The organism is Zoogloea sp., assembly GCF_041914405.1.
Taxonomy (GTDB): Bacteria; Pseudomonadota; Gammaproteobacteria; order Burkholderiales; family Rhodocyclaceae; genus Zoogloea.
The window spans coordinates 57,672-101,373 of the sequence record NZ_JAYSDK010000017.1; the positions used below are offsets into that span (position 1 = coordinate 57,672).

Sequence of the window (43,702 nt, forward strand, 5' to 3'; positions counted from 1 at the left end):
TCACCCAAGCACTGGCTGCTGCATGCCAACCAGCTGGCTGGGCGCAGCGACGTGGAGCTGGACCCGGATGGCATCGAGGACGCCGCGATGTACATGGCGGACCTGCTGCGCGCCGTGTCGGCCAGCCCGGTGGGCGGGGTGCTGCTGGAAGAGCACCCGGATGATGCGACGCTGGGCGAGACGGACCTGGAGCGCTACCGTCCGCTGATCAACGTGGCCCACCACTACCGCTGGTCCCTGGCCCTGCGTCCGCGAGGGGCGGCGGTGGCCGAATCGCCGGTGCTGGCGGAGTTCGACGCGGTGCTGTCGTCGGCCTTCCAGGCCGCCATGCCGGTGTCCACCGGCGTGGATGTCAGCCAGCCCCTGTGGGAGGGGGCGGCGCTGCCGGCCCTGGCGGCGGGGCAGTTCTACTTTGTCGAGATTCCCGAGAGCCAGCGACCCGAGTTTGTCCTGGAAAGCTTGGCCCGCCTCCGGGCCTAGCCTTGACGGGGGATGGATCGTCCGGCGGTCCATCCCCCGCTTTTTTGTTTCTCGCGGATTTTCCTGATCCTCCCTCTCGTGGGGGGAACCTCCCTTGTGGGGGCGAATTCATTCGCCCTTCATGCCGTGAACGATCTCCGCGGGCGAATAAATTCGCCCCCACAGGTTCCCCGCGGTCCCTATTCAGAAACCCGAAAGCTGCCCGCATGACGCCCTTTGCCCTGTGCATGCTGACCTGCCTGGCCGGTGGCCTGCTGTCCGTGGGGGCGGCGGCGATCGTGGCAACGCGTTTCGGTCCGCGCCTGCTGGCGCGCCTGATCAGCTACGCGGTCGGAGCCCTGCTCGGCGCGGCCTTCCTGGAGATCCTGCCCCATGCGCTGGAGGCGTCCGGCGATGCCGGGCAGACCAGCACGCTGGTGCTGGGTGGTGTGCTGCTGTTCTTCCTGCTCGAGAGGCTGGTGCTGTGGCTCGCTCCCCACGCGGCGCACGGTGATGCGGGGGAAGGGCAGGGCGACGACGGACATCGGCGCAGCGGCATGCTGGTGATGCTCGGCGACAGCTTCCACAATTTCGTCGATGGCCTGGTGATCGCCGCGGCTTTCGCCGAAAGTCCGCCCCTTGGCTTGATCACCGCGGCAGCCATCATCGCCCACGAGATTCCGCAGGAGCTCGGCGATTTCGTGGTGCTGCTGCATGCCGGCTACAGCCGCCGTCGGGCCCTGGCCTTCAACCTCCTGTCCAGCCTGGCGATGGCGGCGGGTGCGCTGCTGGCCCATCTGGCACTGCCGTCCCTGAGCGGCGCGGTGCCGGTTCTCCTTGCGCTGGCCTGCGCGAGCATGCTCTACGTGGCCGGGGCCGGCCTGATGCCGGGCCTGCACCGGCGCACCCGCCTCAGCGCCACGCTGGAACAGAGCGCTCTGATCACCGCCGGCATCCTCTCCATTGGCGGCGCCCATTACCTCGTCGAGCACGCCGGCCTCCTCTGAGCAGGGGGCTGGCTGCGGCTGGGTGGGGCCAGGGCTGCCGTCTTTCCTTGCTCGGCGTGGGTCATTTCCCTCTGTGTCTCCTGTGCCCCTTGTGGGGGCGAATTCATTCGCCCTTCGCGGGCAATAAGAAAGCCGGAGGCGAATGAATTCGCCCCCGCCGGGCAGTTTCCTCAAAGGGGAATTTGTCCCCGCCGGGCGATGGATCCGTATTCAAATGAAACCCGTCTTTTCCGATTCGTCCGACAGTCGTTCGATGGGGCGACGCATTCTCGGACGCTGTCATTCGCTTTGCTGCTACGCCGCAAATTGGGTATTCGCTGATTGGTGTTTTTAAGGCGATGAATTTAATGGATTAATTATTGTTTTTCTTTTTGGCATCGTAGTTGCTAATTCCCTTTCAAGGAGGCGTTCGATTGACCGGTGGAGTTTGGGGTGCAATCGGACGGATATAAGACGGCGCTTGCGGCCATCGTACGAGCTTAATTTCGACAATAAACGCGCCAGCGCGGCTGCATGCGGGGCGTCCTCCGAAATCAAATCCACAAATCCAAGAAATGGGAATGGAGACACCATGGAGACACATCTTTCCTGTCGTTGTGCCCGCGGGCATTTGGGCTCGGGGGGCGGGCATGCTTAAGGCCATCAACAAACTCGGCAAGGGGGCCCGGATGGTCGGCGCGGTGGGAACCTCATCCCTGCCCGTGGTGATCATCGGCGGCCTGCTCTACGCGGCCTTCTTCGTGAAGGCGGAGCCCACCACCGGCGAGCTGAAGGCCCGTCCGCTGGAGCGGCGCGATGCCTTCTACGGGGTGGTGGCTCCGGGAGGGGCAACGCTATGGGCGGCCGGCTCCAACGGCAAGATCGTCCGCAGCGAGGACGGCGGCACGACCTGGGGCGTGCAGGACAGCCCGGTGGTGTCCCACCTGCAATCGATCTCGGCGTGGGACGCGCAACGCGCGGTGGCGGTCGGCAACCGCGGCCTGGTGGTGGTGACGGCGGATGGCGGCAAGACCTGGAAAGAGGTCAAGGTGCCCCATTCGGAGGTCGCCAACAAGCTGCTGCAGGTGCACACCTACGCGGACGGGGTGGCATGGGCCGTTGGTGAGCTGGGGGCGGTGCTCAAGACCACTGACTACGGCGCAACCTGGACCCGCGCGCTGGAGGAGAAGGACCAGGCCTGGAACGACATCGCTTTCATCGGTCAGGCCGGCTGGTTGGTCGGCGAATTCGGCCAGATCCTGCGCACCACCGATGGTGGGCAGACCTGGGCGCCGGTGCAGAGCCCGGTGAAGTCCAGCCTGATGTCGGTGAGCTTCCGCGATGCCCTGCACGGGGTGGCGGTGGGGCTGGCCGGCACGGTGCTGGTCACCAGCGACGGCGGCGCGAGCTGGAAGGACGTCCCGCCCTTGACCCGCGAGCACCTCAACTGCGTGATCTGGGATGGCGCCGGCTGGGTCGCGGTGGGGGACAAGGGCATCCGCGTGAGCGCCGGCCCCGAGGCCGACAACTGGAAGGCGGGCCGTATCTCCGACCAGGACCTGTCCTGGCACACCCAGATCGTCAAGGTCGCCGACGACTACGTGCTGGCGGGCGCCAACCTGGCGCTGCTGCACAAGGACGAGCTGCGCATCCTCGGCCGCGACTGACGCGTCCAAACCCAAGACAAGGAAACAGGAATGAAAAACGCGACGTTCAGGGCGCTGGCGCGCCTGATCGATCTGGTCCTGCAATACCGGGTGATGGTGGTGTCGGCCATCATCGGCTTCACCTGCGTGATGGGCTACCTGGCTGCGCAGATCGAAGTGAAGACGGTCTTCAGCGACCTGCTGCCCCGCAACCATCCCTATGTGGAGGTGAACAACCGCTTCAAGCAGACCTTCGGTGGCTCCAACATGGTCAGCATCATGCTGGAGGTGGAGCAGGGTGATGTGTTCAACATGACGGTGCTGAAGAAGGTCCAGCAGATCACCCAGGCGCTGCAGAAGGTGGAGGGGGTCGATACCTACCAGATCGCCTCGCTGGCCTCCAAGAAGATGAAGGAGGTCCGCGCCTCCACCGAGGGCATCGAGTCGCGGCCGCTGATGTGGCCGGGCCTGCCCAAGGACGCTGGCGAGATCGCCACGCTGCGCGAGGCGGTGCTCAACAACCCGCTGGTGTATGGGCCCTATGTGTCCATCGACATGCGGGCCACGCTGATCACCGCCGACTTCACCGACGGCGCGGTGGATTATGTGAAGGCCTACAAGCAGTTCGAGGAGATCGCCGATGCGGCGCGTGGCGACGGGGTGCTGGTGCGGGTGGTCGGCGAGCCGATCCTGTATGGCCTCGTCAATCACTACCTGGGCGAGACGCTGCAGATCTTCATGGTCACCGTCGGTGCGTTGGTGGTTCTGCTGCTGCTGATCACGCGCACCTGGCACGGCACCCTGTTGCCGCTGATCACCGGCCTGGTCAGCGCGATTTGGGCCCTCGGTGCCGCCAAGCTGATGCACTTCCACCTGGATCCGCTGGTCATTGTGGTGGCCTTTCTGATCACCGCCCAGGCCATCTCCAACTCGGTGCAGCTGGTGTCGCGCTTCGATGACGAGGTGGCGGCGGGAGCCACTTCGGCGGGTGCGGCGGCGCGGGCGGCGCTGCTCAACCTTTTCAAGCCGGGCATGCTGGCCATCGTCGCCGACGCCGGCTGTGTGCTGGTGGTGGCGCTGACGCCGATCCCGATGCTGGAGAAGATCTCTTACATCGGTACGGTGTGGATCCTGTCGATCATGCTCAGCGCGATGGTGCTCACGCCAGTGCTGCTGTCCTGGTGCGGGGTGCGCAAGCGCTACGCCCATCCGGTCAACGTCTATCCGCTGCTGCAGAAGATCCTCGGACTGTGCGCGGCCATCGTCACCTCGAAGCTGCGCTTCGCGGTGGTGATCGGTGCGACGGCGCTGTTCGTGGTGTCCGGCCTGTACGCCTTCAAGCTGAAGGTCGGCGATGCCAACCCGGGCTCGCCGATCCTGTGGCCTGATTCCACCTACAACAAGGATGCGACGGCGATCAACCAGAAGTTCCAGGGTTCCGACCGCATGTTCGTGGTGGTGGAGGGCAAGAAGGAGGGCGCGCTGAAGGAGCCGAGCGTGCTGGAGGGCATGGAGCGCTTCCAGAAATACATGGAGGCCCAGCCCGAGGTCGGCGGCAGCATCTCGCTGGCCGACATCCTGCCGGCGGTTAAGCGGGTGGTGCGCGAGGGCAATGCCCGCTACCAGGAACTGGGCGGTAGCGCCGACGAGAACGGCGAGCTGGTGTACATGTTCGTCTCCGGTGCCGACCCCGGCGACATGGACCGTTTTGCCGACCCGCAGGCCAAGAACGGCGCGGTGACCCTGTTCTTCCGCGACCATCAGGGCGAGACGATCCGCACTGCGATTGCCCGTGTGAAGGAGTACGTGGCGGCCCACAAGCTGGAGGATGCGGAGTTCCTGCTGGCCGGTGGCCTGGTCGGGGTGCTGGCGGCGGTCAATGAGGTGATCCTCGCCGGGCAGATCGAGTCCATCGCCTTTGCCCTGCTGGTGCTGGTGGCGTGCTGCATGTTCACCTACCGTTCCACGGTGGCCGGCATGTTCTTCATGGTGCCGGTGCTGCTGTCCAACACGCTGACCTTCAGCTACATGGCCTGGAAGGGCATCGGCATGAACATCAACACCCTGCCGGTGGTGGCGCTGGGCATCGGCCTTGGTGTCGACTACAGCTTCTACATCGTCGATGGCATCCGCGAGGAACTGCACCACCACAAGGACGTCGGCCGCGCCATCGTCAAGTCCATCGCGACTTCCGGCAAGGGCGTGCTGATCACCGCGCTGACCCTGGTGACCAGCGTCGTGCTGTGGAGCTTCTCGTCCCTGCGCCTGCAGGCCGACATGGGCGTGCTGATCGCCATCTGGCTGTTCATCTCGGCGGCCTCTGCGCTGTTCCTGATGCCGGCGATGGTCTACGTCTTCCGGCCGGAGTTCATCGTCGGCTCCAAGCGCCATCCCATCGAGCGGGCGGTCGAGCCCGAGCCGATCCAGGCCGTCTGATTTTTCCGTCGTACCCGTCTCCATCCCCCGGCGCAGCCGCGCCTGGGGGCGGGGCAAGTCTTGTCCACAACAACAGAAGCGGAGGTGACACATGAAGGCAAACAGAAGGCTGGCGCTCGTCGTCAGCGCGGCCCTCGGCCTGGGATCGGCCTATCTGCCGGCCCATGCCGAGGACGCGGCGGCCGATCAGGATGGCAACTATTTCCACATCGGCGGTTATGTGCGCGGCTGGGCGGCGTTCAACCTGCAGGACATCCCGGAAACCAAGGGCAACGACAAGGGCAAGCTGTCGATGCTGCGCGGCTCGCTGCTGCTTGACGCGGACGCGGCCACCGGGCCGATCAAGTGGAAGGCGGTGGCGCGGGTGGATCGCGAAGCGATGACCCCGTACCTGCGCGATCTGGAGGAACTGCGCAAGATCAACGGCACCACCGGCGGCGACCATTCGAGCATCCTCGACAACTACAACAACGGCGACTTGCGCGAGTTCTGGGGCGAGTTCAAGGCCGGCGAGCGGGCCACCTTCCGCATCGGCAAGCAGCAGATCGTGTGGGGCGAGTCGGACTTCTTCCACGCGATGGACGTGGTGCACGGCTATGACATGAGCTGGCGCCTGTTCTTCGAAGGGGAGAACGAGGAGTGGCGCAAGCCTCTGTGGCTGGCCAGCGTGAAGCTCGATGTGCCGGAAGCTGCCGGCCAGATCCACGCCTACCTGCGGCCAGGCCTGGACCGCTGCAAGGACATCGGCAACACCTACGATATCCGCGGCGGACGCTGGTTCTTCCAGCCCTACCGGGGCTTCGACCTGTCGGCGGTGACCAACAACGACTGCAAGCACCCGGAAGGCAACAAGGACGACTGGACGGGCGGCATCCGCTGGTCTGGGGAGGCCGGCTCCCTCAACTACTCGCTGGCCTACGTGAAGACCTATGCCGCCGACCCGGTGGCCAACTCGGTCTATGCGCCGTGGAAGAAAGTGCCGACCGGGCCGCTGTTCGACCTGATCCATCCGAAGATCGACGTCTTCGGTGCCACCGTCAGCGGCTACTCGGCGACCTTCGACACCGTCTTCAGCGCGGAAGTCGCCTACACCAAGGACCAGCCCTTCAACGTGGGGACCGGCGGGCTCACCGATCCGACCCTCGGTGCGGCGGCGGGCCTGGGCCTGGGCGGGATCAAGCTGAAGGACACCGTGACGACGATGCTGCGGGCCGACAAGAACCTGCACTTCGAGAGCCTGCTCGGTACCAACCGGCCGTCCTTCTCGTCCGTGCAGGTCTTCGACACCTGGATCCGTGACCACAAGTCCTCGGAAGACCTGGTCCGCCTGTTCGCCTACGGTGCGCCGCTCACTGAGCACAACACCATCCTGACCGCCTTCACGGTACTCAACTACAAGGGCGACACCATCAACCCGGGTATCGCGGTCGGCGTCGACGTCAGCCATGGCGGCGGTTTCGTGATTCCCAGCATCGACCTGGTCCTCGGCGACAAATGGCGCGCCAAGGCCGAGGCCGACATCTTCTGGACGTCCGGCCACACCAGCAAGGCCCTGTTCGACCCCAATCCCGGCGTGCAGTTGTTTGGCTACTTCGCCAACAACAGCCAGCTCACCTTCCGTTTGACCCGTCAGTTCTAAGTTCCACAGAGGAGACAAAACGATGAACGCAACAAGAAAAGTGAATCCGGCACGCCGCAAGTTTGCCTGTCAGGCCCTGGCCATCGGCCTCGGCGCCAGCTTCGTCGGCCTTGCGCAGGCGGGCGAACTGCAGGCCGGCTTCGTCATCACCAAGGACAACTACGACAAGATCAAGAACGAGACCTTCGAAGGCAAGACCATCGCCAGCATGGTGCCGGACAAGCTCGAAACGATGATCAAGAAGCACGGCCTGACCATCAAGCTGGCCAACTCGAAGAAGATCGAGATGGACCCGAAATACGTCAGCGCCACCAAGGAGAACGTGAAGAACGTCAAGTTCGACCCGGCCACTCGCACGATGAGCGGCTGGAAGTCGGGCATGCCCTTCCCGCCGGAAACCATCAAGCTCGATGACCCGACCGCCGGCGACAAGGTGATCTGGAACCTGCGTGCCGCCACCTACGGCGCAACGATGGACCTGCGCGACATCTCCTTCGTGTTCATCAGCGGCGCCACCGGCGTCGAGCGCGTGCAGCGCTGGCAGTCCCGCCGCTACTACATGGAAGGCCGCCTGGACGGCGGCCCGGTCAGCGAAGGCGATGGCAGCATCGCCCAGAAGACCTACCTGTTCGCCACCAGCCCGCAGGACATCCGTGGCCTCGGCACTTTCTCCATCCGCTACAACGACCCGACCTCCGCCAAGCCCGACGACACCTGGGCCTACCTGAAGTCGGTGCGGCGTACCCGTCGCCTGTCCGGCGGGGCATGGATGGATCCGATCGGCGGCACCGATCAACTCTACGACGACTGGGACATCTGGGACGCCTTCCCGACCAAGTACCGCGCCAACAAGCTGGTTGGTAAGCGCTGGGTGCTGGCCATCGCCCACAGCCCGCTGGTCAGCGTGGACGCCAAGAAGCGCGATACGCCGGAGGAGTTCCCGTCCGTCGGCCTGACCGAGGCGCCGTACTACTTCCCGGCCAAGCACATCGAGTGGGAGCCCCGCGAGGTGTATGTGGTGGAAGGCACGCCGCCGCCGGAGCACCCCTACAGCAAGAAGGTGGTGTACATGGAAGTGAACTTCCCGCGCCCCTATCTTGGCGAGATGTATGACCAGAAGGGCGAGTTTTGGAAGTTCATGATCTTCCAGAACCGCCCGGACATCGGCGACGACGGCTACAAGGCGGTGATGCCAGTGGTCGGCCACGTCATCGACGTGAAGCGCAACCACTCCACCACCTGGTCTTCCAACATGAAGGCCAACCCGAAGGGCGTGAAGGAGAACGACGTCTCCCTCAGCAAGCTCGAGGAAGTGGCGACCGGCGGCAAGTAAGCAGCCTCCGTCCTTGCAGGCCCCTGCGGAACCGGCCCCCTTGTCCGGCTCCGCAGAGGCTTTTTGTTGGTGTACTGCAAATAAAGTTTGACGTACTGCGATTACTTGTCTATTATTCGACCTCTCCAGACGCGGGGTGGAGCAGTCTGGCAGCTCGTCGGGCTCATAACCCGAAGGTCGCAGGTTCAAATCCTGCCCCCGCAACCAATAAAATCAAAGGCTTACTGCTTAGCAGTAAGCCTTTGTGCTTTCTCGGTCGGGTTTTTGCAGCAAATCTGCTGCAGTCGACGCTATACCCTGTCTCTACCTCTTGGAGCAGGAAGATGGCTAGCATCACCAAGCGCGGCGCGTATCAGTACCAAGCCCAGGTTCGCCGCAAGGGCTACCCCACCCAAACCCGTACGTTCGAAACAAAGCGAGATGCCGAAGACTGGGCTTCAACTGTCGAGTCGGAGATGCGTCGCGGCTTGTTTATCGACCGGTCTGAAGCGGAACGCACGACCTTCGGTGAGATTCTGGAGCGCTACCGGGTCGAGGTGACGCCAGACAAGCGCGGCTGGAAGGCAGAGGATTGCCGGCTCCGACAGTTGCAACGCCACGCGCTAGCCCTTCGCCCACTTGCAAGTTTGCGTAGCGCTGACTTCGCGCAGTATCGCGACGAGCGACTTACTGAAGTCGGCCCCAAGACAGTTCAGCTAGAGCTGTCCCTCATGTCTGCTGTTTTCAATGTCACATACAGGGACTGGTCTATCCCTGTTGAAAACCCCATTACGCACATTCGCAAACCCAAACTGCCAAGAGGCCGAGAGCGTCGGCTTATAGGAGATGAGGAAGAGCGCCTCTTGATAGCAGCCAGAGACTGCCGCGCACGCACTTTGGAGGCATGCATCGTTCTAGCTATCGAGACAGGCATGCGCAGAGGAGAGATTGTTGGTCTGACATGGGAGCAAATTGACTTGCACAATCGCATCGTCCGGCTGGATTTGACCAAGAACGGTGACGGCCGCATCGTTCCCCTCTCCGAGGCTGCAGAGACTGCAATTCGTTCGTTACCACGTCCGCTGCGCGGGGGGCGACTAACGACATTCCACGACTCCAATGGACTGGGCGCAGCATTCGCTCGAGCTTGCGAGCGTGCCGAAATTACGGGGCTGTGCTTTCACGACCTCCGTCACGAAGCAGCATCTAGACTCGCGAAGAAAATGCAGGTAGCCACACTGGCAAAAGTCATGGGGTGGCGGACGTTGCAGATGGCAATGAGGTACTACAATCCCACCGCAAAAGATTTGGTCGACGCTGTACGAGCGGCCGCTTAGAGTAGGAAAGCCACCTCGCAAGAGCGAGGTGGCTTGAAAGTCGGACCGGGTATTGAGTACGAAACCCAGCCATTTTGCATGTTTGCCCATGAAATATGTACCTTTTCCGCTATCCGACCGGTCACGGTCTGAAGTCGTCCTGCACGCCGCCAAGCGCGCAGTCCAGCACATCACTACAACGGGCCGCCAAGCCCAACCACACACTTTCGCAAACGCTCCAACCTTTCGGAGCACGGTGCCAGCCGTCCTGCCGCTATCGCGGCTCCCCAAGCGCTTCGGTCGTATCGCGCAATGAGTCAAACCCTACTTAGTCAGTCTCCCCCTCTCTGCCATTAACCCGTGCGGTGCCACCCAACACGGTAAGAAGAGAGGTTCCCACGTTAGTTACCAGCTAATACGCAACGCAGCGCCACTGTCTCAGCACTTCCCTAGCTTTTCGGCTCCCCGTAGGTTTCCCTCGCCCGATGTTCAAGCGGCTCAGGTACTCAGGTTGTGCATCATCGACTACGAACCACGGCTTCACGCCTATGGCCCTACGTTGCTCCGCACAGCACCCTTCAAGGGGTGCCGTTACACGCTTGAGCTATCCAGAGGCCCCCGATTTCTCGAGGTGCCGGCCGCGCCAGGTTTCCCCTTGCGGCCCTCGTGCATCACTACACGCTCATCAGCCTACGTGTGCGGTACGGGTTGTGCTCTTGCGATACGCCCCCCGAGTCGGACTTTCATACCGACTTTCACTTGATAACAGGTCGTCAGGCCATTTCCTGCCTGACGCCGTTTCCGTGTCGCCCAACCTCATTTTCGAAATTGGGTCGAGGGATGGAATTGCACCATCCAGCGCCCTTCGCAGCCGCACCAGCCCTATTAGAGGCATGCAGCTACAGCGTTTGCTCAATTCCAGGCTGGCGGCCTGGAACCTGCGGGGGTGGCGCCCCCTCATGCCCTTTCGGACGTGTGTGTTTGCAGTTGGCGGTCTGCTCACTGAGCCCTCACGTTGTCGCGCGCAGACTCACTGAGCAGACCGCCGTGCTTGCGAGGTCACCGCGGCTTTCGCCGAGGCTCCTGCCCTTGCAAACAATGGCTGACCTAACTCGTATAGGGTTTTTTTTCCATGCTTTGCATGGAACATCAATACGTCTCGCTTCGCGAGACCGAATCACACTGCAATCGCCAAGGTGCACGCTATACAAAATATCACCACCACCTTGAGCCATCATGCCCCCTTTCACTCCGATTGCACGTAGTAAGTCCGCCGCCCTAGCTCGCATTCTCGACTGTGTGCCTAAGGGCTACTATCGCCAAACTCACGGAACCGTCAAGGCTTCCAAGGCTGAGGCTCTAGCGAGAAAACTTGATGCTTTGTATGGCATTGGTTGCACTCCCGCACAACGTATCAGGCGAAAAAATCAAGGGCTAGCTAATGCCGTTCTAGTCCTGTACTGGCCGGAAGGCGCGGAAATCGTAGAATGGCTGCTACTCGCCACGGACGGAACTGGGCTGGAGCAAGAAACGCTTCGTTCTGTCGCGGAGAAGCCCCGCTTGAGTTGGCTGGGGTATGAACTGGTTCGCCACTCTGTTCGGGGGCGCACGGCATGGACTTGGCGACGCAGCCGACAGGAAATGGCTGAGCTGCATGCCCTGTTGGCTTATCAGCTCAACCGACGTCATCATGCGGCGGTAGTGGAAACATTGGAGCGTATCGCCCGGCAGCCCGGCTTCCATGGCGTACGCCAACAGTCATGGACGCTGTACCAAGAAGCTCGGCGGCGCGGCTATTTGGGGCCGATGCCGCAGTTATTCTTTCTTCAAAAAATCAGTCATGGGGAACGGCTGGTGCTGTCTCCATAGAGCGAGTGGCGGGACCGGGCTGTACGTGGCAGCCGGGCTACAATGACGCCCTTGTACCTTCTGCCTGACTGCACGCCACATGCCGTTTCTCGACTGGGTCAACAAGAACCACGCCAAGGACACCGCCCGCGAGGTGCCTTATCACCTGCTCAAGCGCCAAGCCACCTACGGGGACGAGGCCAGCGCTGCCGACAACCTGCTGATTCAAGGCGATAACCTGCTGGCCTTGAAGGCGCTGCTGCCTTTTTACGCTGGAAGGGTGAAGTGCATCTTCATCGACCCGCCCTACAACACCCAGAGCGCGTTCGAGCACTACGACGACCGGCTGGAACACAGCCAGTGGCTGTCCATGATGTACTCACGCCTTGCGCTGCTACGTGACTTGCTGGCCGAGGATGGAAGTATCTGGGTGTCTTTGGACGACAATGAAGCGCACTACATGAAGGTGTTAGGGGATGAAGTTTTTGGCCGCCAGAATTTCATACTTGATGTAGCTTGGCAGAAACGCGATGGGCCTCCTAATGACAGAAAAATTGGCTCTATTCACGACCATATTTTGGCTTGGGCGAAATCTCGTCCATCTGATTCGAGGAAGACCCTCGCCGAAGAGAAGTTTAACTTGATGCCAAGAACCGAGAAGGCGGATGCCCAGTATCAGGTCTTTTCGGAGCCGAACGGTCCCGACCCTCGCGGCCCCTTTCGTAAGATAGATACCACTGCGAATGGCAAGGGTGGTCGATATGTAGAAAGCCTTTACTACCCTGTAACCAACCCCTTTACTGGTGAAGAAGTCTGGCCTCGCACAGGAACTTGTTGGCGTCACAATCGGGACGAAATGGCCCGACTCCAGGCTGAGAATCGCCTTTTCTGGGGAGCAAAGGGCACGGCAAAGACTCCAATGCGAAAGCTATTCAAAACGGAAGCCAAACAAGGGATGAGCGCACCATCCATCTGGGCGGATACAGGGTTGAATCAGCACGGCAGCTCAGAAATGGAGAAGCTTTTCGGCGAGAAGGCAGCATTCGAAACACCCAAGCCGGAAGCCTTGCTGAATCGAATTATCCATATAGCATCAAGCCCCGGCGACCTCGTTCTGGACTCCTTCCTCGGCTCCGGCACCACCGCAGCGGTTGCTCACAAGATGGGGCGCCGCTACATTGGCATCGAGATGGGCGAGCACGCCCGCACTCACTGCGTGCCCCGACTGGAGAAGGTGATTGCCGGGGAACAGGGCGGTATCAGCGAGACAGTCGGCTGGCAGGGCGGCGGCGGCTTCTCCTTTCTCACCCTCGGCGAACCGGCCTTTGATGAGGATGGCAGGCTCAATGCGGCGGTGAAGTTCCCGACCCTGGCTGCCTATGTCTGGCACGTGGAAACCGGCAGTCCAGGGCAACAAGCCTTCGACAGTCCCTTCCTGGGGATGCACGAGGGCAAGGCCTACTTCCTGCTCTACAACGGCATCCTCGGCGACCGGCGGCCAGCGGGGGGCAATGTGCTGACCAGCGCCATCCTGGCCCATCTGAGGGCGCTGTGCCCGGACCCTGTGCCGTTCGTGGTATACGGCGAAACGGCCCGCGTAGGGCCGGCGCGCATGTTCGCTGAAGGCGTGACCTTCAAACAGATTCCCTACGATGTGACCATGCGCTGAGAACCGGACCATGCTGACCCTGAAGAAATATCAGAACGACGCGCTGACCGCCTTGGTTAGCTTCGTGAAGCGCTGCCGGAGCGTGCCCGTGCGCCAGGCCTGGGACGAAGCGATGGCCGGCCAGAGCCGGAACGGGCAGGACTACCACGAGATATTCCCCGAAATTCCCTGCGTGTGCCTTCGGGTGCCTACCGGCGGCGGCAAGACGCTGCTCGCCGCTCATGCCGTCGCCGAGCTAGGGAAGGCATTGCAGGATACCGACACCCCCATCGCGCTGTGGCTGACGCCATCCGACACCATCCGCAGCCAGACGCTGGAAGCCCTCTCAGACATTCGCCACCCCTACCGCCAGGCGCTGGCCCACTATGTGGGCGACCGCCTGCGGGTGGCCGACCTTGAAAGCCTGCAAACCGTCGGCACGGGCGACGTGGGCAAGGCCTGCATCATCGTGGTGACGACCATCCAGTCCCTGAACGTGTCGGACACTAGCAAGCGCAACGTCTACGCCTTCTTCGAGGAGTTACAGGAGCATTTCCGAGACCTGCCGCCTTCGTTGGCCGCCGGGCTTGAGAAGGTGACGGCGGCGGACCTCGCCAGCCAACCTTTCCTGACCGAGAAGGACATCGGCCGGGTGAAGTGGTCGGTGGCGAACTGGCTCCACCTGCATCGGCCGTTGGTGATTGTCGATGAAGCCCACAACAACCGCACGGACCGCTTCTTCAAGACGCTCGGGCGCCTGAATCCGGCGGGCGTCGTGGAGCTGACCGCGACACCGGTCACTGGCAATAACGTGCTCTACCACGTTTCCGCCCAGGAGCTGCGGGCCGAGCAGATGATTAAGCTGCCTATCGTGCTGGCCGAGCACCCCGAAGGCTGGCGCGAGTGCCTGCGCGATGCCATCCTGACCCGCGACAGGCTGGAGACCGTAGCCCAGAAGGAAACGGACTACGTGAGGCCCATCGTGCTAGTTCAAGCCATGCCCAAGGGCGGCGAGGCGACCGTGGACGTGGTCAAAAAACACCTCATCGAGCAAGAGAACATCCCCGCCGAGCAGATTGCGATTGCCACTGGCTCTCAGAAGGAGCTGGACGGCGTCAATCTTTTCGACCCCGCCTGCCCGGTGCGCTACGTCATCACCGTGGAAGCCCTCAAGGAAGGCTGGGACTGCTCCTTTGCTTACGTGCTCTCCAGCCTGCAATCGGTGAATTCGGGCAAGGACGTGGAGCAGTTGTTAGGACGGGTTCTACGCATGCCCTACGCCACGGACCGCAACCAAGCGCCGCTAAACAAGGCCTACGCCCATATCGTCGCTAACAACTTCGCCGAGGCTGCCAGCAACCTCAGGGACCGACTGGTTCAGAACATGGGCTTCGAGCGGCTGGATACGGCGGGCCTTATCGTGCCTCAGCAGCCCTTGCCGCTGACTGGCGGCGAAGGCGGAACGCCTCCTGCAATCTCGGGGCTGGCTGCCACCATCCCCGACTGCCACATCGACCTTCCCGCCGTGCCGGAAACGCAGCATTGGCCGGAGGGACTGAAGGCGCAGGTGCAGATTCATCCCACGTCCCAGGGGGCAACGCTGGTGCTCAAGGGCAACGTGGACACCGAGACGCTAAAGCAGGCCGAGGCCTTCGTCACCGCCAAGCTGCCGGCCAAGGCCAGGGAGAAGGTGGTCCAGCAGTTCGCCGACCATCGCGCCATTCGCCAGGCCATGAAGGCCCCTGCCCAGTTGGGGTTGAGCTTCGCGCCAGTGCCACAGCTCTGCCTTGAGCTGGATGGTTATCTGGAAGTCGTCGAGAAGGACACCCTGGCGGAGCTGGGCGATTGGAGCCTGCTGGATACGCCGGTACAACTGAATAACTTCGCCATCCATGAGATGGTCAATTCCTTTGAAATTGACGTCAACGGCGAAAAAGTGACCTACAAGCATATCGACGTCCAGCAACTCAAGCTGAACGAAGTCGCCAGCCACGTCAGTGAACAGAATCTGGTCCGCTGGCTAGATGGGCAGGTGCGGCAGCCCTACGTTTCCCAGTTCGACGTTCAGGCCTATCTGGTGAAACTGTTGACCCACCTCATCCACGGCAAGGGCTTCAGCCTTACCTCGCTGGTGCGGGCTCGCTTTCAGTTGGCCGACGCCATCAAGAGCGAGGTGGGACGCCTACGCCAGCAGGCCATGAAGACGGGCTTCCAAGGGCGCCTGTTCGAGATGACAGTTTCCAAGCTGGAAGACGTAGCTCAGTACAGCTTTACGTTCGACCCCGGCAAGTATCCGGCCCGAAACATTTACCAGGGCAGCTACGAGTTCAGCAAGCACTTCTACCCCGTCATCCACGACCTGCGCGAGAAGACGAATGCCGGCAAGACGGCAGAAGAGTTCTGCTGTGCCCAAGCCATCGACGCTCATCCGAAGGTGAAGCATTGGGTCCGCAACATCGAGAAGCAGCCTCAGTGCTCCTTCTGGTTGCCGACCTCATCTGACTATTTCTACCCCGATTTCGTCGCCGAGCTGATGGACGGCCGAGTGCTCGTGGTCGAGTACAAGGGCGAGCCCTACAAGACCAACGACGACTCTAAGGAGAAGGCGCAAATTGGCTTCCAGTGGGAGCGGTCCAGCAACGGCCGATGCCTGTTCCTGTTCGCGGTGGAGTCGGACGATGCCGGGCGAGATGTGTTCAAGCAGGTTTCGGATAAGTTGAGGGGCTGACGACAGCGAGAACGACTCCCCTCGGTGTCCAGATATATGGGGAGTTGTGGATTTCGCCAGTTGTTATGTCTACCCAGCCACCTCCTTGGCAACGACGGGCACGATGATTGGTAGGAAGTAGCGCAAGTAGCCAACGCGGCAAGTTTGCACGCGAAACCGCAAGCCTGGCCGCGTCATCCAGCCCCCCATAACCGTAGAGGCGGGCACCCTTTGGAAGTCTTTCCTTACGGTCGAACTTCGCTATGTAGCGCCCCCAAGCTTTAACGCTGCGGCAGCTCTCTACCCAAGTGCTACCCCATGCCCACTGCCGAGCCAACTGGGTGGGGGCAAGCACATAATCACGTGGCAACCACAAGATGCAGTGGTAGTGTAAGTGGTTCGCTCGCTCCACCACCCAAGCATAAGGTAGTGAATGCCCTTTGCGCTTGAGTGCCCGGCGCAAGCAATCTATAAAGGCGCTGATGTGTTTCGAGGAGAAAGACGCGGCATCCCGGTAAGTTAGCGTCAGTGCAACTGCGCGCAGATTAGTGGTCTTCGCATAGCGTTTCTGTTCTCTGATGACCCGGCTCAGTTTTCTTCGGGCGGCATTTATCCGTTTCTTGGAGGATGATGCCGGACTTGTTTCAATCTTATTGACAAGTTCAGCGAACCGTAAAACAGACTTATAAGTAGCTCTCGGCTGGCTCGCGACAGACGATGATGCGGACAACATGGGCACACCTCTTGTGTGTGCCGCTTCAGCGCAATAGCTGTGTCCTTGGTACTACTAAAGTTTTGTCCTCCGCGTGCTGACTGCGGCGGGTTTATATTTTTCCGCGCCTATACTCTATTGACAGTGAGTACAGACGTGCTTCAAGTGCCTCCCGCCCCGGCTGGAACCGGGGCGTTTCTTGTGGCGCGAGGGTGTATAGCGTCAACTCATCATTGCCACCCCTGCCGTCACACCATCTCCTTGCTGCACTCGAATGGTAGACAAAGCGACCATCAAGTCACGAACTTGAGAGCGAAGCGCTTCCGTCTCCCCGCTCAGTCGCGCGAACTCTTCAGCTTTGCTGGCTGCCTGCTCACGACATTCCGACAGGGCTTGCTCAAGCTGAAGGGCCCGGCTTGCTTGTGTTCGAACCTCGGCCAACTCGAGTTCGCTACGATGAAGTTCGGCCTGTTGACGGTCGATGCATTCAGCCTGTTTCGCCTCAATGCCCTCTAAGCGACTGATTTCTTGGAAGGCTACATCTAGCTCGTTGTGTACCGCTGCAATCTGGGCTGCTGCATGCTTCTTCACCACTTGATTCTCGTCAGCCGCAAGGCGAGAGGCCAGTTTCCAGATGTTTAAGGTAAATTGATGAGCTTTCTCCTCGAATTCAGAAGGCATATCCAGTGCAGCCATATTGGCCTCAGCCTGGCCCTGATGCCACGCGTCGAGGTAGCGCTTTACCGTAGTGAATGAGCCGCCACCGACCCGCTCCCGCACTTCTATGATGGATGGGGTGCGCCCCTCCGCAACGATGGCGTCTGCAATTGTTGTAACTAGTTCCTGGGTGACAAGCTTCCGGACCATAAAATCTCCGATAACATTACGATTGAGTGGTGATAATTACGGTAATTATCGTAATTGCTTCAGTTCTCAATTTCGGATTAGTTCAGTTGCCCCCTACGTCTTTCAACTTGCTCAGCCTTCGTGGGTCTGCCGGGACGGCGAGAGTTCGAAGAAAAAATAGGGAGTACTGGAGCTGCCGGCTGCCTTTGGAGTTCAAGCCAAGCCTCTACGTCGTCAGCCTTAAAGCGAAGGAGCCGGCCTAGTTTGATTGCGGGGGGTAAATCTCCACCGGCAGAGTGCCGGTTGTAGATGGTTTGCTCGGCGAGACCGAGGAGCGTTGCGAGCGCTTTTGGAGAAAAGAGTGCTTTCAAGTTCATGTTCCTGACTAGCGCAGTCACACGACTGCACAGAGTATAGGAACGATTTCCCGCAACTTAACGTGAAAGAGCGAACCCATGCTGCAATTTCGCTGCAGCACATGCAGCAATTTCCGGTAAGATGCAGTAAGTCAGGGTATGAAAGTGCATTGATTTTATTGGGAAACCGTAGGTTGTGGCCGATAGTTAGTTGGGCTCATAACCCGAAGGTCGCAGGTTCAAATCCTGCCCCCGCAACCAGATTCAACAAAAAGCCCAAGCATTCGTGCTTGGGCTTTTTGCATTTGCTCGACGGTTTCCTCCGTCGCGGGCCAGCCTGTGGCCGAAACGACAAGCCTTGTCGTACCTAAGCCTTATCCTGTCGCCATCGGATACGAGGAGCGGTGGATGGACTGGTTTGAACGTCTGACAGGATTCAAGGAGCAGGATTTTGCCGGCACCCAGGCGCAGCTGGAGCTCGATGGGCGGCAGCTGCGGTCGCGGATCAATGGCCGCAGCTATGGCATTGGAGAGCTGGAACTGGTGTCGCTGGAAACGCTGCGCCAGCGCATCGTTCCGGATGCCGGTGGGGCAGGGCGCCTGAAATTGAGCGTCGTCGAGGGCGATGTGCGGCAACTGCATCAGGCACCGGAACTGGCGGGTGCGCTGTTTCAGGTTGCGTCCCAGTTCAACCTGCTCGAGATGACCGGCCCGGGAGTCACGCCCGAAAACGGGGTGACCCGCTATGCCGGCGATCTTACCCAGGGGCCGGCCTGTGCGATGGCTGCAGGCGCGGCGACGATCTACCGCAATTACTTCGTGCCGGTTGGCGAACAGATCGGCCAGCGCCGCCACCGTCAGCTCGATGGGCTGGCTGATCTGGGCGTAGAGCTCGCGGTGCGGACCGGTCTCTCGCGAGAAAAATTGTGGACCATGCAGAACGGCTATGCCCTGTGTTCGCGGGAAGGCCTGGCTGCCATTTCCAGGCATCTTGCCAGCCTCGACGACGGGCGGCGCGATGCGCTGCGCGGGTTGCTACGCATCGGCGTCCATCGCGACGTGGAGGTGACGGACGTGGACCGGCCAGTCCCACATAGGGTGTCGCAGGCTTTCTGTTCCGCGCTGCCGGTCGCTTATGGTCAGGCTGTGCCAAAGGCGTGCTGGGCGGATTTCGCCACGCTGGTGCTGGAAGCCGCCTATGAAGCGACGCTGTGGGTTGCGGTCGCCAACGCGCAGCGCGGCGCGTCGAACGTGGTCCTGCTGACCCGACTTGGCGGCGGAGTATTCGGCAATGAGGGCGCCTGGATCTACGCGGCGATGAGGCGCGCGCTCCAGCGGGTCAGGGATTACGAACTGGATGTGCAACTGGTGAGCTTCAACCGGCCGACACAGGAGATGCTGCAACTGCAGTCCGAATTCGGCTGAGGCGAGCCGGTTTTCTTCCAGCCGTGCGGGCGGCCGACTTGTTTGCCCGGCACGGCCCCATTCAAGTCATGCCTCTCGATGAAAAGGAGATCAATCCATGTCATCCCCTAAAAAAGTCCCTTTGCCTGCAGATCTGGTCGATCTGCTTTACGTGAATGAGTCCCGGCTCGCCGCCAGTGACGAGGAGGAGTTCCTGAATCTGTATGAGCTTGAAACGCCACCCGAGGAAATTGACGACGAGAAAATGCGCGCGGCGTATGTGGCGTTCCTGAAAAAGCACGGCTACGAGCTCTAGAGCCCGCCCGCCCTGCAAGGGCGGGCCGTGACGCGGCTCAGAACTTGAAGACGAAGCCGGTCTGGATACCGTCGATCCTCTGTCCGGTACGGTCGGTGCCGGAGAAGGTCTTGGTCAGGCCGGCCGAGCCAGCGGGGCCCCAGTTGCCGTTCTGCTGGTTGTCGATGGAGTCGAGCAGCGCGTAGAGCATCACGTTGCTGTTGAGGTCGTAGTAGCTGGCGAGGGCCCAGCCCTTGGAGCCCTTGGACTGGCCGGTGGTGTCCTTGATGGTGCCCCACAGGCCACCGACCCGCCACTGGGGCGTGATGCGGTAGTCGGCGGAGAGCTGGTAGATCTCGTAGAAGATGTCCAGGCCGGTGCCGGGCAGGCCCGCGTTGAGAGAGCCGCTGGCGCTGCCGGTCGGGTTGTTGCCGACGATGTTGCCGCCGACGTTGCTCAGCGCACCACTGCCGTTGCCGTTGGCGCCACCGTTGTTGGAGCGCACGAAGGCAGCGTAGAGCTTGCCGCGGCCATAGTCGTAGTTGGCGTAGAAGCTGTGGTACTCGGCGTTCTTCTTCACCGTGCCCTTGTAGTCGGGGCGGCCCTCGATGCCGGCGTAGCCGATGCGGAAGGGGCCGTAGAGGTAGTCCAGCGCGAACTGGTAGACCGCCATGTTGCTGGGGCTGATGTTGCTGGTAGTGGTTGCCGTGCCGGCCACCGGATTGGCACCGGCGAAGGCATAGTGGGCCTCGGCCAGCAGGCCGTGCCAGCGCGGCGAGATCCACGACAGGTCGCCGTCGTAGCGGGACGGCACACCGAAGTTGTTGACCATCGAACCCAGGGTGCGCGAAGTCAGATCGAAGTAATCGCCGCGGGCGAAGATCGCGGTGTTCTGGCGGCCCAGGCGGAAATCGCCGTAGGGTGTCTGCACGCCGGCCCAGGCCTGGCGGTCGAACAGGCGGCCGCTGGTGGTCAGGCCGGTGGTGCTGGCGTTGGCGGTATCGGCGGCGCTGCCGTTGGTGAGGTTGAAGCCCTGCTCAAGCTGGAACTTGGCCACATAGTCGGGGCTGATCGCCCGGTCGCCCTTGAAGCCGATGCGGCTGCGCAGGGCGGCGCCGTCCTGGGCGGAGGCGATGGTGGCGCCCGAACTGCTCTTCATGTAGTTCAGGTATTCGTCGAGGTTGCCGTACAGCGTGACGGTGCCGCCGCCCACGTTGAGGCTCAGCGGGCTCTGCGCGGTGCCGACGGTGATGCCGGAGGCCGCCGACGCACCCGCCGGGACAACCGCCTTCACGGTCGCCGCCTGCTTCTGGTTGTCTTCCATCTTCTCGATGCGGGACTGCAGGGCCTGCAGCTGGGCCTTGAGCTCTTCCAGTTCGCCAGCGAACGCGACGCGGGGGCTGGCGAGGGTGGTGATGCCGGCGAGCAGCAGCAGGGCGGGCAGGGTCTTGTGTCGAATCATGGATGTCTCCTCTGTCTTTGTTGGGCCAGTTGTGAGATCTGGCTTGTGTGGCATTGCCGCCGGCGCTGGTCTCCCGGGCCGGCGGCGGGGGCTTCGGCTCTTTCCGGCTTAGCTCCGAGCCCGCGCGACCGCATGCTTGGCGGCCCGATAGCCGAACACCAGGCCTGGGCCGATGGTGATGCCCGGCGCCGTGTAAACCCCGCCCATGATCGAATGCATGTCGTTGCCGACCGCGTAGAGGCCGCCGATGGGCTGCTCCGCGCCGTCCAGCACGCGGGCGTCCACGTCCGCCGCGAGGCCGGTGGAGGCGCCGATGTCGCCGGGGTAGAGGCGCACCGCGTAGAACGGCGCCTCGGTCAGCGCGCCCAGGTTGGGGTTGCGGCCGGGCCAGGTGGCGTCGCCGATGTTCTGCTGGTAGGCCGTTTCGCCGCGCCGGAAGTCCGGATCGACGCCGCTCTCCGCGTAGGCCTTGATCCTGGCGACGCTGGCCTGCAGCCGCGCCGGATCGATGCCCAGCTTGCCGGCGAGTTCGTCGATGCTGTCGGCCTGAGTCAGGTAGCCGTCGGCGAGGAAGGGGCCGAGCCCGCCGCCGCCGGGCCGCACCATGCCAAGGCCGTACTTGCGCAGCGCGCGGGCGTCGCAGATCAGGTAGGCCGGCACGTCGGCAGCTGCGTTGCCGCCCGCCAGGCTCTGCTGCATGCGCAGCGCGAAAAGGTGGTAGGAGGTGCTCTCATTGACGAAGCGGTCGCCGGCCTGATTGACCGTCAGCATGCCCGGCTTGGCCCGGTCCATCACGAAATGCGGGAAGGCCGCGGTGCTGCCGTCCGCCCGCTTGCGCAGCGATACCGGCGCCCAGAAGGCGTTGGTGCCGTGGCTCGGGCCGTAGTGGGCGCCGAGCCCGCGGGCCAGCTCCTGGGCCTGGCCGGTGTGGCCGGGGGCGGCTGGGCACCAGCTCATGTCCACCTCGCCGAGCATCGCCTTGCGCAGTGCCGGATTGCGGTTGAAGCCGCCGCTGGCGAGGATCACGCCGCCCTTCACTTGCACGCGGCGCTGCTGCCCCTGCTGGGACAGGGTGATCGCCTCCACGCCGTCGGCACCGCGGTCGATGTCGGTCACTGCGGTGTTGAGCGCCAGGCTCACCTTGTCGTGCTGAGCGAGGGAATACAGCAGGCGGGCCACCAGCGCATTGCCCATCACCAGCCGTGTGCCGCGGGAATGGCCGAGGCGGTCGCGTGCGTGGCGCAGGATGATCTTCAGCGAGTGCTGGAAGGACGCCAGCGACTGGGTCATGCCGAGCAGGTGGTTGATGTCGTTGCGGTCCACCATCATGCCGCCGAGCACCGTGAATTCCGGGATCGGCGGGCGGATCAGCGCGAACAGTTCACCGAGCAGGCGTCCGTCGAAGGGCATCGGCTCCAGCGCCCGGCCGGTCAGCGTCGAGCCGGCCAGATCGGAGATGTAGTCCGGGTGCTTGGCGTAGGGGCGGTACTGGACTTCCGACTGAGACTCTATATAGCGCACCGCCTCCGGGCCGGTTTCCAGGAAGGCACGGCGCAGGGCGGCCGGGCTGCGCTCGCCGACCGCGTTGTCCAGGTAGTGGGCGGCGTCGGCCAGCGTGTCCGTCGGATTGACCTTGGCGGAATGGTGGGTGCCGGGTATCCAGGTGGTGCCGGCGGACAGGGCGGTGGTGCCGCCGACGTAGCTGGTGTGTTCCACCAGCAGCACGCGGGCGCCCTCGATGGCGGCGACCAGCGCCGCCGAAAGGCCGGCGCCACCGGCACCGATCACCACCACGTCGTAACTTTGCGGCTCGGCCAGGTCGGCGAGCCGTGTGATGACTTGCATGTCACTCACCCAGCAGGAAGTCGACCATCAGGTCGCAGACCCGGCCGAACATGTCGGCACCGGTGGAAGTGCCGCAGCCGAGGGCGCGGGCGGCGGCGATCAGCGGGGTGATCGCCGGGGCGGTGATCACGCAGCCGACGAAGGTCTGCGGCGTCAGCTTGCTGACGTCGAGGGGGTAGGGATCGCCTTCCTTCATGCCGACCGGGGTCGCGTTGATCACGATGTCGAAGCCGCTCGGGTCGGGGCTGCCATGGCTGACCGGGCATTGGCCGAGGCCGGCCAGGCGGTCCACCAGCGTGGTGCGGCGGGCGGTGTCTTCGTCGTGGATCGCCAGTTCGCTCACGCCGGCCACCACCAGTGCGTGGGCAATCGCCGAACCGGCGCCGCCGGCGCCCACCAGCAGCGCCGTCCTGCCCTTCGGCTCGCAGCCCCGGTCGCGCAGCGCGGACACGTAGCCGAGGCCGTCGAACATGTCGCCATGCCAGCTGCCGTCCGGGTTGCGGCGCATCACATTGACCGTGTGCAGGAAGGCGGCCCGCTCGGAGGTCGTCGCGCACAGGTCGAAGCAGGCGAACTTGTGCGGCACGGTGACGATGATCCCGTCCACGTTCTGGGCCAGGGACACGCCGTCCAGCCAGGCGGCCAGCTTGGCGGGGGCCACGTGGGCGGGCATCACGTAGGCGTTGCGGTCATGGGCGTGGAAGGCCTGGGTGACGCCGGCCGGCGACTTCACCTGGGCGATCGGGTCGCCGACGATGAAGTGAACGCGGGTGGCTCCGTTGAGGGGCTGCGACATGGTTTTGTCTCCGTTGTGGGTGTCAGGAGATTCCATTCTACAAAAAGTGGAACAATATTCCACTATTGAATCTAGTTCTGTTTTATCTATAATTCGATCGTCCGCCCGCCATGGGGTTGCAGGTCCCGGATAAATCCGGCAGGTAAGAGCCTGGCAAACCCAACCTCATCGCGCCGCGTCGTGCGGCGCTGTTAATAGAACTGGAGCAAAAATGAGCGGAGTACTCGAACGAACCCTGGGCATCCTGGAACTGCTGGCCCGCCACGCGCACGGCTTGGAGCTGGCCACCATCGCCGACCAGCTCAACATTCCGCGTAGCGGCGCCCACCGCCTGCTCACCGACCTCGCCCGCTGCGGCTATGTGCGCCAGGTGCGCGAGCAGGGCGACTACGTCCTCACCACCAAGCTGGTGTCCCTTGGCCTGAGCTACCTCGGCCACTCCGGCATCGTCGATATCGCCCAGCCGCTGCTCGATCAGCTGGCTGGCGTGTCGGGCGAGCTGGTGCGCCTGTCGGTCGTCGACGGCGACCGCCTGACCTGGGTGGCCCGTGCCCAGGGCGCCCGCCAGGGCCTGCGCTATGACCCGGAGATGGGCAGCGATGCACGCCTGAGCTGTTCCGCGTCGGGCCTCGCGTGGCTGTCCACGCTCAGCGACGAGCAGGCGCTGGCGCTGGTGTCCCAGCAGGGTATCGGCCAGCCGACCGAGTTCGGCCCCAACGCGCCGGCCACCGTGCAGGCGGTGCTCGACGGCATCAACGAGACGCGCCGGCGCGGCTACAGCGTGACGCTGGAAACCTACACGCCGGGCCTCAACTCGATGGCCGCACCGGTGCGCCTGCGCGACCAGGCGACGATCGGCGTGATCTCCATCGCCGGGCCGACGGTGCGCTTCACCGAGGACAAGATGCACGCGCTGGCCGACGAACTGATCGCCACCGCGGGGCAGATGGCCGCCGCCAGCGGCGCCTCGCCTTTCTTCAACGTGGCGCGCCGATCCAGCGCCCAACCCATATACGCACCATGATCCAAACCGATCTGCTGGTCATCGGCTCCGGTGCCGGCGGCCTGTCCGCCGCCGTCACCGCCGCCCATCTGGGGTTGCGCGTGCTGGTCGCCGAGAAGGACGCCCAATACGGCGGCACCACCGCCTGGTCCGGCGGCTGGATGTGGATTCCGCGCAATCCGCTGGCTGTCGAGGCGGGCATCGTCGAAGACATCGAGACGCCGCTGTCCTACCTGCGCCACGAGCTGGGCGACCAGTTCGACGAAGCGCGGGCGCGGACCTACCTGGAACACGGCCCGCGCATGGTGGACTTCTTCCGCCGCTACACTGCGCTGCAGTTCATCGACGGCAACGCCATTCCGGACTTCCACGGCCGCACGCCCGATGCGGCGCTCGGCGGACGTTCCCTGTGCGCGGCGCCCTTCGACGGCCGTCGTCTCGGCCGGCAGATCGACCGACTCAAACCGCCTTTGCGTGAAACCACCCTGTGGGGCATGGGCATCGCGTCCGGGGTGGAACTCCGGCATTTCATGAATGCCATGCGCAGCGTGGCGTCCTTCCGCTACGTGGCTGGCAAGGTGCTGTGTTACTGGCGCGACCAGCTGCAGTACGGCCGCGGCATGCGCCTCGTCAATGGCAATGCGCTGGTCGCCGGCCTCGCCGCGTCGGCCTTCGAGCGGGGTGTGGAGATCCGCACCAACAGCCCGGCCCGCCGTCTGCTGGTGGAGGACGGGCGCGTCGTCGGCGCGGTGCTCGGCGGACCGGACGGCGACCTGGAGGTCCGTGCCAGCCGTGGCGTGGTGCTGGCCTGTGGCGGTTTCCCCTTCGACGTGGAGCGCAAGAAGGCCTGGCTGCCCCACGCACCCAGTGGCCACGAACACTGGTCGGCGGCCTCGCGCGGCAATACCGGCGACGGCCTGCGCATGGGCGAGGCCATCGGTGCCGCGCTGAACGGCCAGCTGGCCCAGGCCGCCGCGCTCGCGCCGGTGTCGCTGGTGCCCCGCGCCGACGGCAGCTTTGCGCACTTCCCGCACCTCATCGAGCGAGCCAAGCCGGGCCTCATCGCGGTGACGGCGGACGGCAAGCGCTTCACCAACGAAGCCGACTCCTATCACGACTTCGTGCGCGGCATGCTTGCCGCCGTGCCGGCCGGCCGACCCGTCGAGGCCTGGCTGGTCTGCGATCACGCCTTCATCCGCCGCTATGGCCTGGGCGCTGCCAAGCCGGCGCCGATGCCCCTCGGCCGGCTGGTCAGCAACGGCTACCTGAAGCGTGGCGCCACGCCGGCCGAGCTGGCCCGCCTGTGCGGCATCGACCCCGATGCGTTGGCGCAGACCGTTCAGCGCTACAACCAGATGGCCCGTGCCGGCCGCGACGAAGACTTCGCCAAGGGCGAGACGCCCTACAACCGCGTCCAGGGCGACGCCGCCTCTGGCTGGCCCAACCCCTGCATGGCGCCGCTGGAGCAGGGCCCGTTCTACGCGGTGAAGATCGTCCCCGGCAGCCTCGGCACCTTCGCCGGCCTCTGCGTCGATGCCCAGGCGCGCGTACTCGACAGCCACGATCAGCCGATTGCCGGCCTCTACGCCGGTGGCAACGACATGGCCAGCATGATGGGCGGCCACTACCCGAGCGGCGGCATCACCCTCGGTCCGGCCATGACCTTCGGCTACCTCGCCGCCCACCACGCCGCCGGCCAGCCCCTGCTCGCCGATGCGCAGGAACCCCGGATTCAACCCAGCTACGCGTGAAACGCAAAGGAAGCCCCATGTTCTACGAACTGTCCACGATGACCCTGCCGTTCGGCACCGCCGCCCAGGCCGCCGCCAATGTGCAGGCCTTCGCCACAGCCCCCTACGCCCAAGGCGAGCTGCTCGCCTGCTGGTTCACCGACATCGGCACGCTGAACCAGATGATCGTGCTGCGCGGTTTCGACGACCTCGCCACCTTGCAGGCCGAGCGCCAACGCACCCAGCTCAGCGCCAGCCCCTTCGGCTGTGGCGAGCTCTTCCAGAGCCTGGAGCAGCACAGCTACCAGGGTTTCCCGTGGATGAAGCCGGTGCGCCCGTCGGCCGAGTCCGGCATCCGCGGCCCGGTGTACGAGATCCGCACCTACGGCATCAAGCCGGGCGGCGTGCAGGCCACCATCGACCTGTGGGAACAGGCCGTGCCGGCCCGCGAGGAAATCTCCCCCTGCGTGGTAGCGATGGTGGCCCTCGACGGCCCGCTGCGCTTCACCAACATTTGGGCCTACCCGACCGTCGACGCCCGCGGCAAGGCCCGCGCCGACGCCGTGGCCAAGGGCATCTGGCCGCCGAAGGGTGGCCCGGCCCACCTGACCACCGCGATGACTTCCACCATCGCGCTGCCGACGGCCGTTTCGCCGCTGCAGTGAGCGTGCCATGGAGCGTTCTTTCTCTCTTGCCTACCTGACGTCCAACACCCTGACGCCGCCCGAGGCCATCCATCTCGCGGCGGAGCTGGGCTACGGCTTTGTCGGCCTGCGCCTGCTGCCCAACATGGCCGGCGCGCCGCAGCAGTTCATGATCGGCCTGCCCGACGTGCTGCGCGAAACCCTCGCTGCGACCAAGGAAACCGGCGTCGGCGTGTTCGACCTGGAAATCATCCGCCTGACGGACGACTTCAAACTCGGGCCTTGTCTACCCTTGATAGAGATCGGGGCGGAACTGGACGCCAAGGCGCTGCTGGTGGCCGGCGACGATACCGAGCCCGGGCGCCTCGCCGCCAACTACGCGCAGTTGTGCGAAGTAGCCCACCAGCACGGCATGACCGCCGACCTGGAGTTCATGCCCTGGACGGCGGTGCCCGACGCGAAGGCCGCGCTACGGGTCGTCGAGGCGGCGGGGCGCCCGGCCGGCGCCGGCATCCTGGCCGACGCGCTGCACTTCGCCCGCTCCAGCACGACGCCGGACGATCTGCGCGCGTTGCCGCGGGAATTGCTGCACTACGCCCAGATCTGCGACGCCCCCACCGGGCTCACGCTGACGGTGGAGGAGATGATCCACGCGGCGCGCTGCGAGCGCCTGTTGCCGGGCGAGGGCGGCATCGATCTGCGTGGCATGTTCGCCGCGCTGCCCGCCGATCTGCCGGTCAGCGTCGAGGTACCGCACATGATCCGGATGGCCGAGGTCGGGCAGCTCGAATGGGCGCGGCAGGCCCTGGCCGCGGCGCGTCAGGTGATCGATCCCCGGCCTTGAATGGATGCTGCAGCGCAGCACCGAAGACGCCGGAGAACGAAGAGGAGGAAAGGCTCCTTGAGCCCAACGTGGTGCGCGATTATCGAACAATTTGAGACGGCAATCGCGCATCACCCGCATCGACCCAGTTAATTCGGACATCGCTATCGTTAATCTAGCCTCACTTCGACGGCTGCAGAGGCAGCACCACCTGAACGATCCGAATTGCTGCAACACACAAAAAATAGTGGAGACAACCATGAGTAGTTCTAGCGAACAGAAGCAACATGGGACCCAGCAGACCAAGAAGGCCACCGCCAGTGGCTGGATTGGTTCCGTGCTGGAGTATTACGACTTCTTCATCTACGCGACCGCTGCGTCGCTGATCTTCCCGCAAGTCTTTTTCCCCCAGGGCGACCCCCAGATCGCCATCGTGGCCTCCCTCGCCACCTACGGCGTCGGTTACGTGGCCCGTCCCATCGGCGCCTTCGTGCTCGGTCACTGGGGCGACACCCACGGCCGCAAGCAGGTGCTGCTGATCTGCATGTTCCTGATGGGCATCTCCACCATGGCCGTCGGCCTGCTGCCGACCTATGACCAGGTTGGCCTGCTGGCCCCGACGCTGCTGGTCGTCCTGCGCCTGATCCAGGGCTTCGCGGTGGCCGGTGAAATCTCCGGCGCCAGCTCGATGATCCTCGAACACGCGCCCTTCGGCCGTCGCGGCTTCTACGCCAGCTTCACGCTGCAGGGTGTGCAGGCCGGCCAGATCCTCGCCGCCGCCGTGTTCCTCCCGCTGGCCTACTTCATGCCGAGCGAAGCCTTCAACAGCTGGGGCTGGCGCATTCCCTTCCTGATGAGCTTCGTCGTCATCATCGCCGGCTACATCATCCGCCGCGAAGTCGATGAAACCCCGGCTTTCGCCCAGGAAACCAAGAAGGGCGAGGTTCCGAAGGCCCCCGTCATCCAGGCTATCCGCGAGAACTGGCGCGACATGCTGCGCGTGATGTGCGCGTCCCTGATGAATGTCATCCCGGTTGTCGCCACCATCTTCGGTGCCGCCTACGCGGTGCAGCCCGGCTACGGCATCGGCTTCAGCAAGGACGTCTACCTGTGGATCCCGGTGCTCGGTAACTGCCTCGCCGTGCTCGTCATCCCCATCGTCGGCAACCTGTCCGACAAGATCGGCCGCCGTCCGCTGATCATCGGCGGCTCCCTCGGTGCCGGCCTGCTGTCCTTCGGCTACCTGTACGCCATCAGCATCCACAACGTACCGCTGGCGATCGTCATGTCCCTGCTGATGTGGGGCCTGGTCTACCAGGGTTACAACGCGATCTTCCCGAGCTTTTACCCGGAAATGTTCCCGACCCGCACCCGCGTCTCGGCCATGGCCATCTCCCAGAACCTCGGCACCATGGTCACCGCCATGCTGCCCGCCGTGTTCGCCACCGTGGCGCCCCCGGGCTCGAGCAACATCCCGGTGACCGTCGGCTCCATCACCCTGGGCATCACCGTCATCGCTGCCATCGCCGTCTGGACGGCCCGCGAGACCTATCGTGTCCGCATGCACGACCTGGGCAACCGCGACGCCAGCCCGGTGCCGCACGCCGAGTACCACGAGCTGCGCGAGAAGGCCTTCGCCGAAGCCCGCAAGACCTCCTGGATCTCCGCGTTCTCCATGAAGCACTAAGCCACGCGCTTCACCCAGGCACGGCCGCAAAACGGCCACCGGACACGGTTCCGGTGGCCGTTTTCAATTGGGCCGCAAGACAGCAGGAAGGAACCCAACCATGAAGCTTGCACGACGCCTCGGCCTCATCGTCGCCAGTGCGATCCTCGGGCTGATCGTGGTGGCCGGCGTGGCGCTCACCACGTTGCGCACCACCATGCTCGACGAACGGCGCAACGAACTGCGCACCGTACTCATCCTTGCCACCCAGACCGTCGCCCGCTACCAGGGGCTGGAGCAGGCCGGTACGCTGAGCCACGCCGACGCCCAGGCCCGCGCCATCGAGGCGCTGGCCGCCATGCGCGACGGCAAGACCAGATATGTCTGGGCGCGCACCACCGATGGTCTCGGCCTCGTGTTGCCCAACATGAAGGACACCGGCCGGATCGACCTCGGCAAGAAGCTCCCCGACGGCCGCCACGACTTCGAGCGCTACCTCGACGCCCTCAAGGGCAACGAATTCGGCTACGCGGAAATCCTCGTCAAGAAGCCCGGTACCGACGTGGAGCTACCCAAGATCAACGGGGTCACCCAGGTCCAGGGCTGGAACTGGGTCCTTGGCTACGGCGCCTGGGTGGACGACATCGACAGCGCCTTCTGGCGTCTGGCCTGGCGCTTCATCGGCCTCGGCGTGGTGGTGCTCGTTGTCGTCGCCACGCTCGCCGGCCTGATGGCGCGCAGCATTTACCGGCGCATTGGCGGCGAACCCGACTACGCCGCCCAGGTCGCGCGGGAGATCGCCGCCGGCAACCTCGCCCAGCAGCTCGACGTGCCCAAGGGCAGCGACAGCCTGCTCGCCTCCGTCGCCCACATGCAGGCGAGCCTGCGCGAGATGATCGACGGCATCCAGCGCGGCGCCACCGTGCTCGGCCAGATCTCGTCCAGCCTCAGCCGCCAGATGACGCGCATCGACGAAGCCAGCCAGCTCTCGTCCGACGCCACCTCATCCACCGCCGCCGCCATCGAGCAGCTGTCGGTCAGCATCGACCACATCTCCGGCAGCGCGCGGGAAACCGAGGACAACTCCGTGCATTCCAGCCAGGTGGCACGGGACGGCGAGCAGATGGTGCAGCGCGCAGCCGACACCATCCAGGGCGTATCCCGGCAGGTCAGCGAGGCGGCCCGCCTCATCGAAGGCCTACTCGACCGCTCCTCGCAGATCGGCGGCATCGCCAGCGTCATCAAGGAGATCGCCGACCAGACCAATCTGCTCGCCCTCAACGCCGCCATCGAAGCCGCGCGGGCTGGCGAACAAGGGCGCGGCTTCGCCGTCGTTGCCGACGAAGTGCGCAAGCTGGCCGAACGCACCACCAGCGCTACCGGCCAGATCACCACCATGGTCGCCGCCGTGCAGGCCGACACCGGCTCCGTCGTCGGCAGCATGCAGGCCATCACCCCGCTGGTCGGCCGCGGCGTCGACATGGCCAGCGCCGCCGCGGCATCGCTACGGGAAATCAGCGCCGGCGCCGAAGCTACCGTTGCCAAGGTCCGCGACGTGGCCAGCGCCACCGCCGAACAAAGCCAGGCCGGCACCAGCGTCGCCCAGCACGTCGAACGCATCGCCCGCATGGCCGAAGAATCGGCCGCGTCGGTGCGGGCGGCGGATGAAGACGTGAAGCGGCTGGAAAGCCTGGCCGGCGAGTTGCGGGAGTCGGTGGCGCGCTTCCGCTTGTGAGCCGCGCGGTTTTCCCCTGGTGAAACCGCGATAATGGCGGCCAATTCGTTTTGAACGCCTTTTCGGAATTCCCCCATGGAAATTAAGGTCAATTTTCTCGACAAGCTTCGTCTCGAGGCCAAGTTCGATGACTTCACGGTAATCGCCGACCAGCCCATCCGCTATAAGGGCGATGGCTCTGCGCCGGGGCCGTTCGATTACTTCCTGGCCTCGTCGGCCTTGTGCGCGGCCTACTTCGTCAAGCTGTACTGCGAAACCCGCAATATTCCTACCGACAACATCCGCCTGTCGCAGAACAACATCGTCGATCCGGAGAACCGCTACCAGCAGATCTTCAAGATCCAGGTCGAGTTGCCGGCGGATATTTCCGACAAGGACCGCCAGGGCATCCTGCGCTCCATCGACCGTTGCACGGTAAAGAAGGTCGTGCAGACCGGGCCGGAGTTCGTCATCGAGGAAGTCGAGAACCTGGACGCCGACGCGCAGGCCCTGCTGACGCTGAAGCCGGATGCGGAAGACTGTACCTATATCGTGGGCAAGGATCTGCCGCTGGAGCAGACCATCGCCAACATGTCGGGTGTTCTGGCCGGGCTCGGCATCAAGATCGAAATCGCCTCGTGGCGCAATCTGGTCCCCAATGTGTGGTCGCTGCATATCCGCGATGCGCACTCGCCGATGTGCTTCACCAATGGCAAGGGCGCGACCAAGGAAAGCGCCCTGGCCTCGGCGCTGGGCGAATATATCGAGCGCCTTAACTGCAACCATTTCTACAACGACCAGTTCTGGGGCGAAGACATCGCCAACGCGGCTTTCGTGCATTACCCGGACGAGCGCTGGTTCAAGCCGGGCAAGAAGGACGCGCTGCCGGCGGGCCTCCTCGACGAGTACTGCCTGGAGATCTACAACCCGGACGGCGAGTTGCGCGGCTCGCACCTGTACGACACCAACTCCGGTAACCAGCAGCGCGGCATCTGTGCGCTGCCCTACGTGCGCCAGTCGGACGGCGAGGTGGTGTATTTCCCGACCAACCTGATCGACAACCTGTTCCTCAGCAATGGCATGAGCGCCGGCAACACGCTGCCCGAAGCCCAGGTGCAATGCCTGTCGGAAATCTTCGAGCGGGCGGTCAAGCGCGAAATCCTGGAAGGCGAGATCGCCCTGCCGGACGTGCCGGAGGGCGTCCTGGCCAAGTACCCCGGCATCGTGGCCGGCATCAAGGGCCTGGAAGAGCAGGGCTTCCCGGTGCTGGTCAAGGATGCGTCGCTGGGCGGCCAATACCCGGTGATGTGCGTGACCCTGATGAACCCGCGTACCGGCGGCGTGTTCGCGTCCTTCGGCGCGCACCCCAGCCTGGAGGTCGCGCTGGAGCGCAGCCTGACCGAACTGCTGCAGGGCCGCAGCTTCGAAGGCCTCAACGATCTGCCGCGCCCCACCTTCGAAAGCAACGCCGTCACCGAGCCGAACAACTTCGTCGAACACTTCATCGATTCCAGCGGCGTGGTGTCCTGGCGCTTTTTCAGCGCCAAGGCCGATTACGAATTCGTCGAATGGGACTTTTCCGGCCACGGCGAAAACTCCAATGCCATGGAGGCCGCGACGCTGTTCGGCATTCTCGAAGGCCTGGGCAAGGAAGTGTACATGGCGGTCTATGACCAGCTCGGCGCCACCGCCTGCCGCATCCTTGTGCCGGACTATTCGGAGGTCTACCCGGTGGAAGACCTGATCTGGGACAACACCAACAAGGCCCTGCTGTTCCGGGAAGACATCCTGAACCTGCACCGCCTCGACGATGCCCGCCTGGAAGCATTGCTCGAACGGCTGGAAGACAGCCAGCTCGACGATTACACCGACATCATCACCCTGATCGGCATCGAGTTCGACGAGAACACCGCCTGGGGCCAGCTCACCATTCTGGAATTGAAGCTGCTGATCAATCTCGCCCTGAAGGAATTCGAAGCCGCGAAAGAGCAGGTGGAAGCCTTCCTGCAATACAACGAAAACACCGTCGAGCGCGGCCTGTTCTACCAGGCCCTGGATGTGGTGCTCGAAGTGCTGCTCGACGACGAACTGGAATTGGCCGATTACGAGCGCAATTTCCGCCGCATGTTTGGCGACGCGCGCATGGATGCGGTGCTGGGCTCGGTGGACGGCAGCGTGCGCTTCTTCGGCATCACCCCGACGAGCATGAAACTCGAAGGCCTCGACCGCCACCAGCGCCTGATCGACAGCTACCGGAAACTGCACACGGCACGCGCCAAGGTGGCGGCACTATCCAGCTAGAGACGGGGCATCGCGGAATAGGGGGGCCCACCACCTCGCCCCGCCGCTCTTTATGACACTTCCCCGCAAGTGTGCACAAGTGCCTCATTCCCGCCCTGCGCCGTTCTTCCTTGCAAAATTTCCGCGCTAATCTCTCCGGCCGGCTATGGCGGGCCGGGGAGATCCCGCACGAGAGAAGACGATGACAGACGCGCAGACTTTCAATGGTATCGACAGGCTGGAACGCAGCGACGACTGGGGCGTGTACAAGACCCTGCTCGAATCGACCAAGGCGATCCCGTGGAAGATCAACTGGCAGACCAAGCAGTTCGACTACATCGGGCCGCAGATCGAAAGCCTACTCGGCTGGCCGCGGGACAGCTGGCTGGGGGCGATGGACTGGATCGAGCGCATCCATGAGGAAGACCGGGCGCGTACCGCCGACTTCTGCATCCGCCAGTCGGAGCAGGGTGTCGATCACGAGGCCGACTATCGGGCGCTGAAGGCCGACGGCAGCTATGTGTGGATCCGCGACGTGGTGCATGTGATCCGCGATCAGAACGGTGTAACCACCGACCTCATCGGCTTCATGTTCGACATCACCGAACGCAAGGAGATGGAAGACCAGGTGCTCCAGCTCAACCGCAAGCTCGAAGCCCTGGCCAAGCAGGACGAGCTGACCGGCATCGCCAACCGCCGGATGTTCGAGCAGACCATGGTGGCCGAATGGGCGCGCGCCCGGCGCAACGGTCAACCCCTCTCCCTGTTGCTGTTCGACGTGGATTACTTCAAGAACTACAACGACCACTACGGCCACGTGCGCGGCGACGTCTGCCTGCAGCGCATCGCCGAAGCGATCAGCGCCATGCCGGTGCGCTCCAGCGACCTGTTCGCCCGCTACGGCGGGGAGGAGTTCGCCCTGGTCCTGCCCGAAACCCCGGCCGACGCCGCCCTGCAGATCGCCGAGAAGTGCCGCCAGCTCATCGCCGACCTGCAACTCCCCCATGCCATGTCTCCCAACGGCAGCGTCACGATCAGCGTCGGCCTGTGCACCATGGTGCCGGACATTACCGGGGACCACGTGGCCATGATCGAGCGCGCCGACGAAAAACTCTACCGGGCCAAGCGCAACGGGCGGAACTGCGTGTGCGCGTGAGGGCGCTCGCCCTTACGATTTGAACCATTGGCGCCCGGACCGCCGGGAGAGCGACGGCGTCCGCGAGGCGTTGGCCGTACGGAAAAAAACGCCGACGATCGAGCGGGCTTTACGCGCCGATAACCCTATCCCGCCCAAGGCGCTTGGCCTCATAGGCCGCTTGATCGGCCCGCCGAACAAGCGTCTCTGCCGTGTCGTCCGCTTTCAACTGGGTAACGCCGACGCTGAGCGTACTGCCATGGGTTGCTGCGCCGGCTCCGTTACCGTTGAATTGCCGCCACGCCTCAACCAATCGCGTTGCGGCGGAGTGCGCCGCGGCCGCATTGGTCTCCGGCAGGATCACGGCAAACTCATCACCGCCAAAACGAAACAGATGATCGGCCTCGCGCTGCCATTGGCGCAGCTGCTCGGCAATCAGCCGCAGGACGCGGTCGCCCTCCTGATGCCCATGGGTATCGTTGATCTGCTTGAAGTAATCGATGTCGAACACCATCAGCGACAGCGGATGGGCGTAGCGTGCGGCCCGCGAGATCTCATTGTCGAGCACCTCATGAAACCGGCGCGAATTGTAGAGCTGCGTCAGATCGTCGATCCAGCTGAGCGCCTTGAAACGCTCGTTGCTCAAGTGCAGGGCCGCCTCGGCCTGCTGGCGTGCCGTCACATCCTGCAAGGTTTCGATCGCACCGATGGGCGTGCCATGCACGTCGCAGATGCGGGCGGCCGTGAAATACAGCCAGCGCCCTTCCTTGCCAAAGTTGGGAAAGAAGTCCTCGGCCTCATAGGTGCCGGGGACTGTTGAAGAAGGCCGGAATTTGCCGTGGTAGAGCGCATCGACCTGATTGCTCGCAGCGCCATCGAGGACCAGATCGGCCATGACCATTCGGTCGCAGGCGTAGAACGCTTTTCCCTGATCCTTGGTGCCTACGATGACCCGCGCAGACACGCCGGTCAGAACCTCACACGCCATATTCCAGTGAATCACCCGGTGTTCGCTATTGATCAGGAAGCACGCAACCGGAAACGCGTTCAGGGCCGACGCCAGGATCTGCAGCATTTCCTCACTGCTATGTTTGCAGTCAAAGCGTTCCGTTAGAAGAGAATGCAAAAGCATAGGGCGAATGAAGGTCGTACGGCGGATACCTGCGCGTTGTCGTGATTTTACCGTGCGGGGCGCGCTTGAATGCAAAACGTCTGGCGGCCCGATGGGGCGCCAGACGTCAGGGCTTGCTACGGTGCGGCAGGGTTAAACCGATGCCGTCCCGGAGTCCGTGCCGTCCTCCGGCCCGCCGGCTTCGGGCACCACCGCTTGCGAACCGCTGGCGTTGGCCGCCTTGTTCGCAAGCTTCTCGCGACGCTTCTCTTCCTGCTTCTGCTTCTTGGCCAGATCTCGCTGGCGCTTCTCGAACTGGTAGTTTGGCTTAGCCATGATGGCTCCTCCTGAGGGCCCAATAGGCCGAATGGACAACGCGCTTCCGTGCGGAAAGACGGGCGTGTCCGATACGTTTTAGCGGCGTTGTGCTCGCGGAGCGTGTGGCGTGCGGCCCTCGATGTGGCGGAAGGTAATCCGTCCCTTGCTCAGATCGTAAGGGGACATTTCGAGGGAAACCTTGTCGCCGGCCAGCACGCGGATATGGTTCTTGCGCATCTTGCCGCCGCTGTAGGCCACCAGCATGTGTCCGTTATCGAGGGTGACGCGAAAGCGCGAATCCGGCAGCACTTCCATCACAACACCTCGCATTTCAAGCAAATCTTCCTTGGCCATGAGTCGTTTCTCCAGGGGTAAATGAGTTAAGCCCGAAAGAAACGGGGCTCAGGGGTAATGCTTATTCGGTCGGCGCAAAGCCGTAGTAAGAACCGTAGGGCGACGGCTCCGGTGCATAGGCCGCAACCTTGATAGCGTCCGCCAGCGTGACCTGGTTGGTGAAGCCATCGACCCCACCTGCCTCCCCGCGCCAGCGTTCTTCCACCTCTTGATCGCTCAAGCCATGCAGATCGAGGTTCCTGTCGAATCGCTCCGAGCGGTATTCGAAAGCCGTGTCATGGGCAATGAACAAGGTGTGGGGGCAGGCGGTGATAAGGGTCTCGTCCACCGGATCCGCACCCATCACCCGCGTACCGCAGAACGGACAATGGACCGGGGTGTAGTAGAAAGTCCTCAGCTCGGTTCGCTGAATGGCATTGGTCATGCTGTACTCCATGTCGTTGAAACGGCGTGCGTTGAAGGCCGCTCGCGCGCCGTTTGCGTCTCATCGCAGGGGGCTGGATAAACGATGAAGGTCGGCATGAGACAGACCGGCCCATTCGCGACGACCCGATTGAGGCATCGGTCGCCACCAGGCGTCTTTGCAGGGCAGGGCGGCAATGCTCGCGTAGGAGCAGAGCGCTTGAGCTTTCGCTCTGGGCTGCGCTGGAGGAATGGATTTTTTTGCGGAGGCTGCATGGAAATCAGGATGATCTGATTCCATGCCTGTGCCGACCATCAAGTCGGCACAAGAGCTTGCAAGCGGCTGATAGGGCTCAACCGCTTTTGAGACAGACGCCGGGAAAATCAGGCGATCTGGATGTTGCTGGCTTGCTTGCCCTTCGGGCCGTTCGTCACGTCGAAATTGACGCGCTGGCCTTCGGTCAGGCTCTTGAAGCCCGAGGATTGAATCGCGGAAAAGTGAGCGAAGAGATCTTCACCGCCTTCGTCGGGCGTAATGAAACCAAAGCCTTTGGAGTCGTTAAACCACTTAACAGTACCTGCTGCCATATCTTGAATCTCCGAAAAATGATGGGGCATAGCCCCTGGGTGGGGCGAGATCAAGAGGGCCAGGTAAAAATGGGGGAATGCTGCCGCAGGACTGCGGATACTAGACCAACAAGATCACGACACAACTAGAAATCGCTGTGTTTTACGATACGCACTATCGGGTGACATAGCAAACTAAATCTGAAAATAAAAAATCACCGGTCAGATCGCGGAGCGCTGGAGCCGGACCGTCGCCGTCACCTCGGCCTGTCCCCCGACCACCGTGCAGGACGTCAGAAGCATCCTTCTCTTTCAGAGAAATAATGCATCTGTAATCCTCGCCCATCGTCCTCCGCAAAGTTCATATCATCGGCCTGTTCTTTCTCTGCCGGCCCATCGCATCACGCCGGCACACAAGGAGATGCCTGTATGCTGGACGCCATCGTCATCACGATCGGCATCGTCGGGATTGCCGCCTCGCTGTTCTATAAATGCCTGCTCCTGGCTTACCGGGCGGACAGGCGCGCAGCCGCAGCCCGAGGGGAAGAAGACCTGCGCCCCGACGAACCCGGCGGACGCTGAGCGCCGCCTGCCGTCGCGCAGGCCGGGCGCACCGACCTGCACGGACAAGGCATTGCCAGTGCCCTGTGGCAGCGCCTCAAGGCTGGTGCCGGCAACACCCCCCATTTCACGGTGAATTCATCCCTGTACGCCGTGCCCCCGCACGCGGCCTTCGGCTTCGTACCGACCGCGGAAGTGCAGGCCCGGAACAGAGTGCGCTATCAACCGATGGCACTGCAGGCAGCCTGAGCACGAGATTTCTGACACGTCCAAGCCCGGAGCGAAGCGCTCGACCCTCCGATTTGAACTGTCCAAGCCCGGACTTGAACTTGTTCAGCTCAGACATGAACTCGAGATCCTCGAAGATGAACTATCGATGCTCGGAGGGAAGCGTGCTCAAGTCTGAGGGAGGCCGGCTTAACGTTGATTTGAACTCGCTCAGCTTGGAGCTGAGCAAGTTCAAATCGGAGCATCAACGGTAGGGCTCAGAGGGAAGTGAGCGCGGCTGGGAGGGGAGCGGGTTCAGCGTGGAGTTGGTTGTGCTGTAAGAAAAGCATCAACGGCTCGTTGTGATGTTCAGCGGGGCTGTGTTTTGGTCAGTGAGTTCTGCGGAGTCCTAAAACATCGAGTTGGCCGATTGAGGTGGGTTGGAAAGGACTGCTTGTCGGCCAATGCGGTCGTTAGCTGTATGTTCAAAATCAGGCAGCAGTCTGACGCTTACCTGCCATTCAGCACCGAGAACCACGAACCGCAGTTTTCTAATACAGCGAATGCAAGTTTCCGACCCAATACCGCCGTTGAGCTATGAGGAAAGCTGTTGCTCAACGCCTTCTTTCAGCTGAGCGCCGCTTGCGGCGCATCCACTGCAACGGATGGTTGGGCCGTTCTCGATACAGAGTGCGAGTGAATTTTTATTCATCATCAAAATGCCGAATCCAACAACTCTTTGATCCAACAAATTAATTTGCATATTATAAAATACATGGCTGGACAGTATATGTATGCATTCCCCACCCCTTCTTTTGCTATAACTTCTGCGTTTTAAACCCATAAACCTATTTATTCTGATAGTTTAGATTGATAAGCATTAAAGACAAAAGCCCCTTTCCGCCTGGAACCTCTTCAGAATTGGATGTATTCCATAAAAATGGACCGACGATACGCAGACCGAGTGGTGTCCTGACGTTACTGACGAGCTGGCGATACGAAGCCAACGAAACAGAAGATTTTTCTCGATCCGAGAACGAAGAATACGCAGCCAGCGGATCGCCTTTATCGCTAACGGCAATGAATTTCTCAATGTATGCACGGGCATCGGCGGCCAGCGGCGGTAAAATTCCCTCAATTTCCAACTTAGCTGGATTTGTAAGCCAGACCGCAGCGAAAAGTGCGACGGCCCCCGCTGCCACGAACGAGCCCTCGGAACGGCAGAGCCCGCTCGAAATGGATTAATCACGGGATAAATCCACAATCTATACCTGCTGTGGCAAATGTAAGCGTTAGCCGAAATGCAAAAAACTGGGCTAGCGTTGGCTTCGGAATCCAGATGAGAGCGGCAAGTATTGAGACCAGAAATATGACACAAAAAAAGAAAATTGAGTATCGCTCAAAATCCTTCCTCCCTATCGGATCATTGATCGGCGCCTCCAGCAAAGCCATTAGATTTTTTGCATTTCATCATTGGGCGAATCTACGCAATCAAGGTTAACGCGCATCTTTGGCATTGTGGACGAGACGGAGTCCCGATACTGCTACTGCAAGGCGAAAGCCTTCATTAGAAGGCCCAGCGTCGAAGTCAGCCGGCCCTGCTGTGTAGGGTCTGGTAGAGCGAACCTTTAGCAAGGTGCTGCAAAGCCAAAATTTCGGATCAAGAAAATATGACTGCCTCTCAAAACGGCCTACAAGCAATTATCTCGGGGGCAATGGGGGTCAGTAGCCCCCTGCAAAACGAAGGCTGTAAAAGAAGAAATATTTTTTCTTCAACTTATTAAACCTCGCTTACCACGCTGTAATAAGGCGCAGTTCTTGGTAGAATCTCTGTCTAATGGCATCGACAGTGCGCGGAATCAGGCCACCGAAGTACTCGGTTGCAACTTTGCCTCCAGCCACTACGGCTGCCATACGCTGGATTGGCGTGCCGTGGTGGTTAGGACTGTTGTAGCCGTAGTCTCCGATGTTAAATGCCTGCTGCAGCGTGGTCTGCATCTCGGCGGGACTCACGAAGGCCTTTGCGTATATTAGGTAGAAGCCAGAGAACATGTCAGCTTCAAGTTCTCGAGGCGCGGCAGTGGGAGCATCGAGCCACGAGGCTCCGTACGCGAACTGCATCATGTGACCAAACTCGTGCGCCATTACCTGCCACAAAGGGAGTGGAGTGCCATAGCGCGAGTACGTTTGGTAAGTGAGCGTATTCCCGAATAGAATAGTCATGCCTTGCGGTTGAGCATACGCATTCGGTGAGTCGCAATCGTTGAGAAAGAGGAACGAAACCTGTGGCAGCCCCCAGAACTGTCGCTGTGAGTAGAACTCTTGACCGAATGCCCCGTCGATCTGGGGGCTCCCACTGGTGGTTGTCGGCTGACCACATCCAGGCAGCATCGCAGTGCCCGCTGACGCAGAGAGAGTGCAGCCGGCGACGGCATTGTGCGATTGATTTGAGCTCGGTTCATCTCCGCCTCCGCCCCCGCACCCATGCAACGCAAGGGTACCGCCACATAGGCAAAGGAACTTCCGACGTGTAGGTTGCATTTTCAGTCCTCCAAAAAATCCTACTGCAGTTGACTCCGCATTGGGGGTTGGGGGATACCACAGCTAGCTACATTAAGTACGACGGCGGTTGTTAGCGAATGAGCCTTTCTTTCATGAAAGAGTCAAGAACTGTGTAGAGAGATGAATTAATTACCCAGATGACAACACCCAGGTAATTAATTTATATTTCAGACACCCACTATAGAAGCCTAAAAGCATAAATATCAAAAAATCTAGTCATCTGATAGTCTCTATAACAACCACGGTTTCGGAGGGGAGCTCTGCCTACACCTGGAGCTAAAACTGACCAGACACCTTGACCGACATCTATTAAACGCATAGCCGCCTTCGCGCAACTAGACTGGATGAATGCTCCCTATGATGTTCATGCCGTAGATATCGACTTCTCGCCGGAATAAGCCTCTCGCTGCATAATGAATTTAACATAGTAAAATGCAGACGTTTTGCAAGTGTTATGTAATCGTCACTGCGGCTCTTAGCTGATGGCGGTCTGTCGCGTCCATTGCAACCAATGGCAGTTTAGGCCGAGTAACTGCCACTGCGGCCAAGGCCTTTCCCTTGGTACGAGGCCGGCTGCAGCGGAGCCTCATCTCGGTAGTGGCCGGCTGTTTCCCGCTGGACTTGTCCATGCCCGGATGTGTTCCGGGCAGGCTTCCTTCTTCCCCCATGCTGCACAGCACCTAAACCATCGTCTAATACCCCGCGTTTTTGTTTCCTTATAACTTTCCTCCACACGGTCGAAACGCAGCGTCGGTTCGGCTAGTCGCTCCGGTCGGCGCAGATCGACCGGATACGAGGGGGAGCTGCAGGGCTCCTGCATCCCGTTATGAAGGAGACATGAATGGCCGTACTCAATCGGATGGACTGGTATGACCTGGCCCGTTCCACCAACTGGACACCCAAGTACGTTACCGAGGACGAACTGTTTCCGCCCAAGCTATCGGGCGAATTCGGTCTGCCGCTCGCCGCCTGGGAAAACTACGACGAGCCCTACAAGCAGACTTATCCGGAATACGTGAAGGTCCAGCGCGAGAAGGATGCGGGGGCCTATTCGGTGAAGGCGGCGCTGGAGCGCAGCCGGATCTTCGAAAACGCCGATCCGGGCTGGAAGTCGGTGATGAAGGCGCACTACGGCGCCATTGCCCGCGGCGAATACGCGGCGGCCAGCGCCGAGGCGCGGATGATGCGGTTCTCCAAGGCGCCGGGCATGCGCAACATGTCCACGCTGGGCTGTATGGACGAGATCCGCCACGGCCAGATGCAGCTCTATTTCCCCCACGAGCACGTGTCCAAGGACCGGCAGATGGACTGGGCCTTCAAGGCCTACGACACCAATGAATGGGCGATGATCGCCGCCCGCCATTTCTTCGACGACATCATGATGACGCGGGACGCGATCAGCGTTTCCATCATGCTGACGTTCAGCTTCGAGACCGGCTTCACCAACATGCAGTTCCTCGGGCTGGCAGCGGATGCCGCCGAGGCGGGCGACCACACTTTCGCCAACCTCATCTCCAGCATCCAGACCGACGAATCGCGCCACGCCCAGATCGGCGGCCCGGCCCTCAAGGTGCTGATCGAGAACGGCCACAAGGCGGAAGCGCAGAAGCGCGTCGATATCGCGGTGTGGGGCGCCTGGAAGCTGTTCTCGGTGCTGACCGGTCCGATCATGGACTACTACACCCCGCTCGAGCACCGCAAGCAGTCCTTCAAGGAGTTCATGGAGGAGTGGATCGTCGCCCAGTTCGAGCGCGCCCTCACCGACATGGGCCTGGACCTGCCCTGGTACTGGGACATCTTCTTGAAGGACATCGGCCAGACCCACCACGGCATGCACCTGGGCTCCTACTTCTGGCGCCCGACCCTGTGGTGGAACCCGGCGGCCGGCGTCACCCCCGACGAGCGCGCCTGGCTGGAGGAGAAGTACCCCGGCTGGAACGACACCTGGGGCCAGTGCTGGGACGTGTTCATCGACAACGTGGTCGACGGCAACATGGCCAAGACCTACCCGGAAACGCTGCCCTATGTCTGCAACATGTGCCAGCTGCCCATCCTCGGCGTGCCGGGCAAGGGCTGGGATGTGAAGGACTACCCCCTCGAATACAACGGCCGCCTGTACCACTTCGGCTCCGAGGTGGATCGCTGGGTGTTCCAGCAGGAGCCCGAGCGCTACGCCGGCCACCTGTCCATCGTCGATCGCTTCCTGGCCGGGATGATCCAGCCGATGGATCTGGGCGGTGCTCTGCAGTACATGGGCCTGGCCCCGGGCGAGATCGGCGACGACGCCCACAACTATGCCTGGGCCGAGGTTTACCGCGCCCTCCGCGAGACCCGTAAGGCGGGTTGATTCTTCCCCATTGACCCCCTGATCCGGCGCGCCCGGCAGGCCTGCTGCCGGTGCGCCGTGTGCCACACGAGGAGATTTACACCATGGCCCTTTTTCCATTGACCTCCAATTTCGAGGGGGATTTCGTCCTGCAGCTGGTGCCCGTGGATACGGAGCACACCATGGACGAGGTGGCGGCCGCCGCCGCCGTGCATTCGGTAGGCCGCCGCGTGCGTGACCGGCCGGGCCACATTCTGCGGGTGCGCCGCCACGGCAGCACCGAGTTGCTGCCGCGCAACCTGAAGGTTGCCGAGGCGGGTTTCAAGCCCACCGAGACGGTGGACATCATCTGGCAGGCCGCCTGAGGCGTCCGCCAGACCGAGGAGCAAGAGCATGAGTTTCACCAAGGTATGTACGGTCGATGATGTGTGGGAAGGGGAGATGGCGCCCTACACCGTCAATGGCCACGAGGTGCTGCTGGTCTGTGCCGACGGCGGCGAGATCAAGGCCTTCCAGGCGATCTGCCCGCATCAGGACATCGCCCTGTCGGAAGGCAAGTTCGACGGCAAGAAGCTGATCTGCCGCG

General features: G+C 62.4%; 37 protein-coding genes and 1 tRNA gene (1 of these 38 running past the window's edge). 26 read left to right on the plus strand and 12 right to left on the minus strand.

The genetic code is table 11. From position 1 onward, the window contains the following. From ACE3RX_RS12040 to ACE3RX_RS12090, 11 genes are all read left to right on the plus strand, one after another. Nucleotides 1-480: the 3' portion of a hypothetical protein gene (locus ACE3RX_RS12040; RefSeq protein WP_374483741.1), read on the plus strand. The gene continues 384 nt to the left of window position 1, outside the view; the window shows 480 of its 864 coding nt (coding positions 385-864); its start codon lies off the left edge, out of view; the stop codon is at nucleotides 478-480. A 206-nt stretch (nucleotides 481-686) separates the two neighbouring features. Beyond that, nucleotides 687-1,466: a ZIP family metal transporter gene (locus ACE3RX_RS12045; protein WP_374483743.1), complete on the plus strand. Its 780-nt coding sequence runs from the start codon at nucleotides 687-689 to the stop codon at nucleotides 1,464-1,466. Nucleotides 1,467-2,095: 629 nt separating this feature from the next. Then, on the plus strand, nucleotides 2,096-3,112 hold the full coding sequence (locus ACE3RX_RS12050) for a WD40/YVTN/BNR-like repeat-containing protein (RefSeq protein ID WP_374483745.1): 1,017 nt from the start codon (nucleotides 2,096-2,098) through the stop codon (nucleotides 3,110-3,112). Between the two features lie 30 nt (nucleotides 3,113-3,142). Next, nucleotides 3,143-5,527, plus strand: coding sequence for an RND family transporter (locus tag ACE3RX_RS12055; protein WP_374483747.1), 2,385 nt, complete (start codon nucleotides 3,143-3,145; stop codon nucleotides 5,525-5,527). Between the two features lie 91 nt (nucleotides 5,528-5,618). Then, on the plus strand, nucleotides 5,619-7,166 hold the full coding sequence (locus tag ACE3RX_RS12060) for a DUF1302 family protein (protein WP_374483749.1): 1,548 nt from the start codon (nucleotides 5,619-5,621) through the stop codon (nucleotides 7,164-7,166). A gap of 22 nt (nucleotides 7,167-7,188) precedes the next feature. Beyond that, nucleotides 7,189-8,499 carry a DUF1329 domain-containing protein gene (locus ACE3RX_RS12065; protein WP_374483751.1) on the plus strand — a complete coding sequence of 437 codons (1,311 nt, stop codon included), beginning with the start codon at nucleotides 7,189-7,191 and terminating at the stop codon, nucleotides 8,497-8,499. Between the two features lie 130 nt (nucleotides 8,500-8,629). Beyond that, nucleotides 8,630-8,706, plus strand: a tRNA-Met gene (locus ACE3RX_RS12070). A gap of 116 nt (nucleotides 8,707-8,822) precedes the next feature. Then, entirely contained in the window at nucleotides 8,823-9,815 is a 993-nt protein-coding gene (locus tag ACE3RX_RS12075; protein ID WP_374483753.1) for a tyrosine-type recombinase/integrase, read from the plus strand. A gap of 1,620 nt (nucleotides 9,816-11,435) precedes the next feature. Beyond that, nucleotides 11,436-11,663: a hypothetical protein gene (locus ACE3RX_RS12080; RefSeq protein ID WP_374483755.1), complete on the plus strand. Its 228-nt coding sequence runs from the start codon at nucleotides 11,436-11,438 to the stop codon at nucleotides 11,661-11,663. Nucleotides 11,664-11,742: 79 nt separating this feature from the next. After that, on the plus strand, nucleotides 11,743-13,311 hold the full coding sequence (locus ACE3RX_RS12085) for a site-specific DNA-methyltransferase (RefSeq protein WP_374483757.1): 1,569 nt from the start codon (nucleotides 11,743-11,745) through the stop codon (nucleotides 13,309-13,311). 10 nt (nucleotides 13,312-13,321) lie between these two features. Beyond that, entirely contained in the window at nucleotides 13,322-16,018 is a 2,697-nt protein-coding gene (locus ACE3RX_RS12090) for a DEAD/DEAH box helicase (RefSeq protein WP_374483759.1), read from the plus strand. A gap of 913 nt (nucleotides 16,019-16,931) precedes the next feature. On the opposite strand, the gene ACE3RX_RS12095 is transcribed toward ACE3RX_RS12090, so the two are convergent. Then, entirely contained in the window at nucleotides 16,932-17,576 is a 645-nt protein-coding gene (locus ACE3RX_RS12095) for a DNA-binding protein (protein WP_374483761.1), read from the minus strand. Between the two features lie 77 nt (nucleotides 17,577-17,653). After that, nucleotides 17,654-17,932, minus strand: a complete 279-nt coding sequence (locus tag ACE3RX_RS12100) for a helix-turn-helix transcriptional regulator (protein ID WP_374483763.1) — start codon at nucleotides 17,930-17,932, stop codon at nucleotides 17,654-17,656. A 387-nt stretch (nucleotides 17,933-18,319) separates the two neighbouring features. On the opposite strand from ACE3RX_RS12100, the gene ACE3RX_RS12105 reads away from it, so the two are divergent. Both ACE3RX_RS12105 and ACE3RX_RS12110 read left to right on the plus strand, forming a co-directional pair. Continuing rightward, nucleotides 18,320-19,336, plus strand: coding sequence for a hypothetical protein (locus ACE3RX_RS12105; RefSeq protein ID WP_374483765.1), 1,017 nt, complete (start codon nucleotides 18,320-18,322; stop codon nucleotides 19,334-19,336). Between the two features lie 97 nt (nucleotides 19,337-19,433). Then, the gene (locus ACE3RX_RS12110) at nucleotides 19,434-19,631 is read left to right on the plus strand and encodes a hypothetical protein (protein WP_374483767.1); all 198 of its coding nucleotides are present in this window, start codon (nucleotides 19,434-19,436) and stop codon (nucleotides 19,629-19,631) included. Between the two features lie 37 nt (nucleotides 19,632-19,668). Here the strand turns inward: ACE3RX_RS12110 and ACE3RX_RS12115 are convergent, their stop codons facing one another. The 3 genes from ACE3RX_RS12115 to ACE3RX_RS12125 form a co-directional block, all read right to left on the minus strand. After that, nucleotides 19,669-21,072: a porin gene (locus ACE3RX_RS12115; protein ID WP_374483769.1), complete on the minus strand. Its 1,404-nt coding sequence runs from the start codon at nucleotides 21,070-21,072 to the stop codon at nucleotides 19,669-19,671. A 108-nt stretch (nucleotides 21,073-21,180) separates the two neighbouring features. After that, nucleotides 21,181-22,917, minus strand: coding sequence for an FAD-dependent oxidoreductase (locus tag ACE3RX_RS12120; protein ID WP_374483771.1), 1,737 nt, complete (start codon nucleotides 22,915-22,917; stop codon nucleotides 21,181-21,183). A gap of 1 nt (nucleotide 22,918) precedes the next feature. Further along, entirely contained in the window at nucleotides 22,919-23,713 is a 795-nt protein-coding gene (locus ACE3RX_RS12125) for a shikimate dehydrogenase (RefSeq protein WP_374483773.1), read from the minus strand. A 211-nt stretch (nucleotides 23,714-23,924) separates the two neighbouring features. Here ACE3RX_RS12125 and ACE3RX_RS12130 point away from each other — a divergent pair, with 211 nt between their 5' ends. From ACE3RX_RS12130 to ACE3RX_RS12165, 8 genes are all read left to right on the plus strand, one after another. Beyond that, nucleotides 23,925-24,737: an IclR family transcriptional regulator gene (locus ACE3RX_RS12130; protein ID WP_374483775.1), complete on the plus strand. Its 813-nt coding sequence runs from the start codon at nucleotides 23,925-23,927 to the stop codon at nucleotides 24,735-24,737. Then, nucleotides 24,734-26,467, plus strand: coding sequence for an FAD-dependent oxidoreductase (locus ACE3RX_RS12135; RefSeq protein ID WP_374483777.1), 1,734 nt, complete (start codon nucleotides 24,734-24,736; stop codon nucleotides 26,465-26,467). The genes ACE3RX_RS12130 and ACE3RX_RS12135 overlap by 4 nt, the downstream gene beginning before the upstream one ends. A 17-nt stretch (nucleotides 26,468-26,484) precedes the next feature. Further along, a complete protein-coding gene (locus tag ACE3RX_RS12140; protein ID WP_374483779.1) occupies nucleotides 26,485-27,111 on the plus strand; it encodes an NIPSNAP family protein in 627 nt (208 codons plus the stop codon). A 7-nt stretch (nucleotides 27,112-27,118) separates the two neighbouring features. Continuing rightward, nucleotides 27,119-27,934, plus strand: coding sequence for a sugar phosphate isomerase/epimerase family protein (locus ACE3RX_RS12145; protein ID WP_374483781.1), 816 nt, complete (start codon nucleotides 27,119-27,121; stop codon nucleotides 27,932-27,934). A 238-nt stretch (nucleotides 27,935-28,172) separates the two neighbouring features. After that, nucleotides 28,173-29,600 (plus strand): MFS transporter, encoded by a 1,428-nt coding sequence (locus ACE3RX_RS12150; RefSeq protein ID WP_374483783.1) that lies wholly within the window; start codon nucleotides 28,173-28,175, stop codon nucleotides 29,598-29,600. 100 nt (nucleotides 29,601-29,700) lie between these two features. Next, entirely contained in the window at nucleotides 29,701-31,314 is a 1,614-nt protein-coding gene (locus tag ACE3RX_RS12155; protein WP_374483785.1) for a methyl-accepting chemotaxis protein, read from the plus strand. A 75-nt stretch (nucleotides 31,315-31,389) separates the two neighbouring features. Then, a complete protein-coding gene (locus tag ACE3RX_RS12160; protein ID WP_374483787.1) occupies nucleotides 31,390-33,594 on the plus strand; it encodes an OsmC domain/YcaO domain-containing protein in 2,205 nt (734 codons plus the stop codon). A 181-nt stretch (nucleotides 33,595-33,775) separates the two neighbouring features. Further along, the gene (locus ACE3RX_RS12165; protein WP_374483789.1) at nucleotides 33,776-34,729 is read left to right on the plus strand and encodes a GGDEF domain-containing protein; all 954 of its coding nucleotides are present in this window, start codon (nucleotides 33,776-33,778) and stop codon (nucleotides 34,727-34,729) included. Nucleotides 34,730-34,838: 109 nt separating this feature from the next. Here ACE3RX_RS12165 and ACE3RX_RS12170 read toward each other — a convergent pair whose 3' ends face one another. The 5 genes from ACE3RX_RS12170 to ACE3RX_RS12190 form a co-directional block, all read right to left on the minus strand. Continuing rightward, the gene (locus ACE3RX_RS12170; protein WP_374483791.1) at nucleotides 34,839-35,783 is read right to left on the minus strand and encodes a diguanylate cyclase; all 945 of its coding nucleotides are present in this window, start codon (nucleotides 35,781-35,783) and stop codon (nucleotides 34,839-34,841) included. Between the two features lie 189 nt (nucleotides 35,784-35,972). Next, on the minus strand, nucleotides 35,973-36,155 hold the full coding sequence (locus ACE3RX_RS12175; protein ID WP_374483793.1) for a hypothetical protein: 183 nt from the start codon (nucleotides 36,153-36,155) through the stop codon (nucleotides 35,973-35,975). 78 nt (nucleotides 36,156-36,233) lie between these two features. Then, nucleotides 36,234-36,491, minus strand: a complete 258-nt coding sequence (gene infA / locus ACE3RX_RS12180; RefSeq protein WP_374483795.1) for a translation initiation factor IF-1 — start codon at nucleotides 36,489-36,491, stop codon at nucleotides 36,234-36,236. Nucleotides 36,492-36,552: 61 nt separating this feature from the next. Then, nucleotides 36,553-36,915, minus strand: coding sequence for a hypothetical protein (locus tag ACE3RX_RS12185; protein WP_374483797.1), 363 nt, complete (start codon nucleotides 36,913-36,915; stop codon nucleotides 36,553-36,555). A gap of 362 nt (nucleotides 36,916-37,277) precedes the next feature. Continuing rightward, nucleotides 37,278-37,481: a cold-shock protein gene (locus ACE3RX_RS12190; protein WP_374483799.1), complete on the minus strand. Its 204-nt coding sequence runs from the start codon at nucleotides 37,479-37,481 to the stop codon at nucleotides 37,278-37,280. 408 nt (nucleotides 37,482-37,889) lie between these two features. On the opposite strand from ACE3RX_RS12190, the gene ACE3RX_RS12195 reads away from it, so the two are divergent. Both ACE3RX_RS12195 and ACE3RX_RS12200 read left to right on the plus strand, forming a co-directional pair. Beyond that, nucleotides 37,890-38,042 carry a hypothetical protein gene (locus ACE3RX_RS12195; RefSeq protein WP_374483801.1) on the plus strand — a complete coding sequence of 51 codons (153 nt, stop codon included), beginning with the start codon at nucleotides 37,890-37,892 and terminating at the stop codon, nucleotides 38,040-38,042. A gap of 36 nt (nucleotides 38,043-38,078) precedes the next feature. Beyond that, nucleotides 38,079-38,270, plus strand: coding sequence for a GNAT family N-acetyltransferase (locus ACE3RX_RS12200; RefSeq protein ID WP_374483815.1), 192 nt, complete (start codon nucleotides 38,079-38,081; stop codon nucleotides 38,268-38,270). A gap of 806 nt (nucleotides 38,271-39,076) precedes the next feature. On the opposite strand, the gene ACE3RX_RS12205 is transcribed toward ACE3RX_RS12200, so the two are convergent. Continuing rightward, complete coding sequence (locus tag ACE3RX_RS12205) at nucleotides 39,077-39,430, minus strand: hypothetical protein (RefSeq protein WP_374483803.1); 354 nt, start codon at nucleotides 39,428-39,430, stop codon at nucleotides 39,077-39,079. Nucleotides 39,431-40,019: 589 nt separating this feature from the next. Beyond that, the gene (locus ACE3RX_RS12210; RefSeq protein ID WP_374483805.1) at nucleotides 40,020-40,352 is read right to left on the minus strand and encodes a hypothetical protein; all 333 of its coding nucleotides are present in this window, start codon (nucleotides 40,350-40,352) and stop codon (nucleotides 40,020-40,022) included. Nucleotides 40,353-41,631: 1,279 nt separating this feature from the next. Here ACE3RX_RS12210 and ACE3RX_RS12215 point away from each other — a divergent pair. The 3 genes from ACE3RX_RS12215 to ACE3RX_RS12225 all read left to right on the plus strand — a co-directional run. Then, the gene (locus ACE3RX_RS12215; protein WP_374483807.1) at nucleotides 41,632-43,137 is read left to right on the plus strand and encodes an aromatic/alkene/methane monooxygenase hydroxylase/oxygenase subunit alpha; all 1,506 of its coding nucleotides are present in this window, start codon (nucleotides 41,632-41,634) and stop codon (nucleotides 43,135-43,137) included. Between the two features lie 83 nt (nucleotides 43,138-43,220). Then, nucleotides 43,221-43,481, plus strand: coding sequence for a toluene-4-monooxygenase system B family protein (locus ACE3RX_RS12220; RefSeq protein WP_374483809.1), 261 nt, complete (start codon nucleotides 43,221-43,223; stop codon nucleotides 43,479-43,481). Between the two features lie 28 nt (nucleotides 43,482-43,509). Further along, the coding region (locus ACE3RX_RS12225) for a Rieske 2Fe-2S domain-containing protein (protein ID WP_374483811.1) at nucleotides 43,510-43,702 on the plus strand (193 nt) is incomplete at its 3' end.

Coding starts and splice junctions, on each gene's coding strand:
- ACE3RX_RS12085 (WP_374483757.1), top strand. CDS start 11,743: ATGCCGTTTCTCGACTGGGTCAACAAGAACCACGCCAAGGACACCGCC.
- ACE3RX_RS12160 (WP_374483787.1), top strand. CDS start 31,390: ATGGAAATTAAGGTCAATTTTCTCGACAAGCTTCGTCTCGAGGCCAAG.
- ACE3RX_RS12195 (WP_374483801.1), top strand. CDS start 37,890: ATGCTGGACGCCATCGTCATCACGATCGGCATCGTCGGGATTGCCGCC.
- ACE3RX_RS12105 (WP_374483765.1), top strand. CDS start 18,320: ATGGACTGGTTTGAACGTCTGACAGGATTCAAGGAGCAGGATTTTGCC.
- ACE3RX_RS12150 (WP_374483783.1), top strand. CDS start 28,173: ATGAGTAGTTCTAGCGAACAGAAGCAACATGGGACCCAGCAGACCAAG.
- ACE3RX_RS12110 (WP_374483767.1), top strand. CDS start 19,434: ATGTCATCCCCTAAAAAAGTCCCTTTGCCTGCAGATCTGGTCGATCTG.
- ACE3RX_RS12220 (WP_374483809.1), top strand. CDS start 43,221: ATGGCCCTTTTTCCATTGACCTCCAATTTCGAGGGGGATTTCGTCCTG.
- ACE3RX_RS12185 (WP_374483797.1), bottom strand. CDS start 36,915: ATGACCAATGCCATTCAGCGAACCGAGCTGAGGACTTTCTACTACACC.
- ACE3RX_RS12215 (WP_374483807.1), top strand. CDS start 41,632: ATGGCCGTACTCAATCGGATGGACTGGTATGACCTGGCCCGTTCCACC.
- ACE3RX_RS12140 (WP_374483779.1), top strand. CDS start 26,485: ATGTTCTACGAACTGTCCACGATGACCCTGCCGTTCGGCACCGCCGCC.
- ACE3RX_RS12165 (WP_374483789.1), top strand. CDS start 33,776: ATGACAGACGCGCAGACTTTCAATGGTATCGACAGGCTGGAACGCAGC.
- ACE3RX_RS12100 (WP_374483763.1), bottom strand. CDS start 17,932: ATGAACTTGAAAGCACTCTTTTCTCCAAAAGCGCTCGCAACGCTCCTC.
- ACE3RX_RS12065 (WP_374483751.1), top strand. CDS start 7,189: ATGAACGCAACAAGAAAAGTGAATCCGGCACGCCGCAAGTTTGCCTGT.
- ACE3RX_RS12090 (WP_374483759.1), top strand. CDS start 13,322: ATGCTGACCCTGAAGAAATATCAGAACGACGCGCTGACCGCCTTGGTT.
- ACE3RX_RS12120 (WP_374483771.1), bottom strand. CDS start 22,917: ATGCAAGTCATCACACGGCTCGCCGACCTGGCCGAGCCGCAAAGTTAC.
- ACE3RX_RS12135 (WP_374483777.1), top strand. CDS start 24,734: ATGATCCAAACCGATCTGCTGGTCATCGGCTCCGGTGCCGGCGGCCTG.
- ACE3RX_RS12115 (WP_374483769.1), bottom strand. CDS start 21,072: ATGATTCGACACAAGACCCTGCCCGCCCTGCTGCTGCTCGCCGGCATC.
- ACE3RX_RS12175 (WP_374483793.1), bottom strand. CDS start 36,155: ATGGCTAAGCCAAACTACCAGTTCGAGAAGCGCCAGCGAGATCTGGCC.
- infA (WP_374483795.1), bottom strand. CDS start 36,491: ATGGCCAAGGAAGATTTGCTTGAAATGCGAGGTGTTGTGATGGAAGTG.
- ACE3RX_RS12055 (WP_374483747.1), top strand. CDS start 3,143: ATGAAAAACGCGACGTTCAGGGCGCTGGCGCGCCTGATCGATCTGGTC.
- ACE3RX_RS12125 (WP_374483773.1), bottom strand. CDS start 23,713: ATGTCGCAGCCCCTCAACGGAGCCACCCGCGTTCACTTCATCGTCGGC.
- ACE3RX_RS12050 (WP_374483745.1), top strand. CDS start 2,096: ATGCTTAAGGCCATCAACAAACTCGGCAAGGGGGCCCGGATGGTCGGC.
- ACE3RX_RS12155 (WP_374483785.1), top strand. CDS start 29,701: ATGAAGCTTGCACGACGCCTCGGCCTCATCGTCGCCAGTGCGATCCTC.
- ACE3RX_RS12190 (WP_374483799.1), bottom strand. CDS start 37,481: ATGGCAGCAGGTACTGTTAAGTGGTTTAACGACTCCAAAGGCTTTGGT.
- ACE3RX_RS12145 (WP_374483781.1), top strand. CDS start 27,119: ATGGAGCGTTCTTTCTCTCTTGCCTACCTGACGTCCAACACCCTGACG.
- ACE3RX_RS12095 (WP_374483761.1), bottom strand. CDS start 17,576: ATGGTCCGGAAGCTTGTCACCCAGGAACTAGTTACAACAATTGCAGAC.
- ACE3RX_RS12210 (WP_374483805.1), bottom strand. CDS start 40,352: ATGATGCAGTTCGCGTACGGAGCCTCGTGGCTCGATGCTCCCACTGCC.
- ACE3RX_RS12080 (WP_374483755.1), top strand. CDS start 11,436: ATGGCTGAGCTGCATGCCCTGTTGGCTTATCAGCTCAACCGACGTCAT.
- ACE3RX_RS12075 (WP_374483753.1), top strand. CDS start 8,823: ATGGCTAGCATCACCAAGCGCGGCGCGTATCAGTACCAAGCCCAGGTT.
- ACE3RX_RS12060 (WP_374483749.1), top strand. CDS start 5,619: ATGAAGGCAAACAGAAGGCTGGCGCTCGTCGTCAGCGCGGCCCTCGGC.
- ACE3RX_RS12170 (WP_374483791.1), bottom strand. CDS start 35,783: ATGCTGCAGATCCTGGCGTCGGCCCTGAACGCGTTTCCGGTTGCGTGC.
- ACE3RX_RS12130 (WP_374483775.1), top strand. CDS start 23,925: ATGAGCGGAGTACTCGAACGAACCCTGGGCATCCTGGAACTGCTGGCC.
- ACE3RX_RS12045 (WP_374483743.1), top strand. CDS start 687: ATGACGCCCTTTGCCCTGTGCATGCTGACCTGCCTGGCCGGTGGCCTG.